This window comes from Oceanobacillus kimchii X50 (assembly GCF_000340475.1).
GTDB classification, from domain to species: Bacteria; Bacillota; Bacilli; order Bacillales; family Amphibacillaceae; genus Oceanobacillus; species Oceanobacillus kimchii.
The window spans coordinates 1,369,343-1,427,013 of sequence record NZ_CM001792.1; the positions used below are offsets into that span (position 1 = coordinate 1,369,343).

A 57,671-nucleotide genomic window follows, 5' to 3' on the forward strand; every position below is an offset into this window, starting at 1 on the left:
TAAGCAAGTTCGCTTGAGAAATAAAAAAACACAACAACAGATCGCTGATGAGTGTGGGATTTCCAAAAGCCTTCTATCTAAAATAGAAAACGGTCAAACAGCATCAGCTATCGCCACCTTATCAAAGATTTCAGATGCTTTAAAGGTACCGTTAGCTTGGGTGCTTGATGATAAGGAAGAGCAAGACTTAGTTATTCAACGAAAGTATAACCGTCCTTCAAAAGTCGGGGATGAAAGTATGGGATACTCATATGAATTACTGGCCAATCGATCGAAGTATAGTGGAATAGAACCCACTATTGTACATGTTACGCCCAAACATCGAAATTTACGTCAGGATAAGACATATACGCACTCACAAGATGAATTTATTTACATATTAGAAGGTGAAATGGAACTACTCTATAATGGAGAAAAGCAATTTTTAGAAAAAGGGGATAGTGCTTATTTTGCGGGTTCCAAACCTCATTTGTTTTTGCCAGTAAATGATCGCGGTGCCATGGTACTAACTTGTTTTATTGATCAAATATGAATAAACGAGGGAAGGGAACCAATGGAGTATGAATGTGTGTTTTGTAAAGTAGAAAATGAACCATTACAGTCGGTTATTCTATCGAATGAATATACAATGTTTTTGCAATTAAATGATACCTTCGAAAAAGGAGCGCCTTTAGAAGGAGCAGGGGTAATTGTTCCAAAAGCGCATCGTGAAACAGTATTTGATCTTTCTGAAGAAGAATGGAGGTCGACATTTGATTTATTAAAGGAAGCAAAAAAGTGGATAGATGTTCATCATCAACCAAATGGTTATAATATCGGGTGGAATGCAGGGAAAACTGCAGGGCAGCATATTTTTCACGCGCATTTGCATATTCTTCCCAGGTACGATGACGAAAAGTATGTAGGTAAAGGTATTCGTGCGTTGTTTAAACAATCGGATAATCGAACTTTCAAAGAAGTTCCTTATAACTAGAAAGTTGACTAAACAAAAAATGATGACAAACTATGTCACTTTTGGATTAATCCTTAACCATCAGTCGAGGATAAATAAAATCCCCGCTGACGGAAGTTATTATGAAGTTCCTGGTTCTTCTTTATCTACGATCGTAAATGGTCGCATCATATCGTAATCCTCGTGTTCTAGTATATGGCAGTGCCACACGTAATCTCCTGTAAAAGGTTCAAATTTTGCAATCACGCGCGTTACTTGAGCGGATGGTGCTGCTAAAGTATCTTTCCAACTTTTCTCATTTTCAGCAGGTGGAATAGGAGCATCAGTGTAAATCATTGATCCATCTTCATTATATTTCTCTAGATCAAAGGGTTGACGATCAAGAACCTGAAACTGAACGAGGTGAAGATGAATGGGATGCGTAAAATTAGTAACATTTACAATGGACCAAATTTCAGTATCACCGAGTTGAGGTTTCTCTGTTATTGGATCATGCCATAACTGATTATTGAGTAATAAAAGTGGTCTTCCGAATTGATCCTCTGATCCTACAAGTTTTAGATTTCTAATGGTATTTATTGAATTCTGCTTTAATGAAGGTATATGCGTTAAATGTTTAGGAATTCTACTCGTATCTTTTGTCGTTAAAGGCTTTGTAACTTTAAATTGCATAATATTATTAGTTTGATCTTCTGGATCTGCATCCTCGCCTAAATCATTGTTTATAGTCAGACTCTTTCCTTCAAATTCGGTAAAGTCAATCACAATATCGATACGTTCTGCGGGTTCCATAACGATTTGTCGAGTAGGAATACTTTTACGTAATAGACCACCATCAGAACCAATTTGATATATAGGTAATTCCTCATTCATAGATAATCGATACGTTCGAGTATTCGATGCATTCAATAGTCTAAAACGATATTTTCTCGGTTCAACATCGATATAAGGCCATGCTTTCCCATTAACGAGAATAGCTTCTCCTAAATAAGCAGGTACAATAGAAGGGGATGGTGCTCCTGGAATAGGCTCATCAGGTCCAGAAGGATAGTATAATGAACCATCTGGATTAAGTGTGCGGTCACAAATAACCAAAGGAATTTCATATTCTCCGGACGGAAGTTGTAAGGCTTTTTCCTCTTCTCCACGAATAATATACATTCCTATAAGGCCTGCATATACGTTTAAACGAGTAATTCCCATTGCATGATCGTGATACCAAAGTGTAGCAGCACGTTGGTTGTTTGGATACTCATATACTTCTCGAGAAAAATCCGGTCCAGTCTCTTGAAATTCCCGTGTAAACCATGCCTCTGGATAACCGTCACTATCTGGTTTTGTTACACTTCCATGAACATGCGTTACCGTTCGACTTTGTGGCATTTGATCTAGGTGATGTATCGAAGTATCTAAAGGCAATATGAGTTTCTGTGGTAGCTGGTTGATCCATTTAACATGTACTAATTCCCCTTCGAAAACATCTATGGTTGGTCCTGGAAATAGACCGTTATACCCCCATAACCTTGTTGGTGGTAAATCGCGGTGAAGCTTATGCCAACATTCTTTCATAACCACTTCATAATATGTTAAACGATTGCTTGCTTTTGTTGGTTCTAATGTAGAGATAATGGGAAGCTTATCTACAAATTTTGTTAATTTCATTTATTCCACTCCCGATAAAAACATATTACTATCTTTTATGTTTTTTTGGGTGTTATGGTTTGGGTGTTTACCTATTAATAGTAAATCTATTTGACACTATTTTTTGAGATTGTTTTCTCAATAACGGAAAATAAATATAAAAAGGAGCTGTCAATTAGCTGCAGCCCCTTTTTATGTGGAAAGATTCGTATATTCATTGAGTTGATTTAACAAATTATCTAATTCTTGGCTACATATAATCGTGTTTTCAGAGGATAATCCATCTTCTTCAGCAATTCGTAACATTTCATCCCTTTTTTTTACAATCGAGAGAACGATACTTTCTCTATCATTTTTTTTCATTTTTGTATACATTATTCTATTTGCACCTCTACTTTTATATTAGCTTGTCTCACACGATTAGGATTATCTCAAATTATTAAATAAAAATAAACCTTTTCGACAAAACTAGATATTATATTCATGCAATAAAAATGTATAATATATATCCTACTTTCGAAATACCTTCATATGACCTAATTTATAAGGAGGAAAAATAATTTAATAGAAAAGCTATTCTAATTTTTTAGAATAGAAATTAGCGTTAATAATGTCGAATTTAGTCGTTATTTGGAATACGAAAGCTATCTTTCGTTTTTTAGGATAATTAAAGAGTAGTTATTACCTAGATGAAAATGCTTACATTTAATCGGAAAATAATGTCGAAAACAAAAAAATAGTAGAGTATATATGCGAATAATTATACAGTTATATTATATTTTTTAATTTTTTGATAGAGAGTTACTCTTGATATTCCTAGTTTTTTAGCTGCTTTTGATTTATTTCCTTCTAGCTGCTGTAATGTTGTCTCTATCAATTGTTTTTCCATTGCCTCTTTTTCCATTGGTAGATTGGATATTGTCTCGTAAGAATTGAAATTAGTTGCTTGTGGCAGATAAAGTTGCATATCTTCCTTTTGGACAAGTGAATTCTCGTGAAGAATGATTATTCGCTCCATTAAATTACGTAGTTCACGGATATTACCTGGCCAGTGGTATTGAAGTAAATATTCAAATGCTTCCCCCGAAATATTAGGTGCTAATACTTGGTATTTATTTGCAAATTGATTCGAAAAACTTTTGGCTAGTATTTCAATATCTTCTATTCTTTCACGAAGAGGTGGCATCGTTAATTGGATCACATTTAATCGGTAAAAAAGATCGGAACGAAATTGTTTTTCATCCATTAGTTGCTCCAATTTTTGATTGGTTGCTGCGATAAACCGAACATTGACCTGTTTTCCTTGTGAATTTCCAATTCGATAAATTCGATTCTCTTGTAATACTCGTAAAAGTTTTACTTGCATCTCTAATGGTAATTCTCCAACCTCATCTAAAAATAGTGTCCCACCATCAGCCATTTCAATTTTACCTGCTTTACCTTTCTTTTTTGCTCCTGTAAACGAGCCGCCTTCATAGCCAAATAGTTCACTTTCAAATAAAGCACTCGGTATGGCTCCACAGTTTACGGGGATAAAAGGTTGGTTTCGTCGCTCGCTTGCTTCGTGTATAGCCTTTGCACAGACTTCTTTTCCTGTTCCGCTTTCTCCTAAAATCAATGTAGTTGCATTTGTGCTCGCAGCCTTACGTGCCAATTGGATTATCTGTTGTAGAGCATCGCTTTTTCCTTTTAGCTTTACAAATGGAGATTCGGAATTTGCTGGGTAAACTTTTTGCCGTAATTCATTTAATTCTGCAGAAGTAGTCTCTAGATTGTCGTTTAACTTTACAATTTGGGTGATATCTCTTTCCACAGAAATGGCCCCAATTAAATATTGATTGTTATCAAATACAGGGAGAGTGTTTACAACTACATGTTTATCTTTTCGTGGGCGATGGTATTGATTTTGCACTGCTTGTTTACTATCTAAAACTTTCATTACCATCAAGTCATCGTAAGCAAAAAAGTTTGTAATCGGTTGACCAATAATTGTGGACTTTTCAATGTTGTACGTATCTACTGCTGCGTTATTCCAATATAATACTGTTTTATTTGTATCTACAATTGTAATTGCATCGTCTTCGGCTTCTAATAATTGCTCAAAGAAATAATCATTCATTAAGAAAAATCCTCCTTCATTGTAAAGATGAGTGTAAACTTTCTAAACAATAACTGTAATTATAGTATACAATAAATTTCTGATTTTTCCATGGATTAAAATGATTATGTTTTTAGAAAAAAATTGAAAAAACAGGTATACCAATGGCTAACCCATTGAAATCGAATACATTTCAGAAAGTTGGCATCATTTTTGCTAGTAAAATAGTAGAGAGTATAAATACTCTTTATGAATTATTTTTCAAGGAGGTTTTTATTTATGGTATTACCATTTAAACATGAACCATTTACAGACTTTACGGTGGAGGAAAACCGTAAAGATTATCAAGCTGCATTAGCCAAGGTTAAAGGAGAATTAGGAAAAGATTATCCGCTTGTTATTAACGGTGAAAAAATTTATACCGATGACAAACTGGTATCTGTAAACCCTTCAAATAAAAAAGAAGTAGTAGGTCAAGTATCGAAAGCAACACAACAACTTATTGAAGAGGCTTTTTCTTCCTCGAAGGAAGCATTTAAAGAGTGGAAAACTTGGTCTGCTGAAGATCGTGCACGTGTCCTATATCGAGCGGCAGCAATTGTAAGAAGACGTAAACATGAGTTCTCAGCATGGTTATCATATGATGCCGGGAAGCCTTGGGATCAGGCAGATGGGGATACTGCGGAGGGAATTGACTTTTTAGAGTATTATGCACGTCATATGGTTGAACTTGAACAAGGAAAACCGTTAGCAGATCGACCAAATGAAGATAATAAATATTTCTATCAGCCAATGGGACCAGGTGTAGTAATTCCACCATGGAACTTTGCATTTGCAATTGTTTGTGGAACAACAGTAGCTCCAATTGTTGCAGGAAATCCTGTACTGTTGAAGCCATCTGAAAATACACCTGTAATCGCCTATAAATTAGTAGAGGTACTTGAAGAAGCAGGATTACCAAAAGGTGTTCTAAATTTTGTACCTGGAGACCCAGCAGAAATCGGAGATTATTTAGTCGATCATAAAGACACGCATTTTATTAACTTTACTGGATCTCGTGCAACGGGAGTTCGTATTTTTGAACGTGCAACAAAAATTCAAGATGGCCAAACTCATTTAAAACGTGTGGTAGCTGAAATGGGGGGAAAAGATACGATTATCGTTGATGAGTCAGCTGATTTAGATTTAGCTGCAGAATCAATTGTTCATTCTGCATTCGGATTTTCCGGTCAAAAATGTTCTGCATGTTCTCGTGCAGTTATTCATGAATCGGTTTATGATGAGGTGATTAAGAAATCAGTAGAACTCACAAAAACTCTTACAGTAGGTAACCCTACGGAAGATAATGTATACATGGCTTCTGTAGTTAATCAAAAACAATTCGATAAGATAAAAGATTATATTGAAGTCGGAAAACAAGAAGGTGAGCTTGTTTTTGGAGGAGAAACTGATGATAGTAAAGGTTTCTTTGTACATCCAACCATTTTCAAAGATTTAGATCCACAAGCTCGTATTATGCAAGAAGAAATTTTTGGACCAGTGGTCGCATTTGCGAAAGCGAAGGATTTTGATGAATTACTCGATATTGCAAATAACACAGAATATGGTTTGACTGGTGCAGTTATTTCGAATAACCGCGAAAATCTTAACCGAGCACAAACAGAGTTTCTTGTAGGAAATCTATACTTTAACCGTGGTTGTACTGCAGCAATTGTAGGTTATCAACCATTCGGTGGCTTTAAAATGTCAGGAACAGACTCAAAAGCTGGTGGACCAGATTACCTTCAGCATTTCTTAAATGCAAAAGTTGTAACTGAACGATTTTAATTAAGGGAGGGGTTGGGGCATGAATAGCTACTTTATGTCCCAGTCTCGTATATAAGCTGTTAGTTTCTTAATAAGGGGATAGAAGGATGGCAAATCTAACACGAGATTTCTTTATAGGATTATCAAATAATAAATTGTTGAACACCAACGCTAAGAAATATGGATTTCGTTTAGGTGCGGAAAAGTTTGTCGCAGGAACTAATTTTGACAGTATTATCGGAATAATCAAAGATTTGAATGGTAGAGGAATATCTTGTACACTAGATAACCTTGGTGAGTTTGTGACAGAAAAATCAGAAGCAATTGAAGCGAGAGATGATATCATCGACATGCTTTATAAGATTTATGAGCAACGATTAGATTGCCATGTGTCTGTAAAATTAACTCAGCTGGGTTTAGACATTGATGAAAATTTTTGTTTAAATAATATTCGTGCGATTTTAAAAGTTGCAAAACGCTTTGAGATTTTTATTAATATTGACATGGAGAAACATATCCATTATGGTAAAACATTGGAGACTCTAAACGAGCTCCGAAAAGAGTATGACAACGTCGGTACGGTAATACAATCATATTTGTATAGTGCGGAGGACGATTTGGCCGCTTTAAAGGATGTACGAATACGTCTTGTGAAAGGTGCCTATAAAGAAGATGCATCCATTGCTTATCCATCAAAAGAAGATATTGATCGTAATTTTATGGAACTTGCTAAAAAAAGGCTGTTAGGTAATACATTTACTTCCATTGCTACCCATGATCATAATATCATTGATGAAATAAAAACTTTTGTTGAGGAGCATAATATTTCTAGAGATGTTTTTGAGTTTCAAATGCTTTATGGTTTTCGAACTGAAATGCATGAGGAACTGGCACAGGCAGGATATCATTTTTGTACGTATATTCCGTTTGGAAGCGATTGGTTTGGTTATTTCATGCGGAGGCTTGCAGAGCGACCGCAGAATATTAACTTGGTTTTAAAAGATGTTTTTTATACGAAAGAGAATAAGCTAAAGAAAGAACCAGTTATAGCTGGTGTGGCTGCTCTATCGTTATTGATGTTTGTTAGTAAAAAAAGGAAAAAATAAATTTAAGGACAATTTGTATTGTTACTGAAGGGATTGCCCTAGAGTCTTTGGTATTTCCCTTCCCTTCTTAATTCCTTCCTGTCTCAGCCTTTTTCCATCTTTAAGACAACATGTAATAACAAATCAACATTGGATGATTAGTACCGTAAGTACCACAAATTCCAAGTGTGAAAGCTTGTTATATATATATTATTAAAAGACGAAAGGGAGATAGGATGTCTGAATTTACGTATCAATTTATTGCTATCGGACTATACTTTTTAGCGATGATAGCTATCGGACTATACTCATATCGAAAAACGTCAAACTTAGACGATTACATGCTTGGAGGTAGAAGCCTAGGACCGGTTACATCTGCGTTAAGTGCGGGTGCTTCTGATATGTCACAATGGCTACTAATGGGGCTACCAGGAGCAATTTATTTATCTGGTTTAGCAGAAGGTTGGATTGCGATAGGTTTAGCAATAGGTGCATGGTTGAATTGGTTAATTGTAGCACCAAGGTTACGAACGTATACGGAAGTATCTAATAACTCGATTACAATTCCAAGTTATTTAGATAATCGTTTTAAAAATAACTCCAAGATATTACGAATTGTTTCAGGTGCAGTTATTCTTATTTATTTCACATTTTATGTATCATCAGGAATGGTGGCCGGAGGAGTTTTCTTTGAAAGCTCATTTGAATTTAATTATCATTTAGGTCTTATTATTGTAGCTGTTATTACAATTTTATATACCTTGCTAGGAGGATTCTTAGCCGTAAGTATTACTGATGTTGTGCAAGGGACGATGATGTTCTTGGCTCTAATTCTTGTGCCGACAATGGCAATTTTTCATTTAGGCGGAGTTGGAGAGACAGTAAATTTAATTCAAGATGTTAATCCAGATTTCTTAAGCTTTTTCGCAGCAGCGACTACAACAGGAATTATTTCTTCGCTTGCTTGGGGGCTTGGTTACTTTGGACAACCACATATTATCGTTCGTTTCATGGCTATTAAATCAGTAAAAGAGACCACATCCGCACGTCGCATTGGAATTAGCTGGATGGTGATTTCTCTGATTGGTGCTGTATTAACTGCATTAGTTGGTGTGGCATTTTTCCATGCTAATCCTGAATTTAATTTAGCAGACCCAGAAGCTGTATTTCTAGTACTTGGTCAGATTCTATTCCATCCATTTATCGCTGGAATACTTTTAGCAGCAGTAATTGCAGCAATAATGAGTACTGTATCTTCTCAGTTACTAGTTACTTCATCTGCACTTGTGGAAGATATTTATAAAGCAGTCTTTAAATCAGATGCTTCAGATAGAACGTATGTGATGTTGAGTAGAGCAGCTGTACTACTAATATCATTTATCGCTATTATATTTGCTTGGCAGAAGAATGATACTATTTTAGGACTTGTATCATTCGCATGGGCAGGATTTGGTGCTGCGTTTGGTCCGGTAGTGTTACTTTCTTTATTCTGGAGAAAAACAACAGGTACTGGAGCCTTATGGGGGATGATTGTTGGTGCAATAACGGTATTCTTATGGGGTTATTCACCATTAGCGGACTATCTTTATGAATTAGTTCCTGGTTTTATACTAAGTACGATTGTGATTGTTGTAGTAAGCATACTTACGTATAAACCGAATCCAGAAGTGGAAAAAGAATTTGATGAAACAGTTAAACGTCTAAAAGATCATAAAAGTGGTCAAAGCTAAATTTAACTAGAAGTATAAAAGGCACTCCTTAAGATTAGTACATTTAATGTTAAGGGTGCTTTTTTGTTTTGTTTTTCAAATGTAGGGAATGTAGCATCTTAGAAGAACAATTACTAGAACATTCTAGTGAAAAAGGTTACGATGAATATATAAATTCTAACGAAAATAATTCTTTTATGTATTTTAATGATGTTATAGGAGGCATTCAAAATGACTGATGGAAAAACGTTTATTGGATTTGCAGGTACATATACTAGAAAAACAAGTGAAGGGATTTATCGTTTTACTCTTAATACAGATACGAAACAATTCGAACAAGTTGAAGTTGCGGAAAAAGTTGATAATCCAACCTATTTAACTATATCTGAGGATAAAAAATACCTTTATTCTGTCGCTCAAGAAGAAAGTATGGGTGGAGTGAAATCATTTCAAATTAATCCAGAAAAAAGTGAGTTATCATTAATTAATGGTCAGTTAGTGGAAGGTGCCCCGCCATGTCATCTTGATGTGCGCGGTGAAGTATTGGTTACTGGTAACTACCATAAAGGAGATATCGGAGTACATCTCTTAAATAATGCTCAACTAGAACAAGGTAAATTTTTAAAGCATGAAGGCAACGGCCCTCATAAAAGACAGGAAAAACCACATGTCCACTATACAGGATTTACACCAGATGGAAGTTATGTAGTTGTGGCAGATCTAGGTACAGATGAACTTGTCACTTATCGCATAGAAGGGGATTCTTTATCCCATGTAAGTACATTAAATGTTGCACCTGGAAGCGGTCCACGCCATATTGTCTTTCACCCGGATAAACCTGTGGCATATTTGTTAACGGAATTAAGTTCAGAAGTAATTGTTCTTGATTATAATAAAAAAACAGGACAATTTAAACAAAAACAAACGATCAAAGCGATTCCTGAATCTTTTAAGGATACGAATGATGCCAGTGCGATTCATATTTCTTCAGATGGTAAATTTATATATACAGGAAATAGAGGACATAACAGTATTGCTGTATTTTCCGTTGATGACAGTTCAGGAACGTTAACATTGGTGGAAATCACACCATCTGGAGGCGAATGGCCACGAGACTTCGTCTTGGATCCAACAGAACAATTCCTTATTGCATCTAATCAACATAGTGGAAATATTGTTTTATTTCAACGTAATACTGCAACCGGGAAGTTATCTCTAACAAATAGCGAAATTGAAGTACCTGAAGTAGTGTGTGTGAAATTCTTATAACTTAATCATAAAAAAGAGATGATTACAAAAGTTAAATAAGAATGAATAGGTTTTAAAAACCCGCTTTAGAAATATCGCTTTCCGTGGGCAGCTGATGAGCCTCCGGTGCTCCGCAATCCGGGGTCTCACTCCCACAGGACAAGGAAGACCTTGACAGCATTGCATCGCACGCAGAAAATCGATTTTGATTTTCAAGGAGTCTCCGTATATTTCTTGTGCTGATTCTAGCTATCATACGACTTTTGAAATACGAGTAGTCAAGAGTTTTTCCTGTTACTTTTTTAATGAAAATCAATTATTTAGGCATGGGTAATAGACCTCAAGTCTTTCTTTTTTAATGATAATTCATTATGATATTAACGGTCCATTGAGATTGCGTACGAGTAATCGTACTTTGTATTGTTCTTAACCATGGAATAAATACATTTTATTAACTTGTTCATACAAGCGCTCACGGCAACCTTGTCCTTCTTGGAGTAGGTTGTTTTTTTAACTTGTAAGAATAATAGACAATTGTTTTTTATAAGGTGTAAATAATGAAAGAGAACGAATATATTTACGTGGCTAGAAATCAAGGAGTATTATTCTTAGAGTCGGAAACCACTGAGAAAAATATAGGAGCAAGAAAACTATTGGTGAAAGTTGGGTTGAAGGAAATTCAGAATATTAAAAAGGACGATGAGAGTAGCTAACAAATACGATACTAATTAGCTTTATAGACTTATTTATGAGCATTAATGTATTTGCTATCTTCTGAAAAAACAGGTAAATCAGTCTTTTACCTGCTATAATAATAACTATAGAAACAAGGAGAAATGGGGGATTTTACATGACAACATTACAATGGAATAGCCCTAGTCAATTAAGGACTTTACTAAATGAATTAGTCAGTTGGAAAAGTATTACGTTTTCTGAAGGGGAACGGCAATTCCCAATGAAACTTTATGCCAAGTTACAGGATTTAGATTATTTTCACCAATATCCAGATCGCTTATCTTTGCATGACGCAGATGAGCGTAGAAAATTATTAACCGCTATCTATAAGCATCCAGATGCTACACAAACGATTTGTCTTATTAGTCATTTTGACACTGTTAATACAGAAGAATACGGATCTATGGAACCGCTCGCTACACAACCGGAAGAACTTACTAAATTATATATGGAAAAAAAGGAAGAGTTACCGTTTGAGATTCACCAAGATTTGGAATCGGAAGCTTTTTTATTTGGTCGCGGAACCATGGATATGAAGATGGGGCTAGTTATGCATATGAGCTTAATTGAGCAAGCTAGTATAGAAGAGTGGCCAATTAATCTTGTCCTATTAACAGTTCCGGATGAAGAGGTGAATTCATCTGGTATGCGTTATGCAGTACCAGTGTTGGTTGAGTTACAGAAAAAGTATGGTTTTACATACACTTTATTTTTAAATAGTGAACCGACGTTTCGACAAGAGCCAACGGATAATTCGCATTATATTTATACGGGTACTATTGGGAAGGTACTAGCAGCTGCTTTATTTTATGGTAAAGAGACACATGCTGGAGAGCCTTTAAGTGGCATGACATCGCCTTATATGGCTTCATATCTGACGCAAGAAATGGAATGGAATTCAAAATTTAGAGAAACGGTAAGAGGCGAGTCTACACCATTACCGGTCACGTTACAACAAACCGATCTGCGTTTACATTATTCGACCCAGACACCATACCGCTCTTCTGCGCTTTATAATTTATTTTTGATGGAACGAAGTACTTCAGAAGCTTTTGACTTATTTGAGAAAGTAGCGATTGAAGCTGCAAATAAGTGTACAGCAGCCTATAATGAAATTTGTAGACAACAAGTGGTACCACCGATAGGAAAGGTAAAAGTAATTCGCTATAAGGATTTATTAGAATATGCTACAGATAAACTAGGTGAATCTATCATTCAAGAGATTAAAGCCGATATTTATTATAATGATGAATGGGATGATAGAGAAAAATCGCTTCGAATTACCGATCAATTAGTGATTCGTTGTCAAGAATTGGCACCAGCGATGATTATCTTATTTGCGCCACCGTATTATCCAGCAGTGAACTCTTCAGACAATAAGTTAGTACAAGAATGTACGACATTTTTAACTGAAAAAGCAAAAGAAGATTTTCAGTTGGATATTAAACAGGTTCATTACTTAAATGGTATATGCGATTTAAGTTATGTGAATTATTCGGAGGATCTTGTTGGATGGGAAGAATATGAACACAATACACCAGTTTGGGGGGATACGTACCATCTTCCTTTTGATGAGATGAGTCAGCTACGGGCACCAGTAATTAACGTAGGACCATTTGGATATGATGCACATAAACGTACGGAAAGATTGCATACTGTTAATGCGTTTGAACAGTTCCCAAAGATGCTCAGAGAATTGATAGGATATATTTCAAAAAAATAACCAATGATAAAAACTGGATAAGCAATATCGAACAATAACATTTGGCACTATAATGTGAGCGACTCCGAAGGGTGTATAAGCCCAACGCTTATCTTTGAAAAACATTTTCAAGGTAAGCTGAAGCATACATGCCTGAGGAAAGTAGCTCACATTTTTTGCTAGTTCTTATATTGATTTCAAGACCTTTTTTAAAATATTTTATTCGGATTCATGATTTGGTTTGGATCGAGAGCTTGTTTTAATTGTCTCATTACAGTTAAGGCCTCTCCATGTTCTTGTTGCTGATACTTTTTCTTGCCAGTCCCGACTCCATGCTCGCCAGTACAGGTACCGCCTCGTTCTAAAGCATAAGCTACAACTTTTTCATTTAGTTCTTGAGCGTATTGGACTTCTTGCTCGTCATGTTGATCAAACATCAAGACAATATGAAAATTACCATCACCGACATGTCCTGTAATGCCACCAGGTAGCCCATAGGTATCTAGCATTAACCTAGCATGTGATATCGCATCTGCTAGATAAGAGATTGGCAGGCAAACATCGGTAATCATCATTTTCCTACCTTTATAGCCATGCACATATGCATATGCTAGATTATGTCTAGCTTCCCAAAGTTGGTTTCTAGCTGCAGTGTCAGATTCAAAGGTGATATTTGTACAATCAAAATCTTCAAATAGTTGTTCTGTAAATGCCATATCTTCTGCAAGTCCAGCTTTGTTTCCATGAAATTCAACGAATAAGGTAGGTTCTATCGAAAGGTCTAGTTCGCTATATTGATTGACTTGTAAAATAGAATCTTCATCGACTATCTCTATTCTCGCAATTGGAATTCCTGCTTGAAGTACGGAAACTACTGCTTCAATAGCTTGATGTACGGTAGGGAAGGTAGCTCTTCCGGCAGCGATATGTTCTGGAATACCGAAAACTTTTAACGTGAGTTCGGTGATGCACCCTAATGTTCCTTCTGAACCAACAAACAAGCCATTTAGATGATAACCAGAAGAAGACTTTGCAGCTTTTGTACCTGTTTGAATCGTGGTGCCGTTTGCAAGGACCACTTCCATTGTTCGTACATTATCTCGCATAGTCCCATATTTTACGGTTAGTGTACCACTTGCATTTGTAGCGGCCATTCCTCCAAGTGTCGCATCAGCTCCGGGATCAACAGGAAAGAATAAACCATACTTTTTCAGTTCCTTTTCTAACTGCGTACGGGTAACGCCTGGTTGTACTCTTACAATTAGATCTTCTGGATTAATCTCTAGGATGTTGTTCATTAACGAGAAGTTTACCGAAATTCCTGGATCATTTGGAATCACATGACCTTCCAAACTTGAACCAACACCAAAAGGATAGATTGGTACTTCATATTGTGAGCAGCATCTCGTTATGTGTTGGACATCTATTGTATTTTTTGGGAATACGACTGCTAATGGCTTATGAGGTACATGGTAAGATTCATCTTTGCTATGTTGTTCTAACAGCGTTTCGTTTTGTGTGATATGCGATATTTCTAAGTGTTTGCTCAATTCTTCTATCAAGGAAGTAATGGTTGTTTCCATGTAGAGCACTCCTTTTTAGTAGTTATAAAATTCTATGCCTGACTAATTAATTGTATAGCAAGTAAGTGTTTAAAAATATTGAAAAAAGGTTTATAATATGGACAGGATGGAGGTGATATCCTATGGGTATCGCAAATATAGGTATACCGGGTCTAATCTTAATAATTGTTATCGCTTTAATCATTTTTGGACCTAAAAAGTTACCTGAAATTGGAAAAGCTGCCGGACAAACTCTACGTGAGTTTAAATCTTCTGCGAATAGTATGATGGATGAGGAAGAACAGAAAGATAAAAAAAATGAGAAGCAGTTAAATCAATCTTCTTCCAATAATAATAAATAGTAGTGAAAAAGACGCTTACCAGTGATTATACTAAGCGTCTTTTTAATTGAAGATTCTAACTACTGTTATGTATGAAAACCCCTACTGAATGAAGTTTCTCTTTATGATGATTGCTGAAGCAGCATTGTCATTATTTCATTTGGTTGAACAGGTTTACTAAAGAAATACCCTTGTCCTTCATGACATTGTTGACTTTTCAAGTATTCGAGTTGTTTTTCACTTTCTATTCCCTCAGCAATAATTCGAAAATGCAAGTTTTTACCCATATTAATAATTGTATTTGTGATAATTTCTCCATCGCGATCAAGGTCATCGATAAACGACTTATCAATTTTTAATGTATCAATAGGAAGCTGTTTCAGATAACTTAAGGATGAATAGCCAGTTCCAAAATCATCGATAGATACATGCATTCCTAAGCTTTTTAATTCTAAAATTGTCATCATCGAACTTTCTAAATTAAGAATGGTACCTTCTGTTATTTCAATCTCGAGATATGAGGCATCTAGCATTGTTTTATTTAGAATTCCTTTCACATCTTGTACAAAGTACTTATCTTTAAATTGTATTGGAGACACATTTACGGAAATGCGTTGCATAAGTAATCCTTTTTCTTGCCAAGATTTCATTCTTCTACATACATTTTCTAATATCCATTTGCCGACAGGAACAATCATTCCGGATTCCTCTAATTTTGGTATGAACTCACTCGGCGAAACAAAACCAAATTCTCGATTATTCCATCGTAATAATGCTTCTGCCCCTACTACTTTATGACTTTTCAAATTAATAATTGGTTGATACATGATGCTAAATTCTTCACGAGCTAAAGCTTCTTTTAATTCTAAATCTATCAAATAACCACGTTCTAGAGTTTTTTTCTGCTGATTAGTATGTATACAATACCGATTTCCGCCGTTCTTTTTAGCGAGAACCATTGCTTTTCTTGCTTGTTTTAAGGAAGTTTCTATCCCATCATATTTTGAATGTCCATTTGTATAAGTTGATTTGTAGGGGAAATTAATCCCAATGCTAACTGTTAATGAAATTTGTCTATCTTGTATTTTATACGGAATACGTAATTTATTAACGATATTCTCTGCTTTCGCCATGCATTCTTCTTGGTCTAATTCTTCTTTTACAATTACAACAAATTCATCTCCATCTTTACGAAAAAGAAAGTTTTCTTTCGTTTGGAAATTTTGCAATCGTTCTGCTACCATCGTGATTACTTTATCCGCAATACGTTTACCGAATGTTTCATTGATTTGTTTGAACCTGTCTAAAGAAATATATAATATGGCCTTTACATCATTTATATTAATTTGTTGATTATCTACCCAATGATAGAGTTGATTCTGATTCGGTAACTTCGTTAAATAATCCGTATATGCAATTCCTTCGATATATTGCTCATGATGTTTTCGTGCAGTGATGTCGTAGTAAGTCGTTACCATTTTTTCTAGATCCCCAAATTGATCATAATAAGGTACCGTTGCTGCATCAAACCAACAAGTTGTATCGTCCTTTGTTTGGATTTGAATTTCTTCTTTCCAAATAGCTTCTTTTTCATGTTCTTCTACTATATGGAAGTGGGAAGGGGACTTTAGTAACCGATTAAAAGGTTTATCAAATAAGTCTTCTTCTGAGTAATTTAGTCGCTTGCAAAAAGAATCATTCGCATAAATTAAATCCCCATTTACATCTATGATGGAAAACATGGTTGTCTGATCTATTGCGGATTGAACCTTACTATCAGTTAAATAATGTTTTCTTTTTTCATTCATGAAGAATACCTCTCTTATGTATATGTAAACTCTATTTTACTAGATTTGATTATGCATAGCTATGGAAATTGACGAAAAATATGAAATATTTTCATGGTAGAATATCATTCAGAGTGGTTCGTTAATAATAGAGTTGAAAAGATTATTGACGCATAATTTCTTCTGCAGCGAAAACAGGGCGGACAATTATAGAATGAAAGGGTCTCACTCTATGGGAAAAGCACGAGCTGAAGATTCGTACGGAAAAGTGACTTTCTTTTCCGAGTTAGCTAAAGCCGTGCTTATAGATATATTTTATTCTGGCTCTCCGTAGTCTTGTCCTTGGTATCTACAGTGATTTGTTTTATGGTTGATACTTCTTCTTCAGAAGTTCCTTGTTCTACAATATTATCTACGGTCTCCATGCCTTCCGTGACTTTTCCAAACCCTGCATAATCTTCATCGAGATGGTCGGCTTTGTCTAAAACAATAAAGAATTGAGATCCTGCAGAATCAGGGTGTTGACTTCTAGCCATTGAAAGTACTCCACGTTCGTGGACTAAGTTATTTTCAAATCCATTCGAAGTGAATTCTCCGGGGATAGAGTATCCAGGTCCTCCAGTTCCATTTCCTTCAGGATCGCCACCTTGGATAACAAACTCGGGGACAATTCGGTGGAAAGTTAATCCATCATAAAATCCATCTTCAATTAGAGAAATAAAATTAGTTACTGTGTTAGGAGCAATATCGGGATAAAGTTCTATGGTAATAGTTTGTCCATTTTCCATTGTAATTGTAGCTATCGGGTTATCATCCGATTGAGTATCTTCGCTCGGTGTTTCTTCAGTATCAGAGCATGCTGATAAAAGAAAAGTAATCATTAGTATTATTATAAATAGATATCTTTGCTTCATTTTAGTTCTCCTTTATCTTTAATAATTGTCCAATGTATGTGATGACGGACGCTAACACTTGGATAAATATTGCTTACATAGTCTCACTTTAATGTCATTATAGCATGGATTTTTACATGATTGGAATTTAGAATGTGCTTTAGTTTATCCCGTATGTATGGGATAGTAGTATCTCACTAAATGAAGTTTCGCTTTATATTAAGCGTAGTGCCCACCAATTTTTTTGCTTCGTTCGATAGTGATCCCAGCTTGGGTATAACTTGATGCACGAAGGATGGAAGTGGATCCATATTTATCACGGATTGCATCCATGACATATCCAATATCATTTTTCTTTGTACGATCTTCAAATAAATCCAGCTGTGTTTCTTGCTTGTCTCTAAGGTTGGTTAGTGTTACATATACGTGACGAACCATACTTTTACCATCGTAAAATTTATTAAATAGCTGCATGCAAATATCATAGACATCTAAGGTAATGTTTGTTGGAAGATCAATGGATTGTGATCGAGAAAATCCTCCGCCGGTTTCTTTTGAATAAGAAATTCCTAAATGAATGGTCCTACCTGATTTATTTGCTGTACGTGCTCTTCGACATACTTCTTCGCAGAGGTCGAGAATACAGTAAGGAATATCTTCTTTTGTATAATCGCGTAGCAAAGATATACCATGGCCAAAACCCTTTTGTTCTTGTTTTGAAAAATCTCCGAACACAGGACTTAAATCAATTCCCCACGCATGCCAATAAAGTTGCTCCCCCATTACTCCGAATCGTTTCTTTAAATGGTCAAGATTATAATTAGCAAGCTGACCTAACGTAATAATTCCCATTCGATTCAAATTTCGCTTCATTCGTCCGCCAATTCCCCAGATGGATTCAATCGGATGAGGCCAAAGTTTTTCTTCTACATCTTCATACGTACATTCTGCAATTCCTTGTTTCTTTGCATGAAGATCCATGACAACTTTAGCTAAAAATTTATTATCTCCAATTCCAATGGAACAAGTAATGCCAAAGGAATCTAAAATATCCGCTTTTATTTTTTTCGCAATTTCTTCTCGCGTTCCAAATAAGTGTTGTAAACCGTTGACTGTAATCCACACTTCGTCTACAGAATAAGGATGAATAGCTTCCAAAGGTGCATATTGCTGCAGTAAATCAGTAATTTGTAAAGACATGTGTATATAATCCGCCATATGGGCAGGGACAATATGAATTTCCGGGTCATCTGGTAATTCAAAAAAACGACTTACATTACTTATTCCATAACGTCGCTTTAACTCAGGAGAAGCGGCAAGTACAATACTCCCTGATCGATTTGGATCGCCAACAACAGCAAGCATTACTTTCATTGGATCTAAATTGAGTTTGACTGCTTCCACGCTCGCATAAAATGAACGCATGTCGATACATAGAACATCATTACGTGGATAACTGGAATAATCCATGATTATCATCCTTTCATAAGAACGTATGTTCTATTATATGTAGAACAATAAAAAATAACAATGGAAATTTGTTACAGGGAAATAACAAGAAATAAAAAAAGGATGCAGGAAGCATCCTTCAATCCGACATACGAGAGGAGGAAAGAATTTTTAATCATGAAGAGGGGTTCGATTTTACTAGTACCAGTAAGAGCCGCCGACAATGATAAGCAAAATAAATAATACTACCAAAAAAGTAAAGCCAAATTCACCACGTTTTTCATATTCGCTCATACTTACCACCTCCTACGATATATGGCTATTATATGTGCGGAAATAAAGAACAGGGAGGGCCGATTCACTAGTCATGGACATAAAAATTACAAGAAAAGTGTAGATCATCCGTTTAGCACCATATGAATTAAGACCCGCATAAGTTTACGATTAAAAAGGAATCTCATTGGTTTCTGTAGAAATATAATTAAATAAAGGTATGTTTTTCACTTGAGAACAGGAGTGGGAGTAATGGAAGAGCTTTTAACATATATCAGTAAACAGAAAAAATGGGCAGGTGGGATACTTGGTCTTAGTATTCGTTCTGCAGACACGGGAGATATTTATCTAAGTCATAATGGAGATATTCGACTGCATCCAGCTTCGAATATGAAGATCCTAACTACTGTAGCTGCTTTACGAATATTAGGACCGGACTATAAATTTTCGACGGAGATAAGATTGGACGGAAAACTTGTTGGGGATGTGTGGGAAGGAGATGTCTATATCGTTGGCAAAGGTGATCCTACCTTGCAAATTAATGATTATCAGAAGTTTGCAGCTATTCTCTACAAGTATGGTATCAGAACAATTACAGGTAGAATTATTGGGGATGATACATGGTACGATGATATACGTTTATCGGAAGATTTAATTTGGTCGGATGCACAATATTATTATGGAGCGGAAGTATCAGCATTAACAATATCGCCTGACGAGGATTATGATACTGGATCTGTAAAAATTATTATTCAACCGAGTCAATTGGGTGAACCACCTCAATATCGACTATATCCTAACACATCTTATGTCACCATAGAGAACCATGCGGTTACCGTAGCTCAAGCTGAAGAAGAAGAATTGTGTATTACTAGAGAACATGGTGGTAACCATATTTATATGAAAGGAAACATCGGTGTTGATCATGACGTAAGGCAAGAATGGATGGCTGTATGGAGATCGACGGATTATGTAGTAGATACATTTGTTCAAACATTAAAAGAAATGGGAATAACGATTAAAGGAAAATCTAAAACAGGAAAAGCCGTTCCAAACAACACCATGTGTATATGTAAACATTCTTCTCCAAAATTAGCAGAGATCTTAATTCCATTTATGAAATTAAGTAATAATGGAATTGGAGAAATACTTGTAAAAGAAATGGGGCGTTTTGTATATGGAGAAGGTACATGGGATGCAGGATTAAAGGTAGTAAAAGAACAAATTCAATCCTATGGAGTAAATATGGAAACATTGCAAATTAAGGACGGTTCAGGAATCTCGCACAGTAATTTGTTACCCGCAAATGAGTTGTCCAAATTATTATATCGAATTCAATCGGAAAAATGGTTTCCTTTGCTGTTAGATACTCTACCTGTAGCAGGCGAGCAAAATCGAATGGTGGGCGGGACTTTACGAGAACGTATGAAAGGATTTTCTGTCAAAGCGAAGACCGGAACAATAGAAGGAGTAAGTACTTTATCTGGGTATATTAATGTGAAGACTGAGCAAAGGGTGATCTTCTCAATCTTGTTGAATAATTTAATTGATGAAGAAATAGGTAAAGAGATTGAGGATGAAATAATCGCTTACATACATGCACATGATAGTGCAAAGGTATAGTGAGTAAAAAATAGTAGTGAAATAATTTTCCACTACTTTACCATAATTTTACCACATTTCAGTGATAAGGTTTAGATGTAGGATACTAGATGTCCTTTTTAGAATGTCAAAAAAATAAGGAGAATGAACATGACAGTCAATATATATGGAGCATCTTGTTCATCAACCAGAAAAGCTCGACAATGGTTTAAAAAACACGGAATAGCTTATAAAGAAAGAAATATATTAAGACAACCTTTAACAATTAACGAATTACAAGAAATTTTACGGATGACGGTAGAAGGTACAGATGAGATTATTTCTACACGTTCAAAAATATTTAAGGAACTTAATTTAAACTTGGAAGAATTACCATTACAGACCTTGTTAGAATTAATCCACGAACACCCCAGATTATTAAAAAGTCCGATATTAATGGATGAAAAACGTTTTCAAGTAGGTTATCACGAGGACGATATACGACAATTCCTGCCAAGAAAGACAAGGGAACATTTATGGTTGCAGTGGAAATTAGATTTAGGGCTCGTAAAGGGCTAATGTAAGTAAATAAAAAGGGATGAAGAATCGTAGAAGCGGTTTTTCATCCTTTTTTTTTGGGTGAAAAGGAAGCGGAGACTGCACCTCTTAAACAAAATTTTTTTATAGATGTCGAATCTGAAAAAAAGATTTGAAAAAAATGGCGATTTAGGCTTACAATAGGAAAGAGTGCAACTAGATATATACATATAGTCTAAAATAGGAGCGGAAAGATGTGAGGAATAAAAAATTACTTTTTGTAAATCTCGGGATCCTTTTTGCCTTTATGGTCGTTGTTATTATTGGGATTTCAAGAGTGAACGCAACAACGGAAGAAGAACAACCATCTATTAGCAAAAGCAAACGAGAGAATCAATCCACGCAAATGTCCGGACTATCTCAATTAAGTAAAAAAGTTGTCTTTTCAGGAAAAGAGATATATAAACCACGCAATTTATTAGAACGAGGAGATAATGGATCATTCGTGTTAAATTCTGGAAATGTAAAAGAAGCGTCAACAGAAGGTGACGAAGTGGAAGTGCCGACTGGTAATACACATAATAGTAATTTGAATCAATCCAACAAACAAGTTACCATTGAAACCCATTCTGCTAGTTCTAGTAATGAAAGTAACCGTTCGGGGTCTAGTAATGTGAAGGAAACAACGTCATCATCTCCTAACGCTGAGAAAAAAGATGATACTAAACCGAAAAACAAAGACTCGAATACTGGTACTGATAAAAATAAAGGCAAGGGTGAAGAAAAGGGAGAAAACAAGGATAAAACTGATCAAAAAGAAAAACCAGAAGGCGAGAAAGATGGAGAAAACGGAACTAGTAAACCAAACCCGGATATTCCCCCAAAAGAGGAAGCGCCAGATGGTGATAATGAAGAAGAGAAGGATCCAGATCAAGTAGAAGACCCTGAACAAGAAAATGAACCTGGGGATGGTGGGCAGGATCCAAACCCTCGCCCTCAAACTTCTAAATAAAGAATAATATATGTAAGTCGTATTAAACGATATTTACAATATTAATAAGGAAAATTAGCCTATTCTAAAAAAATTTGATATTATATTTTTATGGAGTAATAAGTTTCTATACGTTTGTAGAATGAATTACTATAGATGATAGCGCTTATACTACTTTTATGTTATTTATAGAATGATGGAAAGGAATGAAAATGATTTATGAGTAAGCCAAAAGTTGTTGTACTTGGAGCTGGCTATGCAGGACTTGTTGCAACAAGACGTTTAACACAAAAATTATCAGCAGATGAAGCTGAAATTGTACTTATTAACAAACATAATTATCATTACGAGAGCACATGGTTACATGAAGTAGCAGCAGGTACGATTAATCCGAACCAAGCTCGTTTTATGTTAACTGATGCTGTTAATCCAAAGCGCGTTCGTTTAATTTATGACACTGTAACTGAGGTGAATCGGGATGAACAACGTGTTATTCTAGATAACAGTGAAGTGAGCTATGATTACTTAGTTTTTGCATTAGGATTTGTTTCTAACACATTTGGAATCCCAGGAATGGACGAGCACGCATTTGCAATTACAGATATTGATTCTAGTCGTCATATTGCAGAACATATTGAGTATCAGTTTGCTCAGTATTCCACAGATGAGAATAAAAATGATGATCAATTAACTATTCTAGTTGGTGGTGGCGGATTCACTGGTATAGAATTTGTTGGTGAATTAGCTGATAAGGTTCCAGAACTATGTCAAAAATATGATATTGACCGCAGTAAGGCAAGAATTATTAACGTTGAGGCTGCACCTTCTATCCTACCGGTATTTGATGACGATCTAGTATCTTATGCGAAGAAAGCCTTAGAAGATCGTGGAGTAGAATTCCGCATTGGAGCACCAATTAAAGAGTGCACGGAAGAAGGATTCATAGTTGGTGATGATAAAGAATTAATTAAAGCTGGTACGGTTGTATGGACCGGTGGAGTAACAGGTAACCCTGTACTTGCTAAATCTGGTTATGAGTTATTTAAAGGTAAGGTTAATGTAGGTCCAGATCTTCGACCTGAAGGGGAAGAAAACGTATTTATCGTAGGTGATTGCTCATGGACATTGGATCAGGAGACTGGCCGCCCGTATCCACCAACTGGACAATTAGCAACTCAAGAGGGTGCTCAAGTAGCAGAAAATATTTCAGCTCTTATTCGCAATCAACCAATCCAAGATTTTGTTTACAGTAATAAAGGTACTGTAGCTTCTCTAGGATTATCAGATGGTATTGGTAATGTGTTAAACGGTAACAAACTTCGAGGGAAATCTGCGGCTGCAATGAAAAAAGTTGTTGACGACCGTTCACTATTCCTTGTAGGTGGACCAAAAGTGCTACTGAAGAAAGGTAAATTCCGTCCTTTCTAATTGTTAAAAAGCTCTATAATAAAATCAAATAATGATAAAAAGCTCCATAGGGAGGTAAGGTTAAGTATGAGAAAATTATTTTGCTATCTTTTACTTGTCGTGACAGCTTTAGTAGGGTATAGAGCTGCAAGTGAGTATTTAGAAGACAATCGTGATTTTAGATAAAAACCTGTTAAGCCTCTTTTTTTACCTTGCATACATGATAGTCAGTAATACTCGCACTTCAAAACGTTAAAATTTGAGTGAAAGGACGAGGAAGAACAAAAAACCTCCAAACTGGATAATGTTTCTCTTTATTGCTAGCAGTATTTTTACATAGAACATGATGGAAATCGCATACTACATTTGAGGTGGTATGAAATGAAGGTATATTGTATGATTTTTTTTATTTGTCTTATAATTATGGTTCCTAAGGTAACAAATGCTGGAATTATTGAACTGTATATTGATGAAAGAGAACGTGGGAACTTGGATTTAAATCAATATCAGCTTTTAGGAAATGAAGGATTTTTGAATTTACAGAAGTTATATTCATTTATGGATGAATTACAAAATGAAGTGTACACAGAACCAAAAGACGCTTACTATGATTCCGCTGGGCAACTAAAAATAGAAAAAGAAGGTTATACTCTAGATAGAGAAAGGTTCTTAGAGCTTATTTATCAAATTTATTACACGAAAAATACTGACAAAATAACAGTCCCGACACGCCCTATTCATGCTAGGGTTAATCATGCACTATTACGAGAAATTAGTCAAAAACAAATTGGGTTTTATACTACTACATTTCGTGAAAGTAATAAACAGCGAGCAAATAATATTAAGTTAGCTACAGAGTCGATAAATAATACAGTATTGTTTCCGGGAGAAGTCTTTTCATTTAATGATACTGTTGGGGAACGTACAAGAGAAAGGGGATATCAAAAAGCTCCTGTTATTATCAAAGGTGAGCTAGATGAAGATATTGGAGGGGGAATATGTCAGGTATCATCAACATTATTTAATGCAGTTGATTTAAAGGGAATACAGATAACAGAAAGGTATGCACATAGTAAGAGAGTTCCTTATGTTCCTCCAGGAAGAGATGCAACGGTAAGTTGGTGGGGACCTGACTTTGCATTTAAAAATTTATATAATGAGCCGTTATTAATTAGGGCAAGGTCGGAAAAAGGGAAGTTGTCTATTTTCGTTTATTCTTCAGAGAACATTGATCTTTTCAAAAAAGAGACCATGGATTTACAGACAAAAAATGAATGAGGAAAAACCACATGAATGAAGATATAAACCTTAATCATGTGGTTTTTTGGTAATTAATTTTAGTGTATTTATTTAATATTTCTTATTCAGCTTTGTGAAGCTCTAACTCAAAGTTAATATTTACGTCTTCTCCAACCAGTACGCCACCAGTTTCTACTGCAGCATTCCAAGTAAGTCCAAACTCTTTACGATTAATCTTAGTGGAACCACTGAAACCTGCCACTGTGGAGCCGCTCATTGGATCTTTGCTTTGACCTTCAAATGAAACGTCTAATTTTACTGGTTTTGTAGTGCCTTTTAAAGTTAAGTCACCAGTAACTTCATAATTAGATCCAGAAGTCTTATTTATATCTGTCGCTACAAAAGTAATTTTTGGATAATTTTCTGCATCAAAAAAGTCAGCAGAGCGTAAATGGTCATCACGGTCTTTATTACGTGTGTTGATGCTGTTAGTATCAATTACAAATTCAATTTTTGCATCTGTTAAGTCTTCAACATCTGCTTCGATAGTAGCCTCAAACTGATCAAAAGTACCTTTCGCTTTTGAAATCATCATGTGTTTTACTGAGAAACCAATTTCACTATGTGCTTGATCGACATTCCAATTTGTTTTTGCCATTCTTAACATCCTCTCGAATAATGATTATTTTATACTAACTTACTTTATGTTACTAAGTGTAAAATAATTAACTATTAAAGTCAAGTATCTTTAATTAAAAATATAAGTTTGTAATTTCCTATTTTTAGTATTTTTCCCTATAACTATTAAAATAAACACGCTGACTGGTTGGTAGCCGTTACAAAAACATCGGGATTTGAAAATAATGGAATATAAGGTTTACAAGGGGGTTATAAAAAATGGACAAAGGTACAATTATAAGTATCATTGCAGTAATTGTTGCAGCAGTCAACCAAGTATTTGTATTATTAGGAAAATCCCCGATGCCAATTGATAGTGGACTTATAGAACAGTTCCTATCTGCAGTATTCACCGTAACAACCGCTATAATTGCCTGGATTAGAAATAAGAGGTCAAAATCTGATATCGAGAAAGCACATCGAAGAAATCAGGCAAAGCAAAAGAAAAAAACGAAATAAGTGATGCTGCAACAAATGGTTGGAACATAATACAAAGTTTAACTTAAAAGGCGAACGATTGTTAAAAAGCTAAAGGAATATAAGTAGACTGCTATGAGAAAAGACTAAGAGAGTTGCCCTCTCATTCTAACATAAGGTGGCGCTTACTAATCGCCCGCAGTCAGCGAGTATATTTCTCGCAGTTAATAGTTCTTTTTTGATCAATTACTTTGTTGGTTCCAACCTCTTTTAGTGTTTATTTTCAAAACTTTCGTTATAATAAGAAGATAAAAGATTTTTCTAAAATGAAGGAGAGATTTGATGTCAGTTACACTCACACCAGTCTGGGATTTAGATACGATCTTCCCAGGAGGAAGCGATTCTAAGGAATATCGGGAGCATGTTCAACAGATAAGAGAAGATATAACTTTATTATCACAACAAGTTACCCACATCAATCTGTCATCTATTAATTTAGATGAATGGGCTAAACTTTTTATAAATTTGGAGAAGTTACAAAAAGAATTTCGTGAAGCATCTGCTTTTGTTAGTTGTCTAAGCGCTCAAGACGTAAAAGATGAGCAAGCCAATCTTCTTGTTGCAGAGCGCAGTGATTTATTAGCAGAGATGGAAGGATTAACCACATTAATTGATCAAAAAGTAGCTGGAGTTCCAGAGAAAGAATGGAAAGAATTAATAAGCACACCTGAATTAAAAGAATTAGACTTTGTGTTAAGAGAAAAACGAGACAAAGCACAGAAACAATTATCGAAAGAAGTGGAAATGTTAAAAAATGACCTTTCCGTTGATGGATATCATGCATGGAATCAAATGTATGGAACTATTGTTGGGAAGATGAACGTTGAACTTGAGGAAGATGGAGAAATAAAAGCGTACTCCGTTGGACAGGCTGCAAATAAAGCAAATCATCCAGATCGTAAAAACAGAAAGTATGTATTCGATCAAATGTCTAAAGCGTGGAAAAAAGACGCAGATTTAATCAGCCAAACATTAAATCATCTGGCAGGATTTCGACTACAAACCTATAAGCATTATGGATGGGATAACGTTTTAAAAGAACCGTTAGAAAAAAATCGTATGAAGCAAGAAACTCTTGATGCGATGTGGGGCACAATAGAAAGAAATAAACATCATTTTGTAAAGTACTTAGACAGGAAAGCTGAATTATTAGAACTGGATAAATTAAGTGTTTATGATATTGGTGCTCCAATTGGAAAAAAAGAAGAAAAGAAAAGTTATTCAGATGGTGCAGCATTTATCGTTAATCATTTTGCGAAATTTAGTCCTAAAATGGCAGACTTTGCTCAAATGGCTTTTGAAAAAAATTGGATAGAAGCAGAAGATCGACCAGGAAAACGTCCTGGTGGATTTTGTACAAGCTTTCCAAACAGTGAACAAACAAGAATTTTTATGACTTATTCTGGAACGTCTTCTAATATCGCGACGTTGGCTCATGAACTCGGACATGCTTATCACCAACATGTAATGAATGATGTTAATGGATTGAATCAAAGATATGCAATGAATGTAGCTGAAACTGCTTCTACTTTTGCGGAAATGATTGTTGCAGATGCATCTGTACAATCTGCGGCAACAAAGGAAGAAAAGCGATCCCAACTCGAAGTGAAAATTCAGCGTAGTATTGCATTTTTTATGAATATACATGCCCGATTTTTGTTTGAGACGCGTTTTTATGAAGAAAGAAAAAAAGGAATGGTATCGGTAGACCGCTTAAATCAATTGATGGTAGAAGCACAGAAAGAAGCGTACTGCGATAGATTGGATGAATATGATCCAAACTTCTGGGCTTCAAAAATGCATTTTCATATAACTGGAGTACCTTTTTATAATTTCCCGTATACATTTGGGTACTTATTTAGTCTCGGAATCTATAAACATGCCCAAGAAAAAGGTGGAAGTTTTGAAGATGATTATATAGCTTTACTGAGGGATACCGGAAGAATGTCTGTAGAAGAATTAGCACAAAAACATTTACATGTTGATTTAACTAAAGATGGATTTTGGGAAGAGGCAATCTCCTTATGTGTGGAAGATGTTGAGACATTTCTTCAATTATAAACTATTGTATAAATAACCAGTTTAACGTACAATAAAATATAGCAAAAAAGTAAATAGAAAAGCCTGCAAGGGGAGCCATATGGCTGAGAGTGGACAATGATTGTTCTGACCCTTTGAACCTGATAGTTAATACTAGCGTAGGGATTGTAGTCTTTTTGATGGTTAGTAGTAATGTGTGAGCGGAGCAAAGGCTGTATAATGCAGTCCCATCAAGAAGCTTCCCTTTGGCATTACTTTTTTGTTGTGTGAAAAAACGGTTTCTGACCTTAAAGGGGAGAGTAGATAATGACAAAAATAAAGACATTATTTTTAGTCGAGGTTGCTGTATTTACGGCGCTTGCACTTTTACTAGATTTAATTCCGTTACAAATAAAATTATGGCCACAAGGCGGCTCTATTGATTTTGCGATGATTCCAATATTCATTGTTGCGTTTCGGTGGGGACTAAAAGGTGGCTTATTATCAGGATTTCTATGGGGAATGTTACAAATTGCTGTAGGGACTGCATATGTAATGGTGCCATTACAAGGATTCATAGATTACGCAATCGCATTTACAGTTATTGGTTTAGCAGGAGTTGTAGCAAAAGCAGTACAAAAAAATGTTCGAGAAAATAAGATCAAATCATACTTATTTTTAATTACTCTAGGGGTATTTATCGGTTCATTTGCACGTTTTATTGCACATTATATTGCAGGGATTGTATTCTTTGGATCTGCAGTAGAAGGACAACCAGCGTGGTTATATTCTCTTCTGTATAATGGCTCGTATATGTTACCTTCTTTTATACTGAGTGCTTTAGCTGTATTCTTTTTATTCCATAAACAACCAAAAACATTACTTCAATCAAAGTAGGCAATTTGCTCACACAAACAAAGTCTGAGGACCAAAAGTTCTCAGGCTTTTATTATTAAGTGAAAGATAGTTACAGTAGCGAAAACACTTCTCTTTGCATAGGCTATAGTACATTCAAAGAGAGGAAGAATGTAGGATGACATTAACTCTAGCGCATTTCATTTATGGGTTGTTTACACTCGTAATTATCATCACAATGATTTTTCGAAAAGGGATTGTACTGCCGACCTTATTAGGAACTTTCATATTATCATGGGTATTTAATGGCAGTATTGTTTCAGGATTTACAGCCATCTTTCATGCTAATCTAGTTGCAGCACAAGAGTTATTCAGTATATTCTTGATTATTACGTTTATGCTTGCCTTATTACATTCATTAAAAGACCTCGGAGCAGATGTGCGAATGATACAGCCAATACAAAGAGTAATGGTAAATGGGCACGTATCATTTTTTGTATTAATAGGGGTAACCTATGTAATTTCATTATTCTTTTGGCCGACTCCAGCGGTACCGTTAATTTGTGCATTATTGGTACCTGCTGCAATTAGTGCGGGGTTACCGGCAATGGTAGCTGCAGTTGCAATTGCAATTGCCGGTCAAGGCATGGCATTATCATCTGATTATATCGTCCAAGTTGCTCCAAACCTATCGGCAACTGCAGCAAATATAGATACAAGTATCGTTGCAGATCGTTCACTTATCCTCTCATTAGTTGCTGGTGGAGTTGCAATCGTAATTGCATACACACTCTATCGCAAACATATTCGTTCAAAAAATGATCCGGAAAATGAAAGAGAATTAGAACAGCTGCAGCAATCGGAGCATTCTGTACACCATCCTAAAACGAAACAGTTACAAACATGGAGTAAACTATTTGCAGTTATTGTACCAATTGCTTTGTTGGCTGTAGTCGTGTATATGATGTATGGTAAGTTTATTGCGAATACAGAATTAGTAGGTGGTGATGGAGCTGCATTTGTTGGTGGAGTTGCAGTAATATTGTTATTGCTCTCAACAGTAGCGTTTGGAAAACAAAACGCACTAGACTATGTAGGAAGTCATATTACTAATGGTTTTGTATTTGCTTTTAAAGCTATGGGGCCAGTTATACCTATCGCTGGCTTTTTCTTTCTTGGTAGTCCCGAGTTCTCAGGCAAAATATTAGGTGTAGAAGAAGGGCCTGCATTATTATTTGATATTGTTGCTTCCATTCAACAATATCTACCAGAAAGCTCATTTTTAGTTGCTTTCAGTGTGTTAATCATTGGAATTATTACTGGTTTAGACGGTTCTGGTTTTTCAGGATTGCCCTTAACGGGAGCATTAGCTGCTTCTCTTCAGACAAGTGGAGTAGATGCTGCTACACTAGCAAGTATTGGTCAATTAGGAGCTATATGGACGGGTGGCGGCACCATTGTTGCTTGGTCATCATTAATTGCAATAGCAGGTTTTTGTGGAGTATCTGTAATGGATTTGGTTAGAAAGAATTTCATTCCTGTAATAGTCGGATTAATTATAGCAACAATCGTAGGAGTTATCTTTCTTTAGAACTGTGATAAGACAATCAAATTACGATGCCTTTACTTGTTTCGTAGACTTCAATTTCAATAATAATTGGAGGTTACAGAACGTGTGAGGGCATTTTTTAATTGAAATTAATTAAAAATAGGTTATACAAATTTGTCGAATATGTTAGAATAATTCTAATAATATAATAAAGGAGGTGATGATAATTGATGACGAAAAGTATTCAATTTTTAAATTGTAAAAAAGATAGTACATAAAAAATAGATTCAGAGTAGTTAGGTTGTACTAAATAAAAGCGCTTACACATAAGTTGATACAAATATATTTTTAAGAGGAGGTATGCAATTGAATGCTATTGTTATTGCTCTAATCGGTATTGTTATTTTTATATTGGGTTATCGTTATTATTCTAAGTTTGTAGCGGAAAAGATTTTTCGATTAGATCCAAACTATGTCACTCCTGCACATCGTTATAAGGACGGTGTGGATTATGTTCCGACCAATAAATTTGTTCTTTGGGGACATCATTTTACCTCTGTAGCAGGTGCTGCTCCAATACTTGGGCCCGCAATTGCAATCTACTGGGGATGGTTACCTGCTTTTTTATGGGTAGTTTTAGGTACGGTGTTTGCTGCAGGAGTTCACGATTTTGGAACATTAGCATTATCTGTTAGAAATAAAGGATACTCCGTCGGTACTATCGCAGATAAGTTAATTGGTAGAAGAGGAAAGCTATTATTTTTATTTATTATATTAATATTAGTTTTGATGGTAAATGCAGTTTTTGCATGGGTAATTTCAAATTTATTTATTAGTTATCCATCTAGTGTTTTGCCAGTATTCATTCAAATCCCTTTAGCAATTTGGATTGGATACGCTGCTTATAAACGAAGTAAAAAAATGTTAATCCCTTCACTTGTTGCGCTTGCAATTATGTATTTAACAGCAATTTTAGCAAGTAGATTTGACTTTTTACAAATTGATCTTGTGCGTTTTATGGGTGGAGAAGATGGAGCTGGGTTGTTTGGATTAGGAAGTGTATCAACAGCATTTTTAATTTGGATTGTCATTTTAATGGTTTATGTTTATATTGCTTCGACATTGCCGGTATGGAAATTACTACAACCAAGAGATTTTATTAATTCGCATCAGTTGGTAGTAGGATTAGGCATTCTCTATTTAGGACTAATCTTCACAAATCCTAGTATTTCAGCACCAGCTATTAATGAGAGTCCAGATAAAAGTCTATTGCCATTACTATTTATCACCATAGCTTGTGGAGCTATCTCTGGTTTTCATGGATTAGTGTCATCAGGAACATCATCGAAACAATTAAATAAAGAAACGGATGCAAGATTTGTAGGATACTTTGGTGCTGTAGGTGAGGGAGTACTCGCTCTTGTATCTATACTTGCAGTTGGGACGTTATTTGCAAATACAGATGCATTTTCTCAAGCATACGCATCATTTTCAGACGCAAATGCGATAGGACTAGGTAATTTTGTAGAAGGTGCAGCTAATTTAGCGCAGGGTTTATGGATTCCGACTGATATAGCTACAACAATAGTTTCCATCATAGTTGTTAGCTTTGCAGCAACAACATTAGATACATCCGTACGTCTTATGCGTTATATTATTGCAGAGTTAGGTATTGAATATAATATTAAGCCATTAACAAAAACACATGTTGCTACCTCGGTTGCAGTATTATCCAGTACAGCTCTAGTATTGATTCCAGAGGGACCGAATGGATTTGGGTCTGGTGGTTATCTCATATGGCCATTGTTTGGTACTGCAAATCAACTCCTAGCAGCAATAAGTTTATTCCTTATTTCTATTTGGTTAAAACGTAGAGGAAGTAACTATCTCGTTACACTTATTCCGATGATTTTCGTTATATTTATGACCTTATTTGCGATGTTCCAACAAGTATTCTTTGAATGGTCTTGGTTTGGAACTGGATCTAATATGTTATTGTTTGTATTAGGAGCAATTATTTTTGTATTTGCAATTTGGATTGCTTTCACCGCCTTTCATGAATTAACGAAAAAACAAGATGATCCATTCGATAGAGAATAACGTTGATGATACTGCCTCAATAACTGGAACAATAAATACATGTTGTGCTGGTTTGAGGCAGTATTTTCATATTCGCTGTAGAAGAAAGGAGCGTTCATAATTGATGTTGGAAAAAATCAAGAAACTAATCTATTATTACGAGGAAGTCATTAGTTTGCCACATCGGCAAGAAGTGGCTAGAGAATTACGAAATGAAGATGATTTCTTCTTATTATTACTTTATTCTGAAATGCTCGGAATCCCGAACCCAGTTTACTACTATACGTTAGAGTTGTACCCGTATATTATCGAAGATTTTCATGATTGGCATTTGCGAATGGGAATGGATAAATCTCCATTAAGTGGTATTCGTTGTTGCTAATAGAAGAGAGGGGATTTGGGATGGAAGTATTACATAAACGGATTATTTTTGTTGGAGGTAAGGGTGGAGTAGGTAAGTCAAGTTCTGCTGCTGCAATTGCTTGGAAATTAGCAAAGGAGGGCAATAAGACATTACTTATATCAACCGACCCTGCACATAATGTGGGTGATATATTTCAAACAACAATAGGTGGGAAAATAAAAAAATTAGCTGATTCTCTTTATGGCTTAGAAATTGATCCTGAAATAGAGACCGATTTTTATATTCGATCCGTGAAGGAAAATATTCAAGGTGTGGTGCATGTCGGAATGATTGACGAGGTTAACCGACAGTTGGATACTGCAAAAGCTTCTCCTGGTGCCGACGAAGCAGCTTTATTTGATAAATTGATTTCAATCATTTTGGAGGAAGGGAATCAGTTTGATAAACTAATATTTGATACTGCTCCAACTGGACATACAATTCGCTTGTTAACTCTACCGGAATTAATGGGGATATGGATAGAGGGATTATTAAAAAAGCGTAAGAAAACAAACGATAATTATTCACAACTACTAAATGACGGAGCAGCTGTAGAAGATCCGATATACGATGTTTTACACGAAAGACAGCTTCGCTTTTCTAAAGCAAGGGAAATCTTACTTGATCAACAACAAACAGGTTTTCTATTCGTATTAAATCCTGAAAGACTTCCTATATTGGAAACCAAAAAAGCAATTGCTTTGTTAGGGCGATACCATCTTCTTGTTGATACTGTAATTATAAATAAAGTATTACCTGAAAATGTAGATGGCTCGTTTTATAAAAGAAGAAAAGAACATGAACAACAGTATATGGATTTAATCAATGAGTATTTTCAAAGCCAAAATAAAGTTACAATCCCATTATTTACCGAAGATATAACAAGTATGGAGCAATTAGAGAAAATGAATAGCTTTATGTAGAAGGGATGATTAGATGAGAGGATTAGTACACGATCTTGATCGAGTTACAATCAAAAATATGGACGAGCCAACACCAGCTTCAAATGAAGTTATTGTTAAATTAAAGGCAGCAGGTTTAAATCGAAGAGACTTAGCAATTCCGAAACGAAGAGGCAGTAATCAAGAGGCTTTAATTCTTGGTTCTGATGGTGCTGGAGTGATAGAGTCTATCGGAGATGGAGTGCAGAACGTACAAGTTGGAGATGAAGTAATGATTAATCCGTCATTACGATGGAAAAAAAACAGTGATGCTCCCCCAGAAGAATTTGACATTTTAGGGATGCCCGATCATGGAACCATAGCTGAGAAAATAGTGATTGCCTCAGACCAAGTAGAACCAAAGCCAGCTTACTTGTCTTGGGAAGAAGCAGCCGTGTTTTCTTTGGCAGCAATTACTGGTTATCGAGCAATCTTTACGAAGGGTAAGTTACAACCCGGTGAGACTGTATTTATACCTGGTGCAGGAAGCGGAGTTGCATCATTTCTAATTCATTTTGCTAAAAATCATGGAGCTCGAGTAATTACTACATCACGTAGTAAAGATAAACAAGAAAAAGCGAAACATTTAGGGGCAGACGTTGTACTAGATACTTCGGATGATTGGGAAAAAGCTTTAAAGGAAGAAACCATAGATATGGTTATTGACAGTGTAGGGAAAGCCACTTTTCATCGTTCTTTAGCTGTATTAAAAAAAGGTGGACGGTTTGTTACATTTGGAGCAACTACGGAAGATGTAATTGAATTTGATTTACGTTCATTTTTCTATGGACAATACCAGCTAATTGGTACTACGATGGGATGTAAAGAAGAGTTAGAGGCTGCATTGGATCATTACATTAAATATGAAACGCATCCAGTTGTAGATAAGGTGTTTAATTTAGAAGAAAGCTTAGATGCTTTAGAGTATTTAAAAGCAGGAAAACAATTTGGGAAAATAGCAATACGCATCTCTTAGAACCATTATATGTAATTAACAAAGGATAATAATAAATAATCGTAAGTAATATACTGATAATCGTTTGAGGGTAAAGGCATAGGGAGGCTCCGGTTCATGAGACACCGGAGGCTCACCAGCAGCCTGTTGGATAGGCGGAGTATATTTCTAAAAACGGATTGTTGAATCAAATCATTTGGGTTTATATTTTGACTAAATACTTCTGTCTTCCTCTTACTAAATAATCTTAGTATGTTTATTTTCTAATTTAAATGTGGTTCTAAAATGTTTTGCACTTTGTTCATTTTTTCACTACAAGCTTGATAGATGGATTTTGAAGTAGGATTATCTGTTGCTAAGGCAAAAAGTTCTAAATCCGCTTGTGATTTTTTTATTGTTGCTAATAGTAAAGCCGATTGATTCGGAGTAGCTACTGCAAGATGATCATCGTAAAGATCAACGTACAATTGACCTTGGTGGTCTACTTGTCCTAGGAATACATTTTCGAGTGTTATATTTTGTTTTTCTAATTCTGTATGAAGCCATTCTGGATTTAAAGCAGCATTTGCCAATGGTTCTAGCATGATATTGCCATCCATAATTACTGTTTGCGGTTCTTTATCAGGTGCTACGGTTATCCCTAAATCTTTAGCAGTTAAAGGTCGGTTTTCTTTTTTAGGAAGAATATTGAATGTACCAGAAGGCTCAAGTACAGCAAATTCTACATCGGATGCTAAAAAAACATTATTATCCCTTAGTTTTTCCATCAATTCATCGGTCGAGTATCCTTCTTTTTTTAAATTATCCTCCATAATCTTTCCATCTTGTATAAAAACAGTACTTTTTCCCTCTGTAAAATCTCTAACTCGTTTACTTTTTAACGAGAACTTTTCTATTCCAAAAGGTACAATAAACCAGATAAACATAGCAAGCAGTGCATAGTAAAAGTTAGTACTTGGATCCATTGTATGGACAGCGGCTATTCCTCCTAGCACAATACCTGTAATGGTCTCAAAAACATTTAATTGTGATATTTGTTTTGTGCCAAGCCATTTAACTAAAAGAAAAAGAATAATAATCAAAGTGAAGGAGCGAAATATTACAATTGTCCATTCTGGCATATGACATCCTCCTAAGATTTATACTGTGGTTCCTCTTTTGTCAATTTTATTACTTGATTGTTCATATCATTTTTTACTTCATATAGAAGTATATTTGCTTGTTCAATAGCGGTTTGCAGTTCATTATTTCGAGTAGTCTCATGTAGAGACTCTAGGGCACTTTCAATACTCTTTATAGAAGCGTAACAGCTTTTTACTTGTGATCCTACAGTCATAAATGACATCCCCTATCCTTTTGGTTTAAATATTAATGCTCCAATTACTCCAAAAATGATTGCCGCTGAAATACCAGCACTAGTAACCTCAAACATTCCTGTTACTACTCCAATCAGTCCGTGCTTCTCGGCCTCTTGCATTGCTCCATGTACAAGGGAGTTACCGAAACTAGTGATAGGAACAGTTGCTCCAGCACCCGCAAAATCAATTAAGGGCTCATATAATCCGATTCCATCGAGAATTGCACCGCTAATGACTAAAATAGTTAGCGTGTGTGCAGGAGAAAGTTTAAATACATCAAACATTAGTTGGCCGATCACACAGATGAGGCCACCAACAACAAAAGCCCAGAAAAAAATCATTCGTTATCACTCCCTGATTCAATAGATACTGCATGGGCAATACATGGAATAGGATCTTTTTGATTCACCGATAATGGAGAATGAAGCGAGCCAGTTGCTACTATTAAAATACGTTTTAGTTTACCTTCTGCCATTTGCTTTAGAAAGTGTCCGTAAGTCACGATAGCTGAACAAGCTGGACCACTTGCACCAGCTAACACTGGCTGACCTTCTCGATAAATGGTTAAGCCACAATCTACATATTGATCCGGATTAATATCGATATTTCGTTCATGCATATAATCTAACGAAACTTCTCTACCAATATGACCAAGATCTCCAGTAATAATTAAATCATAATAAGAAGGATCAATCTTCTTGTCTTGTAGATGTGCCTCAATTGTATCAGCTGCAGCTGCTGCCATTGCTCCACCCATATTGAATGGGTCGGTCATTCCCATATCCACAATTTTTCCAATCGTAGCAGATGTTACATAGGGCCCATTTCCTTGTTTTGCTACTAATGCACAACCAGCGCCTGTTACTGTCCACTGAGCAGTAGGTGGTTTTTGTCCGCCATATTCTGTTGGATAACGAAATTGTTTTTCTGCTGCAGCATTATGACTCGATGCCCCGGTTAAAATATAATCTGCACCACCTGAATTAATGATTGTTGCTGCAAGAGCTAAACTTTCCATAGAAGTTGCACAAGCACTAAACACTCCTAAGTATGGTGAACCTACTGTTTTAGCAGCAAAGCTGGTTGGGGTGATTTGATTTATTAGATCACCACCGAGAAAAAAACCGACATTTTCTTTCTCGATAGGGGATTTCTTAATTGCTATTTGACATGCTTCTTCTAGCATTTTTTGTTGTGCTTTTTCGAAGGAATCTTGATTGATCCACATATCTTCGTGTAAGGTGTCAAAGGCTTCTGGAATTTTTCCGTTTGCTTCGAAAGGTCCCCCAACTGTTCCGGTTGTTATAATTGATGGTCTATTGATGAACTGCCACGTACGATGTCCGATTAACATTACAATCCACCCCATTGAATAAGAATAGTTTTAATTAACGCAACGACAAATGCTGAAAATACCCCATAGACAATTACTGGTCCTGCTAGCTTTAACATATTGCCTCCGACACCTAAAATAAATCCTTCAGTGCGATGTTCAATCGCAGCTGAAATAACCGCATTACCAAATCCAGTAACAGGCACCGCAGATCCAGCTCCAGCAAATTGACCAATTCGATCGTAAACACCGAATCCTGTTAATAACATAGTTATAAAAATTAATGTGGCAGTCGTAGGGTTACCTACAGTTTGTTCGGTAAAATGAAATTGATATAAATAAAAGGTCGAGATACATTGCCCTATAAGACAAATCAAACCGCCAATTAGAAATGCTTTAATACAATTTATTAGAATCGGTCGTTTTGCTTCTCTTTTTTGTTGGAAATCCTGATATTTTTGTTGCTCAGGAGGGAGGTTCTTTTTTTTATTATTTGCCATTTTGTCCCACTCTTTCTTTATGTTTGTTCTTTAGCTAAGTGAATAATTCTATCTATTTCCTGATTAATCTTGTGATTAGTTATCGTATTTTCTTTAATTTTCTTTTCAATTTTTCGAGTTTCAATTAATATTTTCTTATCTGTTGAGACTTCAACATGTTCACCTTTAAATTCTTGTTTCAACATCTTTTGATATTGTTTACGTTTCTTAGCAAGCGTAAAACGTTCATGATGCTCAATATTAACGGTGACAAGCAATGTGTGTTTCGTATTGACTGCATGTACTTCCGTAACTTCTTCATATTGTGAAAGTAATTTTTTTGCTTTATTAGAAGGTTGTTGACTAGTGATGTTGGAATTGGTATTTATTTGTTCAATAGATGGATTATTATTGAGATCTTGTGTATTCTGACCTGTTTCCTGATTACATGCTGATAGAATAAATAAACACATAATAGCTATCCTAAGAATCATTTTCCTCATATCAAATACCTCGCTTTTTGTATGTAAAAGAGAGAGGGACAAAAAGTGCTTAATCAAAAGACATCCAATCAAAGAATAAATAAACAATGAAACGTACCAGGTTTAGAAAACCTTCTTAGTTTTTGCTACCTTTTATCATAAAGGAGTAAGCAACAATGAATAATAATTTATCTTTTGAATTAAACCTTTTTGTTATATCCCTAATCTCTAACAATTATTGACGATATTGGGGTTCTTCTTGTTCAATTTGTTGCATACGTGGCTCAACACTATCTAAAATGGCTTGTGTTTGTTGTGCAGCTTGTTGATAAATTTGTTGCGCTTGTTTGTTATCTGTTTGAAGGGCAAATTGTTCAAAGCTTGCTTGTGCGCTTTTTAATCCAGCGATGGTCTGTTTTACTTGTGTTCCGACAGTCACATTACCTCATCCTTTCTTAAAAGATATACATATTTATTTTGTAAACACCCTGCGTTTTTTATTCTTTTAATACATTTCCATTTAATGACAGGTGAAATAAGTGAAACTTTTTACTTGGGTAAGTCGTCTAATATAGTAGGGAGAGTAGGTAAAATGCAAAAATGGATTCGATGGATTATTTGTCTTATTTTAATTACAGGAATAGTGGTTTTCTTAAACTTGGATAAAGAAAAAGTAGTATTAGGAAAAACGTCAACAGTATCCTTTGAAGATGATTTTTTATTACATATACGTATTCAACAGACAGAAGAGGGAGTTCAAGTACAAAACTCAATACAGTATTTAGGAGATGATACAGTTGTAGTAGAACATAAACAACCTTTAATCTCTGTATCGTATAATACACATTCATTTGATGGAGAAATGGTTCAAAGACAAATGAGTAATGGAAGTATTTATTATCAACCTAAGACAGATTTAGATTTTCCTGAAGATAATGAATATATTCAAATTAAGGTGAAATGCAAAGTTGATGGGGAAGATGTAGAGTTTGAATATAAGGAAAAAATTAAATTTGATATATAAAAAGACCGAGGTCGTTTAGATTTCTTAACAACCTCGGTCTTTGTTTATCTCCATGTAATAATAGGCAATAAGCAATCCTTGCCGAAGAAGATAGGTGGGAAAGAACGGTAAGCCCAATTAAATGAAATTTCACTTTATTTTCTGTTCATATTTTTTTCTTGTACAAAAGAGCTAACATCCATACGTGTTGGAATGGCGAATTTCCTTTTCATTTGATTGGTCCATGTATCGATTCTATTATTTGAAGAACGACTTGCATAATAATCCGTTATTGTTTCATCATATTTTTGGATGTAACTTTTCTGATCTTCGAATGGTCTGTAAGTATTTTCATGGTATATAGCTTCCATAGGCAAGCGTGGTTTGATATCGGGTTGATGATCAGGATATCCAATTGCTAACCCAAATAATGGTATAACATGTTGAGGTAAATGTAATAAATCATTAAATTTACGTATATTATTACGCAAACTTCCTAAATAACAAATTCCTAATCCCATTGATTCCGCTGCTATTGCAGCATTTTGTGAAGCTAAGGTAGCGTCAATAACAGAGACCATAAATTGTTCCGTACTTTCTAAATTGTTTAGATAGTCAGGATTTTCATCTGGATTTTCTTCAAGTTGATGTATACGATGGAGATCCGCACAAAATAGTAATAAATGTGCACTTGTTTTTACATGTTTATGTCCAGAGATTTCATACAGATTTTGTTTCAGTGCACTATCGGTAACTCCAATAATAGTATATGCCATAACGTTACTAGATGTAGATGCACATTGGGCAGATTCAATAATTTCTTTTATTTGATGATCTGTTAGAGGCTCATTCGTAAATTTGCGAACCGATCGATGGTTTTTAAGTGTTTCAATAATTTTATTCATATTTTAATACCTCCTAGTCATTATTACTCTTTTTTGAGATTATCATGGTGTGATGTTCGTATTTTTTTTCTTCAGATTCATTCCAAGAACGGTATGATTGGATTGTTAATTCGTCTAGTTTTGGTGATTTTATTCTAATCTCATGATCATTTATCCAATCCACTCCTAATATTGGTCTTGTATATTCTATTATCGTATCATCGCTCTCAGGCATAATCAAAGAAACAACACTCCACTCGTCTAAATCAATAGAAACTAAATGAGATAAAGGAACATTTTGCGATTCTCTTATAAATTGAAAAATGATATTTTCGTTATTAGGGGAAACATAGTAGTTTGAATAACCTGCAACATCAGCTAATAATATTGCAGCATTACTCTCATTATCGTTAAAGATAAGATACGAACATCTATCATTAATACAAGAAAATTCAAGTAAATATACTGGTTGCTCTTCAATTGGAAGACGTTGCATATTCATATTCCTTATTGCTTCTTCTCTGTTTTCAGCTCCTTGTAAATAATAATCAAGTATAGCGACTCTATTTAAATTAATGGTGAGTTGTTCATCTTCTAGAAAGAACTCAATGTATTGATCGACTTCTTCGTCTTTTTCATCTACTTCCTCGATAAGTACAGGGTCTTTCACTTCTTCAGCAGATTCCACTTTCTTAATAATTGCATCATTATTATCCGAACAAGCAACTAATCCAAATAAGAAAATGATGCATATAAAAAATGCAAGGGATATGTATTTCATAAGACTTTTCTCCTCAGATTATTAGTATATAACTCCTATTATATATTATTTTGTGTTACTTTTCTGTAAATAATAAAAATTGGATATTAAGAATTATTTTTACCACAGAGTACTTTTTTTGGTACACTCGATAGTATATGGATAAAATGTTAGTCAGGATGGTGATATTATGAAAACATTTAAACTACGCAAACTTGAAATACTTGAGCACGATAAACAAATGGATCCATATGAAATAAAATTACTAGATGGATTAATTATTAATAGAGAAGATGAACATGATCAATGGCTAGTAGAAGCTTATATTGATAAAGCTTATGAGGATTATTTCATAGAGAAACAAAACCAAGAAATAATGATACAAGCCACTATTACAAAGGATACGAATGAACCAGCAACTTTTATTACCAATATACAATCAATTAATAAAATTGGTAATCAAATTAATGTATTATTGTTAGGAAAGATTGTTGATAAAGGAAAAAGTATTGTAGAGGACTTATTAACAAAGTTAGTGAAAGAAGGTTACGAAGGCCTGGAGCTTATTCGTGAATTTAAAAAGAGTTTTTAATTATTATACTTATCTAGGAGAAAATATATGTTTAAGAAGAGTAAATATCAACGTAATATACTAAATCAATTATCACCGGTACAATTACTATTACTGTTTTATGGTATTGCAGTCGTTTTTTCAACGATCCTTTTATCTTTACCAATTGCTCACAAACCGAATGTGAGTATACCATTTATCGATATCATGTTTACAGCTGTTAGTGCAATTAGTGTAACGGGTTTAAGTACAATAACCATAGTGGATAGTTTTAGTACAACCGGAATTATATTTTTAGCAATCATCATGCAGCTTGGTGCAGTAGGTATTATGGCGATTGGAACATTAATATGGTTAGTATTAGGGAAACGAATAGGGTTCAAAGAACGCAGTATGATAATGACTGATCAAAATCAAACTCATTTTGATGGTATGGTTAGGTTAATCAAAGGAATTATTTATGTATTACTAATCATTGAATTGATTGGATTTTTAATCTTGGGGACCTATTTTTTACAATATTTTCCTACTGCTAAAGAGGCCTATTTACAAGGTTTTTTTGGAACAATTAGTGCTATCTCTAATGGTGGTTTCGATATAACTGGACAATCGTTGATTCTTTTTAAGGATGATTATTTTGTACAATTTATTAATATCTTATTGATTATATTTGGAGCAATTGGTTTTCCTGTATTAATTGAGTTGAAAGAGTATCTTTTCCGTAAAAGGACTGAAAAAAATTTATTTCACTTTAGTTTATTTACGAAGGTAACTACATTTACTTTTTTTGTACTTATTGTGATCGGTGCTCTTGGAATTTATTTATTAGATATGAATGCATTCTTTAAAGATTTGACGTGGCATGAGAGTTTATTTTACGCATTTTTTCAATCCGTGACAACTAGAAGCGGTGGCTTGGCAACAATGGATGTTAGCTTACTTACAGAGACAAATCAATTGTTTATGTCTGGGTTAATGTTTATTGGGGCCTCACCGAGTAGTGCCGGAGGCGGGATACGTACTACAACTTTTGCTTTAGCTATTATCTTTGTCTTTACATATATTAGAGGAGGAAATAGTGTACGTATTTTTAATCGAGAAGTATATAATGAAGATTTAATAAAAGCAGTTTCAATCACATTATTCGCTATTACATTGGTTATTTTTTCAACATTGATTTTGACTGCCATAGAGCCTTTTTCATTAGAAGAAATTATTTTTGAGGTAACTTCTGCTTTTGGAACAGTTGGGCTATCACTAGGTATCACAAGTGAATTATCAAATATAAGTAAGGTTCTAATCATGTTATTAATGTTTATAGGTCGAATTGGAATTGTTACATTTTTACTTATTTTTAAGCGGAAAAAGAAGAAAGCCAAATATCATTTTCCGAAAGAAAGAATTATAATTGGTTAAGTTAAAGAAATGAACAGTAATAACACCAATCGTTACCTTTCATAACTCCCAAAACAAAATGGCTTGTGCATTTTGTTCAGCACAAGCCATTGCTTGATTTACTAAAATTAGCAGTAAAATGCAGCACCTACAATTACCAACAAGATAAAAAGCACTACAATCAATGCAAAACCATTACCGTAGCTACCGCCACCGCCACAGCCGTATCCGCCGTATCCATAGCCCATGCTTTTTCACCTCCCGATGTTACATTAATACTGTATGCATATATGGTAAATGTGTATAGACGTTTGTACCGGGTATGAAAAAAACCTTTTTGTAAAAAGGTGAGAAATATGTTTATTTTCAAATGGTTTATTGGTAATATGAAAGAAGCGGGATATACTACAATTATAGAATTGTACATAGAAAGGAAAGGGGTGCCTTTTTAATGGAACTATTATTCGGTGTTGTTTGTTTTGGAATTATTGTACTAAATATCGGGTACTGCTTAATGGATAATGAATAATAAAAAGACAGATTCGTTAAAAAATCGAATCTGTCTTTTTTAATTTGTTCTGCCCAGTTCATTAAAAGGATAAATTATTAATTCTGATTTACCGATGATATCTTCTTTTGGTATATATCCAAGTCCATTTCGGCTGTCTTTACTAATAAGTCGATTATCTCCCATCACAAAGTAATTTTCTTCGGGTATGATGATTGGACCGAAGTTGCTTGTAGCATATAATGCATCTTTAGAGAGGAAGGATTGCGTATAAGCATCTCCATTAATATATAATTGATGATCTTTTATTTCGATTTCCTCTCCAGGTAATCCGATAATACGTTTTACATAATTCTTAGGAGGTTGATGAATAATTACAATATCACCCCGGTCAGGTTCATCAAGCATATAAACTACTTTATTAAATATAACTCTTTCCCCGTTTTCAAGTGTAGGTGCCATGCTTTCACCCTCTACAATAGAGGTTGCAAATATGAACGTTCGCAAAAAAAGGGCGACAATAATAGCTAATACAATTGCTTTTATGCCACTGACCCATTCATTTTTATCTTTTTTGTTAGTCACAGTGGACCATCCTCCGATGATATAGGTTATATTAATCGTAGCATAAATTTTATTATTTTTCGAGATTAATTATCTTAAATTTTCTCAACATTATTTACTGGTTTAGAAACTTTTCTATTCGATCTAGACCCTTATTTAATACATCTTCGTGGTAGGCATATGATAATCTCATGAAGCCTTCTCCGTGTTGTGAAAAGCTACTTCCAGGTACAAGTGCAACTTTCGCTTGTTTTACTAATGTCAAACCAAATTCAAATGAGTTTTCATTTTTCATTGGAAAACGAGGGAACATGTAAAACGCACCTTGTGGTAGTTGAACATCAACCCCCATTGAAGTAAGTCGATCATACACTAAATCCCTTCTATTTTTATAAGTATCTTTAATTAATTGTAAATGGTTATCGTTAGATTTATAAGCTTCTAGTGCAGCGTATTGACTGATGGAGGAAGCGCAAGAAACATTATATTGATGAACTTTTAACATATGCTTAGACAACCAATTAGGTGCTAAAGCGTATCCGATACGATAGCCAGTCATGGAATGCGACTTCGACAAGCCGTTAATTACAATTGTTTGATCTTTCATCTCAGGGTATGAAGCTATAGATACATGAGATTGATCAAAAATAATTTCACTATAAATTTCATCAGAAAGTATAAATATCTTTTTATCTCTTAATACAGAAACGATTTCATCTAGCTCCTCCTTTGTATAGGCTGCACCAGTTGGATTGGAAGGAGAAGGGATAATTATACATTTGGTCTTGTCCGTAATTACTTCTTGTAGTTGGTGTTTCGTTAATTTAAAATTAGTTTTTGTTGTGTCTACATGGATTGATATTGCTCTTGACAGTGTTATTAATGGTTCATATCCAGGATAAATGGGTGCAGGTAAGATTACTTCATCACCAGGCTCTAAAATCGTGCGGAGTGTAATATCAATAGCCTCTGAAGCTCCTGAAGTTACAATGATTTCAGATTCTGGATGATATGAAATCTGATAACGAGATTCGTAATAATTAGCAATCGCTTTTCGTAATTCCAAAACACCAGCATTTGCGGTATAAGTTGTTTGGTTATTTTTAATTGCATGTATAGAAGCTTGTTTAATTGAATTAGGAGTATAAAAGTCAGGTTGACCAATGGTTAAAGAAACAATGTCTTCTTCATTAGAAACTAGGTTAAAAAACTTTCGAATTCCTGATATTTCAATGTTTTGTACTTGTTGATTTAATAAATGTTCCATATAATTCACCATACCTTTTTCATAATTAAGGAAAATTTTAATAAAATGTTCAAATAATTTAGATTTATAATATATTTTTCGGGTATAATAATACTAACAGATAAATAGGAGGATGACTTATGCGACCTAAAGCGCTAGATTTTGAGCAGCTAGTTAATCAAAATAAACAAGAACTTTTAAATGATGAAGAAAGTATAACACAAATTGAGCTTCGATTAGAAAATAAACAAGAAGCAATCGTTCTTGCTGAGAGACAAAAGAATTAAGAGAAAATAACTGCAGGGGACCGTATTTAGGTTCCTTGTCTTATTTGTTGTTTATTGGAAAATTGCATGATAAGGACAGCTCCAATAATCGCGAGCATACCTATAAATTGTATAATAGAAAATGGTTCCGTAAAAACTACAATGCCTATAAATGTAGCCACAACTGGTTCAATCGTTGATAATATAGAAGCTTTTGAAGCTTCTACAAATTGTAAACCATATGTATATAAGATATAGGCTAAAGCAGTAGGCAGAAAACCGAGCCCGATAGCAAGAAGGAAAGGAGCTGGATCCAAAAGTAAATGCATCTTTGCTTGATATGGGAAAAATGGAATCAATGCAACAGCTGCGACGATAAAAGTAAAGGTGGTAACACTTAAACTTGAATACTTTTGAAGCGCATATTTACTAAATATACTATATAGTGCATATCCGAATCCTGAACCTAGTCCAAATAATATCCCAGTTATATGTATATTTTGCCAACTAGATCCAGCAATACCAGCAACTAGACAAGTTCCAATTAGTGTACTAAATAAAGCAATAATTTTATATAAGGACAGTTGTTCTTTAAATAAAATCCAAGACAGTATAGTAACAAAAGCTGGTGCTGTGTAAAGTAAAGAAGTAGCAACTGGAATTGTTGTTAATTCTATGGCAGTAAACATGCAATAATTAAAGAAAATAATACTAAAAATTCCAGTACCTATAAAATATTTAAGGTCAGACCAAGCTTTTAATTTTAATTGATTTCTATTGGTCATTAATAAGAAAGGTACTAAAATAATTGCTGTGGACCACGCCCGTAATATTACAATTTCCATCGAAGTGAATCCAAATTGACTCAATTGTTTTACATACCAACTAATCGTACCCCAAAGTCCTGCTCCAATAACAATGAGTATTATATGTCGATTTAACATTAAAGTCCCCCTTGACGATCTTATAACGAAATGAATGATAACAATATGTATATCTCTTCTATATATGTCAATAATGCAAGATAAACTATAAATATAGGAAGATGATTATGTTGTTACAAGATATTATTACATTTGGAAACATAGGTATTGATGAATTATATGTTTATGTAATTCTCTTTTTCCTATTTTGCATGCTTATTTATTACTTTATCAGACCATTATCTCGTTGGGCAATAAATAGAAAGATGAATCGTTTAATGTCTTATATAGTAGTTACGCTCTTATTAGTTATATTCATATTAATTGTGACAAATTATGTTGATAGTTTTCAATTAAACCGAGCATTAAAAGTTGGTTTACAGATTAGTGCTTTATTTGGATTTTGTATCATAATTGTATCTCCAATAGCACGTTTTTTGCAAAAAAAACCAGCAAAATAACCAAAGGACATTGTCCTTTGGTTATTTTATATTTTGATGGGTATGCAATTGTTCTGTAGTATTTTCCAACCATTCATATACCGGATGGAAATATTCATTAGGTGTTTTTAAGCTATCTGGAGCTGCGTTCATCACAAGTTGCTTTTCTGTTTCAGATAGTTTCTCAAATTTGTCTTTTAATACATGTGTTTGTTCAGCATACTTGTGTAATTCATAAATGAAGTCTTGAAGTTCCATGTCTTCATTCCTCCTTTCTGTTCTATACCCAAAAGAAGAATGAATATAACATCTTAAAAACGTTTTGATTTAGTTGGTGGCCATTCCATTTTACCTAAAGAAGAAGGGGTATAATAATTCGATTGATATCTTCTTGTTTGAGAAGGATTCTTTTTTTCTGGTTTCCAACCAATATATTGATAAACTAGTTTTTTTGCTTGAGAAAGTGGCATCTTTGTATGAGGATTTCGGTATGTTTGATCTAATGAACCCAAATGCTCCAAAGTTTTAAAATCTTCCTTCGTTGGAGGGATATGAAAGAAGTAGTGGTCTACTTTTACTAGTAATGTAGAATGTTGGCTACTAAGTTTTGGATGGTCAGAAAAATGCAATCCAATTTTTCTGGCTTTTTTTTCTTTTAATAATTGATGGATTGCTTTCTTTTTAATTTGGTATAAGTGCTTTGGCTCTGGAGCGGTTTTTGCGTGTTTATTTATAGAAAATAATGCTTGTGCAAGTTTATGCACGGATACATCGTCGGACATTTTTCTTTCTCCTCCCAATAAGAAAAGATATACTATATCCTAACGCAACGCTTGTCCATTTTCAATAACTTGTAGTAAAAACAATTTAAAAATATCGTTTTTATAGTAGGAAATAGCTGAAAGAGTATTTTACTTTATAAATTAGAGAAGATCCTATCAAAATAAGTATGATGGGATCTTCTGGGATTTTATATTTATTTATTGTACCTTATTTAGATCTTGTACAATTGTTTCCATACTCTGTTCTTCTATTCCATTGTAATTTTTAATTACTTCACCTTCCGGACTCACTAGGAAAAATGAGGTGCCGTGCGTTACTTGATCTGTGCCTTCAGGAGGAGCTTGAATAAAGTTTTTAAATGATTTTATCGATAATTCTCGAATTGTTTCAAATTCATATCCAGTTAATAATGACCAATTATCAAAGCTGGCATCGTAATTTTGTGCATATTCTTTTAATACTTCTGGGGAATCGTTTTCGGGATCTACACTGAATGAAATTAACTGCACATCCAGATTTTCAGTTTCAATCATTTCTTGTAGCTGTGACATATTATATGTCATTGGCATACATACCGTTGTACAATTAGTGAAGATAAAGTTGGCAACCCACCATTCGCCTTCTAGATCGCCTAATGAAACAGCTTCATTGTCTTGATTGGTAAATTGAAAATCAGTAACTTTTTCTGACATCGTTGATTCAATATTATAATCTTCACCGCAACCTACAAGAACCATGCTTAATAAAAGTAATAATATTAAATTTCTCATTTTTTATAAATTCCCTTTCAATACTATTTTATGGTAATTGTATCATGTAAATGAATAGAGTGTGATGAACGATTTATGACATTTATTCGAATAAAACAGTCAGTAATTCCCACACTTTAAAAAAAGAGGCTAAGCAAAAAAGGATAAGTTAGGGATAAACTGTCCATAAATGACCAATTCATAGCCTTGTAGTACTAATATTTAGTGGTAGCAGAACGATAACCACAACGGTATGAAGGTGCTTATCGTTTTGCCTTTAATTCATACATGTGAAGTTCTGGCTTACATAAAAATCGATAGGGAAGCCTAGTAGTACCAATTCCACTGTTTACATAAAGGGTAAAATTTTGATGAAGTTCATATTTTCCCTGTACATATTTTTCAGCGTAGGGGGGAGTATAAAGATCCCCAATAAATGGAAAACGTACCTGACCACCATGACTATGACCAGATAATTGAACTTGGACAGGATAGTTTTTGGTGATATCGGCAAAATCTGGTTCGTGGGATAATAGAATAGTAAAATCATTTTCTTGTTGATTTTGCAAAGCCGTATTTAAATCAGGTTTTCCTAACATAACATCATCAATACCTGCCAGAGTAAAATAACTACCATCTTTACTTATGGGTACAGATTCATTTTGTAGTAATATAAATTCTCCAGCTTCCATAATATCTTTTACAATCTCCGTACCATAACCTCCATGGTCATGATTTCCATATATCCAATATTTCCCATGCTCTGCATTCATCGAGCGAAGGATTTCGACGATTCGATCGTCCCAATAGAATTGATTTGGTTTATCAACTAAATCGCCACTAAATAGTATTAAATCTGGTTGAAGCTGATTTATTTTTATAGCAAGCTCTTTAAACTGATCTAAATCATAATGGAAGCCGATATGTGTATCGGAGAATTGAATGATTTTAAAATTATGAAAGGCAGCTGGGATATTAGGATAGTGAATGGGTTCTTCAGTGATTTTTAATAGATTTGGTTCTATATCACGTGCATAAAAATATGTCCCACCACTAAGTCCAACTAAAGTTATTAAACTCCCGAAAGAGCGTTTTATAAAAGTTCTTCGGTTCATCTATCTCATGCCTCTCTTAATAAACAGATGTACAAAGTATAGCATGAATATATACAAATTTTAATTATAAAGTGAATTGTTTTGAATGAATTAAAAGTAAACAAAAGAAAAAGCTGAAAGATAACTACACAGTTAATAATTGGCGTTTTATCATTTAGTTTCTTTCAGCTTTAGTATAATGTGTTATGAATGGTCACATGATTCACAAGAGGAGATGTTCATTCCTTCTATTTGAATAGTGCTATGCGATATACGGAAAGATTCTTGAAGTAATCTTGTTGCTTCTTCTAATAATTGATCTCTATTTGTTTGTTCTGTTACTTGTATATGACAGCTCATGGATGGAAATTCGGAAGTTATAGACCATACATGAATGTCGTGTACGTCTTTTACTCCAGTTAATGACAATAAACTTCTTCTCATTTCAGCGATATTAATATTAGTTGGCTTACCTTCCATTAAAATATGCAACGAATCTTTAGTTATACGAGTACCGGATATAATAATTAGTATTGCTACAATAATACTCGCAATAGGATCAGCAATATGCCAATTAAAAAGTAAAATAAAGGCTCCAGCCACCAGAGCTCCTATAGATCCTAATAAATCACCCATTACATGGAGTAGTGCGCTTTTTAAATTTAAGTTCTCTTCAGCATTTCCCCTCATTAAGAGCCAAGCAACCAGTATATTAACACATAAACCAATAAAGGCAATAATCATCATAGTTCCACTAACTTCAGGTGGTTCAACAAAACGTCGAATGGCTTCGATAAAAATAAAAATTGAAATCAAAATAAGCGTTACACCATTAATAAAGGCAGCAATAATTTCAAAGCGTTTATAACCAAATGTTTTATTAGCGGTAATGCTCTTTTCTCCGATTTTAAATGCAAGAAGAGTTAATCCTAAAGCAGCTGCATCACTCAACATATGCCCAGCATCAGATAATAAAGCTAGACTATTGGTGAGTATGCCTCCAACAGCCTCTACAATCATAAATGAAAAAATAATAATAAAGCTCCAGAAAAGAACTTTCTTATTTGTTGTATGGTGATGATGATGGGAATGATCATGGTTGTGATCCATTATTATTCCTCCTTAGTTGTATGCTTCATATGTTCAATAGCTTGTTCTAACAATTTAATAACATGCTCGTCGTCAGGAGAATAAAAGTACATATTCTTTTCTCTCCTCTTCTTAACTAAATGCAATTGTCTTAGATATTTTAATTGATGAGAAATCGCTGATTGCGTAAGATTCAAATGTTTAACAATCTCATTAACGGAACATTCTTGCTGGAATAGTAAATGCAAAATACGAATACGAGTAGGATCAGATAATGCTTTAAATATCTGTGAAATATGTTCAATTGAGTTTTCTTCTAAATAGTTAATAGACATTGGATTCATCCCTTTACAATATGATCATATGCTCATATTGTATAATTTATTTCTGGAATTTGCAAAAGAGAATACGATATAGAGGTGTCATTTATTTTTATATGGTAAAATATAGTTGGAGTGTTTTGGAGAATGAATGGACTTATTTTGCAAGATGTAAATAGAAAGGGGCGAGTGTATTGAGTACGATTCAGGAAACCCAATTATCTGACTTGTTAATTAGTGATTATTTTGTTCCTTCAGAAAAAGTTGCCCATGTACAGATAAATAATCCATTAGAGCATGCTTTATTAGTATTAGTAAAATCAGGCTATGCAGCGGTACCGGTTCTTGATTCCTCGTATAAATTTGTAGGAATTATAGGGAAAACAGTCATTTTAAATGAAACATTAGGTCTAGAGAAATTTGAAATGGAAAGACTTGCTGAAATAAAGGTCGAAGAAGTAATGAACACAGATGTACCAACATTAACAAGGGATCATACGATACTAGATGGTTTAAATGCAGTAATTAATCATGCGTTTATATGTATTGTAGATAATGAAGGTTATTTTGATGGAATACTAACTAGAAGGGCAATTCTAAAACAAGTAAAGAAAAACATATATATAAATGCTTATAAAAAATAACAGCTTCTTTTATGGAGGCTGTTTATTTTTTTAATTCTAAAACAAAAAATCTACATAGTCTGAGTTGCGACATAACTTACCGTCTGCTAAAGTAATAAAGAGATTATTATATTGGAGGATTGAAATAATGATGGATGCTAATGAAATTATACAATTTATATCAGATAGTAAAAAAAGTACACCTGTTAAGGTATATGTAAAGGGTGAATTAGACAAGCTTTCAGTGACTAATTCAATAAAAACGTTTGTTGATTCTAAAAGTGGAACATTATTTGGTGAGTGGAAAGATATTCAAGCATACATAGAAGAAAACAAATCATTAATTGAAGACTATGTCGTTGAAAATGATCGTAGAAATTCAGCTATTCCAATGCTTGATATGAAAAATATCAATGCTCGTATTGAACCTGGTGCTATCATTCGTGATCAAGTAGAGATTGGTGATGGGGCTGTTATTATGATGGGAGCTTCGATTAACATCGGATCTGTTATTGGAGAAGGAACAATGATTGATATGAATGCAGTGTTAGGCGGTAGAGCAACTGTAGGAAAGAATTGTCATATTGGAGCAGGTTCCGTTCTTGCAGGTGTAATCGAACCACCTTCTGCTAAGCCAGTAATTGTAGAAGATGACGTAGTAATTGGAGCTAACGTTGTTGTTTTAGAAGGGATTACTGTTGGAAAAGGATCTATTGTGGCAGCTGGTTCAATCGTCACAAAAGATGTTGCTCCTAATACGCTTGTTGGTGGTACACCAGCCAAAGTACTAAAGGAAATTGATGAACAAACAAAATCTAAAACAGAAATTAAGCAAGAACTTCGTAAATTAGATAATTAAGGTTGCGTTGAATGATGTTAAATTTACAACAAATTCGAAGGGATTTACATCAAATACCAGAATTAGGCTTTCAGGAATTAAAAACGCAAACGTATCTTTTAGAACGAATTAATGAAATTGCTAAAGATAATGTTGAAATAAAACAATGGAAAACCGGAATTCTTGTATACGTTCACGGTAAATCTCCAACTAGAAAAATTGGTTTTCGTGCAGATATAGACGGATTGCCAATTTTAGAGCAAACGAATCTACCTTATGCATCATTGCATGAAGGAAGGATGCATGCTTGCGGACATGATTTACACATGACGATTTCGCTAGGGGCGATGGAAAAAGTCATTCAAGATCCAATTGATGATGATGTTATTTTTGTGTTCCAACCTGCAGAAGAAGGCCCCGGTGGAGCTAGGCCAATGCTAGAATCTGAGGAATTTCAACAATGGAAACCAGATATGATTTTTGCATTGCATATTTCTCCTGAACTTCCTATAGGAACTGTTTCTTCTAAACCTGGTTTATTATTTGCGAATACAAGTGAATTATTTATCGATTTTGAAGGTGTAGGTGGACATGCGGCATATCCCCATTTAACAAAAGATATGACGGTTGCTGCTAGTAATTTTGTTGTACAATTACAACAAATAGTCTCCAGGGGACTAAATCCACTTGATGGGTCTGTAATTACGATAGGAAAAATGGAAAGTGGATATGTTCAAAATGCTATTGCAGAAACTGCTCGTTTAGAAGGAACTATAAGATCAACGGATGCAGAATCAATAGATATGATTAAGAGTAAATTAAACCGTTTAATGAAAGGTTTTGAAATTAGCTATGATTGTTCTATTAAAGTAGATTATGGTGCTAATTATTACCAAGTAGTAAACAATGCTACCTATGTGCAGCAATTTAAAGATGTAATAACTCAAAAACAAAACATTGCTTATCAACAGGCTAGTGCTGCAATGACAGGTGAAGACTTTGGAGACATGTTAAAAGAGATTCCAGGTTTTATGTTTTGGTTAGGAGTAGATTCTTCTTATGGATTGCATAATGCAAGGTTAAATCCAAAGGAAGAGGCAATTGGAGTCGGTGTGAATGCTGTGATTTCAATGATTCAATCTTTTTGATGAATAATATTTGGATGCATTAGAGAAGCTAATTCTTAGAAATATATTTTCTAGGAGGTTAATTAAATGGCTCGAATTGCAGTAGAATCTACCTTAACAGATGTAAAGCAAGCTTTATCTGAAATGGGACATGATGTAGTAGATCTTCGTACAGAACAAGATGCATCAAATTGTGATTGTTGTGTTGTATCTGGTCAAGATAATAATGTTATGGGGATACAAACAACGAGTATTGCTGGCCCTGTGATTAATGCTGATGGTCAAAGTGCCAATCAAATTTGTGACATGGTAGACCAAAAGTTATCATAATAAAATATAATCGCAAAAAACTTGTGGAGAATAATTTTTCCACAAGTTTTTTATTTTGGGAAAGTTTAAATACAGTTATTTGTGTCAGATTAGCAATTACTTACATATATAAGAAAAGACTATATTCCAAGAGGTGAATAATATATATGCGAATTAATGATACTTTGCCAGAAAATCTTCATAGACAAGGAAAATGGTATCAAGGTCGTTCTGTTCAATTAGGGAAGCCACTATTAATTGTATTCTGGTCGGTTAGCTGTGATAGTTGTTCCGTGGCAATGAGACAATTATCTAAACTTCAAAATAACTTTAGTGATACTCAAATAATCCTTATTCATACACCACTAGTTGATGAAGACAATGATTTAAATAAAATACGTAACAAGTCTTCACAATTTAATGTAATTGCATCAAAAATTGCAGATACGGATGAAAGTTTAAGCCAATTGTTTCGGGTGAAATATGTACCTGCATTTTATTTATTTGATCAGGAAAGTAAACTTCGTTTTAGTCAGTCAGGAAAAAGTAATACATCGTTACTTGAAAACAAAATAGCAAGATTATCCAGGAGATAAAGTGTAATAAAACAATTATGAAATTGATTCAATTTAAAATTTATTGATATCAATTCGATTAGAGTATAAGAAGCAGATGAAACTGTGAGGTTCAGATGGGAACAAGTTGAATGTAAATATAGACTTAAAAACTTTTCTTTACATTCTTATGTTCCTTGTTAGATGCTTACACAACCATCTGCTTTTTTTATACATAAATTGTATGCTTATCTAACTACATAAAATAGTGCGCAAAAAAATAATTTTAAAAAAATTTAAAAATATAGTGGATATTTATTTCGGAAACCGTTATATTAATAATTACGTAAAAAGTGAAAGGAGGAATAAATTTGGAAACATTTAAGAAACTAAAACGTTTTTATTGGCCTTATAAAAAGTATTTTATATGGTCTATATTGTTTATGTTAGTTGTTACTTCGATTACTGTAGTATATCCGATTATGCTACAAATTACGATTGATGATGTTGTACTTCAGTCACGTTATGAATTAATTCCATGGATTTGCGGACTTTTCTTAGGGTTAATGGTTATCAAAGGTTTCTCTACGTTTTCGTTCCAATACTTAGGCGATCTATTCGGTATGACTTCCGTCTATAAGCTAAGAGAATCTCTTTATGATAAGTTACAAACTTTAGCATTTAAATATTATGATAATGCTAAAACTGGAGATATTATGTCCCGGTTAACTGCTGATGTAGAAGGGTTTAGGTTTTTTCTTTCAGTTGGATTTGCAGAGTTGTTACGAATAATATCACTCATACTTATTAGTTTATCTATTATGTTTTATTACTCTGTTCCATTGGCACTTGTAACAATGGCAGCTATGCCTTTCTTAGCAATCGTTGTCTTTCAGTTTGATAAACGCGTTCATCCAGCTTTTCGTAATGTAAGAAAATCTTTTGGACAATTAAATACACGAGTTCAAGAGAATATAAGTGGGATGAATACTGTCAAATCATTATCCAGAGAAGACTTTGAAATTGGAAGGTTCTCTAATAGTAATGATAATTATCGACAGAAGTATTTATTTACATCAAAACTGTGGGCAAGATTCTTTCCAATGATGGAGTTTATAGGTAATGTATCCGCAGTGATTCTGCTAGCTTATGGTGGGTTCTTAGTTATTAATGAATCCTTGAATCCAGGGGAATTGGTCGCTTTTTTTAGTCTGGTATGGTATATCATGGGACCATTAATGAATTTAGGATTTATTATTAATCAGTTTTCCCAAGCGAAAGCATCTGGAGAAAGATTGTTAGAAATATTAGAAGCGAAGGAAGATATTGTTGAGAAAGAATCAGCAATAGAAGCAACTATAAAAGGACATGTACAATTTAATGATGTCACATTAACTTATATTAAGAACGATGATGAAGCATTAAAGAATATTAGTTTTGATGCTCCTCCGGGAAAAACAATTGGTTTAATTGGTGCAACTGGATCTGGAAAAACAAGTATTACCCAATTAATTACTAGATTTTACGAACCTGAACAAGGAGAAGTTTTACTTGACGGACTTCCAGTAAGTGATTATAAGCTAAAGACGCTTCGAAGTCAGATTGGATTTGTATTACAAGAGCCGTTCCTTTTTTCTACAACAATTCGAGAAAATATATCTTATGGAAATCCTGAGGTCACAGAAGATCAAATAATTCAAGCAGCGAAAAGAGCTCAAGCACATGATTTTATTATGGAACTACCGAATGGATATGACACGCTTCTGGGAGAAAGGGGTATGGGATTATCAGGTGGTCAGAAACAAAGGATAGCAATTGCACGTGCGATTTGTATTAATCCTAGTATACTCATTCTTGATGATGCTACTTCTGCGGTAGATATGGAAACGGAATTTAATATTCAAAAAGCGTTACGTGAAGTAATGAAGAATCGTACTTCCTTTATTATAGCTCATCGTATTTCTTCGTTAAAACACGCAGATGAAATATTAGTGTTAGAAGATGGAGAAATTGTAGAGAGAGGTACACATGATTATCTCGTAAACAATAATGGTCCGTATGAACGTATATTTAAGATTCAATACCAAGATCGAGAAGAAATATTGAGTGCGGTTAAATAGGAGGTGAGATAGATGGCGAAAAATAAGGATAATCTAAAATCAGAAAGTAAACATTTACAACGGTTTCATTATACAATTGATCAAGCAATTGAAAAACCTTTTAACTGGCAGCAGATGTGGAGGCTCTTACAATTTTTAAAACCGTATTCGAAGACTTATTTACCTGGAGCAGTTTTAGCAATGATGGTATCAACAGCAATCCGCTTAGCAATACCGATTTTAATTGGTAAAGTAGCATTTGATGTTGCAATTGCAAATAAAGATACTACGTTATTAACATATTTAGTAATCGGTATTGCAATTCTTTATGGTATAAGTTTTGTTGCGAATACATTTCGAATTAAATGGGTGAATATCTTAGGACAAAATGTTATCTATGATTTGCGACAAAAGCTATTTTCTCATGTTCAACGATTGTCACACCGATTTTTTGATAGCCGTTCAGCAGGATCTATTTTAGTTCGAATTCTCAATGATATAAATTCTCTGCAGGAATTATTTACAAATGGAATTATCAACTTATTAATGGATTTATTAATGTTATCGGGGATTTTAGTAATACTATTTGTATTAAGTCCACCGCTTGCTTTAGCAGTAATTATTATTATTCCATTAATGTTTTTAATATCAACAACATTACGTCGTAAAATACGTCGTTCATGGCAAGTGGTAAGACTGCATCAATCTAGGATGAACTCACACTTAAATGAAGGTATTCAAGGGATGCGTATTACTCAATCTTTTTCACAGGAAAAAGAGAATGCGGAGTTCTTCGACGGTGTAAATACTGGGTTTTTCCAAAGTTTTCGTGATGCTGCTAAGAAGAGTGCCATGTTTCGTCCGCTTGTAGATATTTGTGAT

Annotated in this window: 62 protein-coding genes and 1 riboswitch (2 of these 63 running past the window's edge); of the genes, 34 read left to right on the forward strand and 28 right to left on the reverse strand. The window is 34.4% G+C overall.

Annotated elements, in window-relative coordinates; translation table 11 throughout:
* Nucleotides 1-532, forward strand: partial view of a helix-turn-helix domain-containing protein gene (locus tag C794_RS07245; RefSeq protein WP_017796466.1) — the 3' portion only. 38 nt of this gene lie to the left of the window's left edge; only the last 532 of its 570 coding nucleotides appear in the window; the start codon falls outside the window, past its left edge; it ends in the stop codon at nt 530-532.
* 21 nt (nt 533-553) lie between these two features.
* Nucleotides 554-973 carry an HIT domain-containing protein gene (locus C794_RS07250; protein WP_017796467.1) on the forward strand — a complete coding sequence of 140 codons (420 nt, stop codon included), beginning with the start codon at nt 554-556 and terminating at the stop codon, nt 971-973.
* 99 nt (nt 974-1,072) lie between these two features.
* On the opposite strand, the gene C794_RS07255 is transcribed toward C794_RS07250, so the two are convergent.
* The 3 genes from C794_RS07255 to C794_RS19790 form a co-directional block, all read right to left on the reverse strand.
* Nucleotides 1,073-2,614: a multicopper oxidase family protein gene (locus tag C794_RS07255; protein ID WP_017796468.1), complete on the reverse strand. Its 1,542-nt coding sequence runs from the start codon at nt 2,612-2,614 to the stop codon at nt 1,073-1,075.
* A gap of 171 nt (nt 2,615-2,785) precedes the next feature.
* Entirely contained in the window at nt 2,786-2,968 is a 183-nt protein-coding gene (locus C794_RS19785) for an aspartyl-phosphate phosphatase Spo0E family protein (RefSeq protein ID WP_017796469.1), read from the reverse strand.
* Between the two features lie 385 nt (nt 2,969-3,353).
* Nucleotides 3,354-4,712, reverse strand: a complete 1,359-nt coding sequence (locus tag C794_RS19790) for a sigma-54 interaction domain-containing protein (RefSeq protein WP_017796470.1) — start codon at nt 4,710-4,712, stop codon at nt 3,354-3,356.
* A 258-nt stretch (nt 4,713-4,970) separates the two neighbouring features.
* Between C794_RS19790 and pruA the strand changes: the two genes are divergently transcribed.
* The 6 genes from pruA to C794_RS07300 all read left to right on the forward strand — a co-directional run bounded on the left by pruA (nt 4,971) and on the right by C794_RS07300 (nt 12,997).
* The gene (gene pruA / locus C794_RS07270; protein ID WP_017796471.1) at nt 4,971-6,518 is read left to right on the forward strand and encodes an L-glutamate gamma-semialdehyde dehydrogenase; all 1,548 of its coding nucleotides are present in this window, start codon (nt 4,971-4,973) and stop codon (nt 6,516-6,518) included.
* Between the two features lie 86 nt (nt 6,519-6,604).
* The gene (locus C794_RS07275; RefSeq protein ID WP_017796472.1) at nt 6,605-7,603 is read left to right on the forward strand and encodes a proline dehydrogenase family protein; all 999 of its coding nucleotides are present in this window, start codon (nt 6,605-6,607) and stop codon (nt 7,601-7,603) included.
* Between the two features lie 215 nt (nt 7,604-7,818).
* Nucleotides 7,819-9,312 (forward strand): sodium/proline symporter PutP, encoded by a 1,494-nt coding sequence (putP, locus tag C794_RS07280; protein WP_017796473.1) that lies wholly within the window; start codon nt 7,819-7,821, stop codon nt 9,310-9,312.
* A gap of 210 nt (nt 9,313-9,522) precedes the next feature.
* Nucleotides 9,523-10,560: a lactonase family protein gene (locus C794_RS07290; protein WP_017796475.1), complete on the forward strand. Its 1,038-nt coding sequence runs from the start codon at nt 9,523-9,525 to the stop codon at nt 10,558-10,560.
* Nucleotides 10,561-11,096: 536 nt separating this feature from the next.
* Nucleotides 11,097-11,252 (forward strand): hypothetical protein, encoded by a 156-nt coding sequence (locus C794_RS20675; protein ID WP_017796476.1) that lies wholly within the window; start codon nt 11,097-11,099, stop codon nt 11,250-11,252.
* Nucleotides 11,253-11,389: 137 nt separating this feature from the next.
* Nucleotides 11,390-12,997, forward strand: coding sequence for a M20/M25/M40 family metallo-hydrolase (locus tag C794_RS07300; protein ID WP_017796477.1), 1,608 nt, complete (start codon nt 11,390-11,392; stop codon nt 12,995-12,997).
* Nucleotides 12,998-13,185: 188 nt separating this feature from the next.
* Here C794_RS07300 and C794_RS07305 read toward each other — a convergent pair whose 3' ends face one another.
* A complete protein-coding gene (locus C794_RS07305) occupies nt 13,186-14,559 on the reverse strand; it encodes an FAD-binding oxidoreductase (protein WP_017796478.1) in 1,374 nt (457 codons plus the stop codon).
* Between the two features lie 122 nt (nt 14,560-14,681).
* Here C794_RS07305 and C794_RS07310 point away from each other — a divergent pair, with 122 nt between their 5' ends.
* A complete protein-coding gene (locus C794_RS07310) occupies nt 14,682-14,900 on the forward strand; it encodes a twin-arginine translocase TatA/TatE family subunit (RefSeq protein ID WP_011065764.1) in 219 nt (72 codons plus the stop codon).
* Between the two features lie 101 nt (nt 14,901-15,001).
* Here C794_RS07310 and C794_RS07315 read toward each other — a convergent pair whose 3' ends face one another.
* The 4 genes from C794_RS07315 to C794_RS20395 all read right to left on the reverse strand — a co-directional run bounded on the left by C794_RS07315 (nt 15,002) and on the right by C794_RS20395 (nt 19,302).
* Nucleotides 15,002-16,687 (reverse strand): EAL domain-containing protein, encoded by a 1,686-nt coding sequence (locus C794_RS07315; RefSeq protein WP_017796479.1) that lies wholly within the window; start codon nt 16,685-16,687, stop codon nt 15,002-15,004.
* A 281-nt stretch (nt 16,688-16,968) separates the two neighbouring features.
* On the reverse strand, nt 16,969-17,580 hold the full coding sequence (locus tag C794_RS07320; protein WP_017796480.1) for a peptidylprolyl isomerase: 612 nt from the start codon (nt 17,578-17,580) through the stop codon (nt 16,969-16,971).
* Nucleotides 17,581-17,778: 198 nt separating this feature from the next.
* Entirely contained in the window at nt 17,779-19,029 is a 1,251-nt protein-coding gene (locus C794_RS07325) for a DNA polymerase IV (RefSeq protein ID WP_026133752.1), read from the reverse strand.
* Nucleotides 19,030-19,206: 177 nt separating this feature from the next.
* Nucleotides 19,207-19,302 carry a YjcZ family sporulation protein gene (locus tag C794_RS20395; protein ID WP_017796482.1) on the reverse strand — a complete coding sequence of 32 codons (96 nt, stop codon included), beginning with the start codon at nt 19,300-19,302 and terminating at the stop codon, nt 19,207-19,209.
* A 231-nt stretch (nt 19,303-19,533) separates the two neighbouring features.
* Here C794_RS20395 and dacB point away from each other — a divergent pair, with 231 nt between their 5' ends.
* From dacB to C794_RS07360, 5 genes are all read left to right on the forward strand, one after another.
* Complete coding sequence (gene dacB / locus C794_RS07335; RefSeq protein WP_017796483.1) at nt 19,534-20,904, forward strand: D-alanyl-D-alanine carboxypeptidase/D-alanyl-D-alanine endopeptidase; 1,371 nt, start codon at nt 19,534-19,536, stop codon at nt 20,902-20,904.
* Between the two features lie 129 nt (nt 20,905-21,033).
* The gene (locus tag C794_RS07340) at nt 21,034-21,441 is read left to right on the forward strand and encodes a Spx/MgsR family RNA polymerase-binding regulatory protein (protein ID WP_017796484.1); all 408 of its coding nucleotides are present in this window, start codon (nt 21,034-21,036) and stop codon (nt 21,439-21,441) included.
* 214 nt (nt 21,442-21,655) lie between these two features.
* Nucleotides 21,656-22,411, forward strand: coding sequence for a hypothetical protein (locus C794_RS07345; protein ID WP_017796485.1), 756 nt, complete (start codon nt 21,656-21,658; stop codon nt 22,409-22,411).
* 198 nt (nt 22,412-22,609) lie between these two features.
* On the forward strand, nt 22,610-23,818 hold the full coding sequence (locus C794_RS07350; protein ID WP_017796486.1) for an NAD(P)/FAD-dependent oxidoreductase: 1,209 nt from the start codon (nt 22,610-22,612) through the stop codon (nt 23,816-23,818).
* 360 nt (nt 23,819-24,178) lie between these two features.
* A complete protein-coding gene (locus C794_RS07360; protein ID WP_017796488.1) occupies nt 24,179-25,075 on the forward strand; it encodes a VanW family protein in 897 nt (298 codons plus the stop codon).
* Between the two features lie 82 nt (nt 25,076-25,157).
* On the opposite strand, the gene C794_RS07365 is transcribed toward C794_RS07360, so the two are convergent.
* Nucleotides 25,158-25,694 (reverse strand): YceI family protein, encoded by a 537-nt coding sequence (locus C794_RS07365; protein WP_017796489.1) that lies wholly within the window; start codon nt 25,692-25,694, stop codon nt 25,158-25,160.
* Between the two features lie 239 nt (nt 25,695-25,933).
* Here C794_RS07365 and C794_RS07370 point away from each other — a divergent pair, with 239 nt between their 5' ends.
* The 8 genes from C794_RS07370 (at nt 25,934) to C794_RS07405 (ending at nt 35,013) form a co-directional block, all read left to right on the forward strand.
* Nucleotides 25,934-26,173: a phage holin gene (locus C794_RS07370; RefSeq protein WP_017796490.1), complete on the forward strand. Its 240-nt coding sequence runs from the start codon at nt 25,934-25,936 to the stop codon at nt 26,171-26,173.
* Between the two features lie 300 nt (nt 26,174-26,473).
* Nucleotides 26,474-28,252, forward strand: coding sequence for a M3 family oligoendopeptidase (locus C794_RS07375; protein ID WP_017796491.1), 1,779 nt, complete (start codon nt 26,474-26,476; stop codon nt 28,250-28,252).
* Nucleotides 28,253-28,310: 58 nt separating this feature from the next.
* Nucleotides 28,311-28,414: riboswitch (TPP riboswitch) on the forward strand.
* Between the two features lie 123 nt (nt 28,415-28,537).
* Nucleotides 28,538-29,107: an energy-coupled thiamine transporter ThiT gene (gene thiT, locus C794_RS07380; RefSeq protein WP_017796492.1), complete on the forward strand. Its 570-nt coding sequence runs from the start codon at nt 28,538-28,540 to the stop codon at nt 29,105-29,107.
* A 136-nt stretch (nt 29,108-29,243) separates the two neighbouring features.
* The gene (locus C794_RS07385) at nt 29,244-30,656 is read left to right on the forward strand and encodes a hypothetical protein (RefSeq protein ID WP_017796493.1); all 1,413 of its coding nucleotides are present in this window, start codon (nt 29,244-29,246) and stop codon (nt 30,654-30,656) included.
* 324 nt (nt 30,657-30,980) lie between these two features.
* Nucleotides 30,981-32,714 carry a carbon starvation CstA family protein gene (locus C794_RS07390; RefSeq protein ID WP_017796494.1) on the forward strand — a complete coding sequence of 578 codons (1,734 nt, stop codon included), beginning with the start codon at nt 30,981-30,983 and terminating at the stop codon, nt 32,712-32,714.
* A 103-nt stretch (nt 32,715-32,817) separates the two neighbouring features.
* On the forward strand, nt 32,818-33,075 hold the full coding sequence (locus tag C794_RS07395; protein WP_017796495.1) for a cory-CC-star protein: 258 nt from the start codon (nt 32,818-32,820) through the stop codon (nt 33,073-33,075).
* A 20-nt stretch (nt 33,076-33,095) separates the two neighbouring features.
* The gene (locus C794_RS07400) at nt 33,096-34,019 is read left to right on the forward strand and encodes an ArsA family ATPase (RefSeq protein ID WP_017796496.1); all 924 of its coding nucleotides are present in this window, start codon (nt 33,096-33,098) and stop codon (nt 34,017-34,019) included.
* Nucleotides 34,020-34,032: 13 nt separating this feature from the next.
* Nucleotides 34,033-35,013: a zinc-binding dehydrogenase gene (locus C794_RS07405; protein WP_017796497.1), complete on the forward strand. Its 981-nt coding sequence runs from the start codon at nt 34,033-34,035 to the stop codon at nt 35,011-35,013.
* 242 nt (nt 35,014-35,255) lie between these two features.
* Here the strand turns inward: C794_RS07405 and C794_RS07410 are convergent, their stop codons facing one another.
* The 7 genes from C794_RS07410 to C794_RS07440 form a co-directional block, all read right to left on the reverse strand.
* Entirely contained in the window at nt 35,256-36,113 is an 858-nt protein-coding gene (locus tag C794_RS07410; RefSeq protein ID WP_017796498.1) for a DUF421 domain-containing protein, read from the reverse strand.
* 11 nt (nt 36,114-36,124) lie between these two features.
* Nucleotides 36,125-36,328, reverse strand: coding sequence for a DUF1657 domain-containing protein (locus C794_RS07415; protein WP_017796499.1), 204 nt, complete (start codon nt 36,326-36,328; stop codon nt 36,125-36,127).
* Between the two features lie 12 nt (nt 36,329-36,340).
* Nucleotides 36,341-36,691, reverse strand: a complete 351-nt coding sequence (spoVAE, locus tag C794_RS07420; protein WP_017796500.1) for a stage V sporulation protein AE — start codon at nt 36,689-36,691, stop codon at nt 36,341-36,343.
* Nucleotides 36,688-37,704 (reverse strand): stage V sporulation protein AD, encoded by a 1,017-nt coding sequence (gene spoVAD, locus C794_RS07425; protein WP_017796501.1) that lies wholly within the window; start codon nt 37,702-37,704, stop codon nt 36,688-36,690. The genes spoVAE and spoVAD overlap by 4 nt, the downstream gene beginning before the upstream one ends.
* Complete coding sequence (gene spoVAC / locus C794_RS07430) at nt 37,704-38,183, reverse strand: stage V sporulation protein AC (RefSeq protein ID WP_017796502.1); 480 nt, start codon at nt 38,181-38,183, stop codon at nt 37,704-37,706. Before spoVAC ends, spoVAD begins: the two co-directional genes overlap by 1 nt.
* Before the next feature lie 17 nt (nt 38,184-38,200).
* Complete coding sequence (locus tag C794_RS07435) at nt 38,201-38,665, reverse strand: YhcN/YlaJ family sporulation lipoprotein (protein WP_026133754.1); 465 nt, start codon at nt 38,663-38,665, stop codon at nt 38,201-38,203.
* A gap of 214 nt (nt 38,666-38,879) precedes the next feature.
* A complete protein-coding gene (locus C794_RS07440; protein WP_017796504.1) occupies nt 38,880-39,083 on the reverse strand; it encodes a DUF1657 domain-containing protein in 204 nt (67 codons plus the stop codon).
* Between the two features lie 153 nt (nt 39,084-39,236).
* On the opposite strand from C794_RS07440, the gene C794_RS07445 reads away from it, so the two are divergent.
* Nucleotides 39,237-39,668 carry a hypothetical protein gene (locus C794_RS07445; protein ID WP_017796505.1) on the forward strand — a complete coding sequence of 144 codons (432 nt, stop codon included), beginning with the start codon at nt 39,237-39,239 and terminating at the stop codon, nt 39,666-39,668.
* Between the two features lie 134 nt (nt 39,669-39,802).
* Here C794_RS07445 and nfsA read toward each other — a convergent pair whose 3' ends face one another.
* Nucleotides 39,803-40,552 carry an oxygen-insensitive NADPH nitroreductase gene (gene nfsA, locus C794_RS07450; protein ID WP_017796506.1) on the reverse strand — a complete coding sequence of 250 codons (750 nt, stop codon included), beginning with the start codon at nt 40,550-40,552 and terminating at the stop codon, nt 39,803-39,805.
* A 13-nt stretch (nt 40,553-40,565) separates the two neighbouring features.
* Nucleotides 40,566-41,312, reverse strand: coding sequence for a hypothetical protein (locus C794_RS07455; protein ID WP_017796507.1), 747 nt, complete (start codon nt 41,310-41,312; stop codon nt 40,566-40,568).
* Nucleotides 41,313-41,481: 169 nt separating this feature from the next.
* On the opposite strand from C794_RS07455, the gene C794_RS07460 reads away from it, so the two are divergent.
* Nucleotides 41,482-41,883 (forward strand): YwpF-like family protein, encoded by a 402-nt coding sequence (locus C794_RS07460; RefSeq protein WP_017796508.1) that lies wholly within the window; start codon nt 41,482-41,484, stop codon nt 41,881-41,883.
* 27 nt (nt 41,884-41,910) lie between these two features.
* Complete coding sequence (locus tag C794_RS07465; RefSeq protein WP_017796509.1) at nt 41,911-43,278, forward strand: TrkH family potassium uptake protein; 1,368 nt, start codon at nt 41,911-41,913, stop codon at nt 43,276-43,278.
* A gap of 107 nt (nt 43,279-43,385) precedes the next feature.
* Here C794_RS07465 and C794_RS20400 read toward each other — a convergent pair whose 3' ends face one another.
* The 3 genes from C794_RS20400 to C794_RS07485 form a co-directional block, all read right to left on the reverse strand.
* On the reverse strand, nt 43,386-43,505 hold the full coding sequence (locus C794_RS20400; RefSeq protein WP_017796510.1) for a YjcZ family sporulation protein: 120 nt from the start codon (nt 43,503-43,505) through the stop codon (nt 43,386-43,388).
* A gap of 320 nt (nt 43,506-43,825) precedes the next feature.
* The gene (gene lepB, locus C794_RS07480; RefSeq protein WP_017796512.1) at nt 43,826-44,350 is read right to left on the reverse strand and encodes a signal peptidase I; all 525 of its coding nucleotides are present in this window, start codon (nt 44,348-44,350) and stop codon (nt 43,826-43,828) included.
* Between the two features lie 94 nt (nt 44,351-44,444).
* Nucleotides 44,445-45,596, reverse strand: a complete 1,152-nt coding sequence (locus tag C794_RS07485; protein ID WP_017796513.1) for an aminotransferase A — start codon at nt 45,594-45,596, stop codon at nt 44,445-44,447.
* Between the two features lie 119 nt (nt 45,597-45,715).
* On the opposite strand from C794_RS07485, the gene C794_RS20405 reads away from it, so the two are divergent.
* The gene (locus C794_RS20405) at nt 45,716-45,862 is read left to right on the forward strand and encodes an FbpB family small basic protein (protein ID WP_017796514.1); all 147 of its coding nucleotides are present in this window, start codon (nt 45,716-45,718) and stop codon (nt 45,860-45,862) included.
* A 26-nt stretch (nt 45,863-45,888) separates the two neighbouring features.
* Here C794_RS20405 and C794_RS07495 read toward each other — a convergent pair whose 3' ends face one another.
* Nucleotides 45,889-46,785 carry a DMT family transporter gene (locus C794_RS07495; protein ID WP_017796515.1) on the reverse strand — a complete coding sequence of 299 codons (897 nt, stop codon included), beginning with the start codon at nt 46,783-46,785 and terminating at the stop codon, nt 45,889-45,891.
* A gap of 107 nt (nt 46,786-46,892) precedes the next feature.
* Between C794_RS07495 and C794_RS07500 the strand changes: the two genes are divergently transcribed.
* The gene (locus C794_RS07500) at nt 46,893-47,225 is read left to right on the forward strand and encodes a hypothetical protein (RefSeq protein WP_017796516.1); all 333 of its coding nucleotides are present in this window, start codon (nt 46,893-46,895) and stop codon (nt 47,223-47,225) included.
* Between the two features lie 21 nt (nt 47,226-47,246).
* On the opposite strand, the gene C794_RS07505 is transcribed toward C794_RS07500, so the two are convergent.
* The 6 genes from C794_RS07505 to C794_RS07530 form a co-directional block, all read right to left on the reverse strand.
* Nucleotides 47,247-47,462: a hypothetical protein gene (locus tag C794_RS07505; RefSeq protein WP_017796517.1), complete on the reverse strand. Its 216-nt coding sequence runs from the start codon at nt 47,460-47,462 to the stop codon at nt 47,247-47,249.
* Between the two features lie 53 nt (nt 47,463-47,515).
* Nucleotides 47,516-47,986, reverse strand: coding sequence for a YkyB family protein (locus C794_RS07510; RefSeq protein ID WP_017796518.1), 471 nt, complete (start codon nt 47,984-47,986; stop codon nt 47,516-47,518).
* 198 nt (nt 47,987-48,184) lie between these two features.
* The gene (locus C794_RS07515) at nt 48,185-48,757 is read right to left on the reverse strand and encodes an SCO family protein (RefSeq protein ID WP_017796519.1); all 573 of its coding nucleotides are present in this window, start codon (nt 48,755-48,757) and stop codon (nt 48,185-48,187) included.
* A 242-nt stretch (nt 48,758-48,999) separates the two neighbouring features.
* Complete coding sequence (locus tag C794_RS07520) at nt 49,000-49,851, reverse strand: metallophosphoesterase (protein WP_017796520.1); 852 nt, start codon at nt 49,849-49,851, stop codon at nt 49,000-49,002.
* A gap of 183 nt (nt 49,852-50,034) precedes the next feature.
* Nucleotides 50,035-50,940 (reverse strand): cation diffusion facilitator family transporter, encoded by a 906-nt coding sequence (locus tag C794_RS07525; protein WP_017796521.1) that lies wholly within the window; start codon nt 50,938-50,940, stop codon nt 50,035-50,037.
* 2 nt (nt 50,941-50,942) lie between these two features.
* The gene (locus tag C794_RS07530; protein WP_017796522.1) at nt 50,943-51,254 is read right to left on the reverse strand and encodes an ArsR/SmtB family transcription factor; all 312 of its coding nucleotides are present in this window, start codon (nt 51,252-51,254) and stop codon (nt 50,943-50,945) included.
* A gap of 179 nt (nt 51,255-51,433) precedes the next feature.
* Between C794_RS07530 and cbpB the strand changes: the two genes are divergently transcribed.
* The 7 genes from cbpB to C794_RS07565 all read left to right on the forward strand — a co-directional run.
* Nucleotides 51,434-51,883, forward strand: a complete 450-nt coding sequence (gene cbpB / locus C794_RS07535) for a cyclic-di-AMP-binding protein CbpB (protein WP_017796523.1) — start codon at nt 51,434-51,436, stop codon at nt 51,881-51,883.
* A 127-nt stretch (nt 51,884-52,010) separates the two neighbouring features.
* A complete protein-coding gene (dapD, locus tag C794_RS07540) occupies nt 52,011-52,721 on the forward strand; it encodes a 2,3,4,5-tetrahydropyridine-2,6-dicarboxylate N-acetyltransferase (RefSeq protein WP_017796524.1) in 711 nt (236 codons plus the stop codon).
* 11 nt (nt 52,722-52,732) lie between these two features.
* Entirely contained in the window at nt 52,733-53,848 is a 1,116-nt protein-coding gene (locus C794_RS07545; protein WP_017796525.1) for an N-acetyldiaminopimelate deacetylase, read from the forward strand.
* Nucleotides 53,849-53,914: 66 nt separating this feature from the next.
* Nucleotides 53,915-54,157 carry a YkuS family protein gene (locus C794_RS07550; RefSeq protein ID WP_017796526.1) on the forward strand — a complete coding sequence of 81 codons (243 nt, stop codon included), beginning with the start codon at nt 53,915-53,917 and terminating at the stop codon, nt 54,155-54,157.
* A gap of 146 nt (nt 54,158-54,303) precedes the next feature.
* Nucleotides 54,304-54,732 (forward strand): TlpA family protein disulfide reductase, encoded by a 429-nt coding sequence (locus C794_RS07555; protein WP_017796527.1) that lies wholly within the window; start codon nt 54,304-54,306, stop codon nt 54,730-54,732.
* A gap of 329 nt (nt 54,733-55,061) precedes the next feature.
* Nucleotides 55,062-56,810, forward strand: a complete 1,749-nt coding sequence (locus tag C794_RS07560; RefSeq protein WP_017796528.1) for an ABC transporter ATP-binding protein — start codon at nt 55,062-55,064, stop codon at nt 56,808-56,810.
* A 12-nt stretch (nt 56,811-56,822) separates the two neighbouring features.
* On the forward strand, nt 56,823-57,671 hold the 5' end (the start) of the coding sequence (locus tag C794_RS07565; RefSeq protein ID WP_017796529.1) for an ABC transporter ATP-binding protein. The gene runs 984 nt beyond the window's last position; 849 of the gene's 1,833 nt are visible here — the first part of the coding sequence; it begins with the start codon at nt 56,823-56,825; the stop codon falls past the right edge of the window.

What these genes read in the sequence shown, in the direction of transcription:
- C794_RS07300 (WP_017796477.1), top strand. Translation starts at nt 11,390, where the DNA reads ATGACAACATTACAATGGAATAGCCCTAGTCAATTAAGGACTTTACTA.
- C794_RS07495 (WP_017796515.1), bottom strand. Translation starts at nt 46,785, where the DNA reads ATGTTAAATCGACATATAATACTCATTGTTATTGGAGCAGGACTTTGG.
- C794_RS07415 (WP_017796499.1), bottom strand. Translation starts at nt 36,328, where the DNA reads ATGACTGTAGGATCACAAGTAAAAAGCTGTTACGCTTCTATAAAGAGT.
- C794_RS07395 (WP_017796495.1), top strand. Translation starts at nt 32,818, where the DNA reads ATGTTGGAAAAAATCAAGAAACTAATCTATTATTACGAGGAAGTCATT.
- C794_RS07545 (WP_017796525.1), top strand. Translation starts at nt 52,733, where the DNA reads ATGATGTTAAATTTACAACAAATTCGAAGGGATTTACATCAAATACCA.
- C794_RS07510 (WP_017796518.1), bottom strand. Translation starts at nt 47,986, where the DNA reads ATGTCCGACGATGTATCCGTGCATAAACTTGCACAAGCATTATTTTCT.
- C794_RS07485 (WP_017796513.1), bottom strand. Translation starts at nt 45,596, where the DNA reads ATGGAACATTTATTAAATCAACAAGTACAAAACATTGAAATATCAGGA.
- C794_RS07455 (WP_017796507.1), bottom strand. Translation starts at nt 41,312, where the DNA reads ATGAAATACATATCCCTTGCATTTTTTATATGCATCATTTTCTTATTT.
- C794_RS07325 (WP_026133752.1), bottom strand. Translation starts at nt 19,029, where the DNA reads ATGGATTATTCCAGTTATCCACGTAATGATGTTCTATGTATCGACATG.
- C794_RS07400 (WP_017796496.1), top strand. Translation starts at nt 33,096, where the DNA reads ATGGAAGTATTACATAAACGGATTATTTTTGTTGGAGGTAAGGGTGGA.
- dapD (WP_017796524.1), top strand. Translation starts at nt 52,011, where the DNA reads ATGATGGATGCTAATGAAATTATACAATTTATATCAGATAGTAAAAAA.
- nfsA (WP_017796506.1), bottom strand. Translation starts at nt 40,552, where the DNA reads ATGAATAAAATTATTGAAACACTTAAAAACCATCGATCGGTTCGCAAA.
- C794_RS07320 (WP_017796480.1), bottom strand. Translation starts at nt 17,580, where the DNA reads ATGAAGCAAAGATATCTATTTATAATAATACTAATGATTACTTTTCTT.
- C794_RS07525 (WP_017796521.1), bottom strand. Translation starts at nt 50,940, where the DNA reads ATGGATCACAACCATGATCATTCCCATCATCATCACCATACAACAAAT.
- C794_RS19790 (WP_017796470.1), bottom strand. Translation starts at nt 4,712, where the DNA reads ATGAATGATTATTTCTTTGAGCAATTATTAGAAGCCGAAGACGATGCA.
- C794_RS07410 (WP_017796498.1), bottom strand. Translation starts at nt 36,113, where the DNA reads ATGCCAGAATGGACAATTGTAATATTTCGCTCCTTCACTTTGATTATT.
- C794_RS07305 (WP_017796478.1), bottom strand. Translation starts at nt 14,559, where the DNA reads ATGGAAACAACCATTACTTCCTTGATAGAAGAATTGAGCAAACACTTA.
- spoVAE (WP_017796500.1), bottom strand. Translation starts at nt 36,691, where the DNA reads ATGATTTTTTTCTGGGCTTTTGTTGTTGGTGGCCTCATCTGTGTGATC.
- C794_RS07340 (WP_017796484.1), top strand. Translation starts at nt 21,034, where the DNA reads ATGACAGTCAATATATATGGAGCATCTTGTTCATCAACCAGAAAAGCT.
- pruA (WP_017796471.1), top strand. Translation starts at nt 4,971, where the DNA reads ATGGTATTACCATTTAAACATGAACCATTTACAGACTTTACGGTGGAG.
- C794_RS07460 (WP_017796508.1), top strand. Translation starts at nt 41,482, where the DNA reads ATGAAAACATTTAAACTACGCAAACTTGAAATACTTGAGCACGATAAA.
- C794_RS07290 (WP_017796475.1), top strand. Translation starts at nt 9,523, where the DNA reads ATGACTGATGGAAAAACGTTTATTGGATTTGCAGGTACATATACTAGA.
- thiT (WP_017796492.1), top strand. Translation starts at nt 28,538, where the DNA reads ATGACAAAAATAAAGACATTATTTTTAGTCGAGGTTGCTGTATTTACG.
- C794_RS07435 (WP_026133754.1), bottom strand. Translation starts at nt 38,665, where the DNA reads ATGAGGAAAATGATTCTTAGGATAGCTATTATGTGTTTATTTATTCTA.
- putP (WP_017796473.1), top strand. Translation starts at nt 7,819, where the DNA reads ATGTCTGAATTTACGTATCAATTTATTGCTATCGGACTATACTTTTTA.
- C794_RS07315 (WP_017796479.1), bottom strand. Translation starts at nt 16,687, where the DNA reads ATGAATGAAAAAAGAAAACATTATTTAACTGATAGTAAGGTTCAATCC.
- C794_RS07515 (WP_017796519.1), bottom strand. Translation starts at nt 48,757, where the DNA reads ATGAGAAATTTAATATTATTACTTTTATTAAGCATGGTTCTTGTAGGT.
- C794_RS07405 (WP_017796497.1), top strand. Translation starts at nt 34,033, where the DNA reads ATGAGAGGATTAGTACACGATCTTGATCGAGTTACAATCAAAAATATG.
- C794_RS07555 (WP_017796527.1), top strand. Translation starts at nt 54,304, where the DNA reads ATGCGAATTAATGATACTTTGCCAGAAAATCTTCATAGACAAGGAAAA.
- C794_RS07500 (WP_017796516.1), top strand. Translation starts at nt 46,893, where the DNA reads ATGTTGTTACAAGATATTATTACATTTGGAAACATAGGTATTGATGAA.
- C794_RS20400 (WP_017796510.1), bottom strand. Translation starts at nt 43,505, where the DNA reads ATGGGCTATGGATACGGCGGATACGGCTGTGGCGGTGGCGGTAGCTAC.
- C794_RS19785 (WP_017796469.1), bottom strand. Translation starts at nt 2,968, where the DNA reads ATGTATACAAAAATGAAAAAAAATGATAGAGAAAGTATCGTTCTCTCG.
- spoVAD (WP_017796501.1), bottom strand. Translation starts at nt 37,704, where the DNA reads ATGTTAATCGGACATCGTACGTGGCAGTTCATCAATAGACCATCAATT.
- C794_RS20675 (WP_017796476.1), top strand. Translation starts at nt 11,097, where the DNA reads ATGAAAGAGAACGAATATATTTACGTGGCTAGAAATCAAGGAGTATTA.
- C794_RS07520 (WP_017796520.1), bottom strand. Translation starts at nt 49,851, where the DNA reads ATGAACCGAAGAACTTTTATAAAACGCTCTTTCGGGAGTTTAATAACT.
- C794_RS07365 (WP_017796489.1), bottom strand. Translation starts at nt 25,694, where the DNA reads ATGGCAAAAACAAATTGGAATGTCGATCAAGCACATAGTGAAATTGGT.
- C794_RS07375 (WP_017796491.1), top strand. Translation starts at nt 26,474, where the DNA reads ATGTCAGTTACACTCACACCAGTCTGGGATTTAGATACGATCTTCCCA.
- C794_RS07505 (WP_017796517.1), bottom strand. Translation starts at nt 47,462, where the DNA reads ATGGAACTTCAAGACTTCATTTATGAATTACACAAGTATGCTGAACAA.
- dacB (WP_017796483.1), top strand. Translation starts at nt 19,534, where the DNA reads ATGGAAGAGCTTTTAACATATATCAGTAAACAGAAAAAATGGGCAGGT.
- C794_RS07445 (WP_017796505.1), top strand. Translation starts at nt 39,237, where the DNA reads ATGCAAAAATGGATTCGATGGATTATTTGTCTTATTTTAATTACAGGA.
- C794_RS07255 (WP_017796468.1), bottom strand. Translation starts at nt 2,614, where the DNA reads ATGAAATTAACAAAATTTGTAGATAAGCTTCCCATTATCTCTACATTA.
- C794_RS07530 (WP_017796522.1), bottom strand. Translation starts at nt 51,254, where the DNA reads ATGTCTATTAACTATTTAGAAGAAAACTCAATTGAACATATTTCACAG.
- C794_RS07385 (WP_017796493.1), top strand. Translation starts at nt 29,244, where the DNA reads ATGACATTAACTCTAGCGCATTTCATTTATGGGTTGTTTACACTCGTA.
- C794_RS07350 (WP_017796486.1), top strand. Translation starts at nt 22,610, where the DNA reads ATGAGTAAGCCAAAAGTTGTTGTACTTGGAGCTGGCTATGCAGGACTT.
- C794_RS20405 (WP_017796514.1), top strand. Translation starts at nt 45,716, where the DNA reads ATGCGACCTAAAGCGCTAGATTTTGAGCAGCTAGTTAATCAAAATAAA.
- C794_RS07310 (WP_011065764.1), top strand. Translation starts at nt 14,682, where the DNA reads ATGGGTATCGCAAATATAGGTATACCGGGTCTAATCTTAATAATTGTT.
- C794_RS07360 (WP_017796488.1), top strand. Translation starts at nt 24,179, where the DNA reads ATGAAGGTATATTGTATGATTTTTTTTATTTGTCTTATAATTATGGTT.
- C794_RS20395 (WP_017796482.1), bottom strand. Translation starts at nt 19,302, where the DNA reads ATGAGCGAATATGAAAAACGTGGTGAATTTGGCTTTACTTTTTTGGTA.
- C794_RS07550 (WP_017796526.1), top strand. Translation starts at nt 53,915, where the DNA reads ATGGCTCGAATTGCAGTAGAATCTACCTTAACAGATGTAAAGCAAGCT.
- C794_RS07250 (WP_017796467.1), top strand. Translation starts at nt 554, where the DNA reads ATGGAGTATGAATGTGTGTTTTGTAAAGTAGAAAATGAACCATTACAG.
- C794_RS07370 (WP_017796490.1), top strand. Translation starts at nt 25,934, where the DNA reads ATGGACAAAGGTACAATTATAAGTATCATTGCAGTAATTGTTGCAGCA.
- C794_RS07275 (WP_017796472.1), top strand. Translation starts at nt 6,605, where the DNA reads ATGGCAAATCTAACACGAGATTTCTTTATAGGATTATCAAATAATAAA.
- C794_RS07465 (WP_017796509.1), top strand. Translation starts at nt 41,911, where the DNA reads ATGTTTAAGAAGAGTAAATATCAACGTAATATACTAAATCAATTATCA.
- spoVAC (WP_017796502.1), bottom strand. Translation starts at nt 38,183, where the DNA reads ATGGCAAATAATAAAAAAAAGAACCTCCCTCCTGAGCAACAAAAATAT.